The organism is Nocardia niwae NBRC 108934 = DSM 45340 (assembly GCF_001613465.1).
GTDB classification, from domain to species: domain Bacteria; phylum Actinomycetota; class Actinomycetes; order Mycobacteriales; family Mycobacteriaceae; genus Nocardia; species Nocardia niwae.
Genome location: NZ_BDCK01000030.1, coordinates 1 through 57,671 on the forward strand (window position 1 = coordinate 1; position 57,671 = coordinate 57,671).

General features: G+C 65.2%; 44 protein-coding genes. 28 read left to right on the top strand and 16 right to left on the bottom strand.

From position 1 onward, the window contains the following. Positions 1 to 36: 36 nt before the first annotated feature. From galE to NNI01S_RS20965, 5 genes are read right to left on the bottom strand one after another with little or no spacing between them, the layout of a single operon-like run. A complete protein-coding gene (gene galE / locus NNI01S_RS20945) occupies positions 37 to 1,017 on the bottom strand; it encodes a UDP-glucose 4-epimerase GalE (protein ID WP_063021834.1) in 981 nt (326 codons plus the stop codon). Then, positions 1,014 to 2,042, bottom strand: coding sequence for a nucleotidyltransferase family protein (locus NNI01S_RS20950; RefSeq protein ID WP_063021835.1), 1,029 nt, complete (start codon positions 2,040 to 2,042; stop codon positions 1,014 to 1,016). Before NNI01S_RS20950 ends, galE begins: the two co-directional genes overlap by 4 nt. Before the next feature lies 1 nt (position 2,043). Next, complete coding sequence (locus NNI01S_RS20955; RefSeq protein ID WP_063021836.1) at positions 2,044 to 3,372, bottom strand: phosphomethylpyrimidine synthase ThiC; 1,329 nt, start codon at positions 3,370 to 3,372, stop codon at positions 2,044 to 2,046. Between the two features lie 17 nt (positions 3,373 to 3,389). Beyond that, positions 3,390 to 3,932 (bottom strand): DUF4254 domain-containing protein, encoded by a 543-nt coding sequence (locus tag NNI01S_RS20960; protein WP_157114890.1) that lies wholly within the window; start codon positions 3,930 to 3,932, stop codon positions 3,390 to 3,392. A 7-nt stretch (positions 3,933 to 3,939) separates the two neighbouring features. Further along, a complete protein-coding gene (locus NNI01S_RS20965) occupies positions 3,940 to 4,119 on the bottom strand; it encodes a hypothetical protein (protein WP_063021838.1) in 180 nt (59 codons plus the stop codon). A gap of 310 nt (positions 4,120 to 4,429) precedes the next feature. Between NNI01S_RS20965 and NNI01S_RS20970 the strand changes: the two genes are divergently transcribed. Next, positions 4,430 to 5,890, top strand: coding sequence for an NsdA family TPR-like regulatory protein (locus NNI01S_RS20970; RefSeq protein WP_084489090.1), 1,461 nt, complete (start codon positions 4,430 to 4,432; stop codon positions 5,888 to 5,890). Then, on the top strand, positions 5,887 to 6,783 hold the full coding sequence (locus NNI01S_RS20975; RefSeq protein ID WP_063021839.1) for a phosphotransferase: 897 nt from the start codon (positions 5,887 to 5,889) through the stop codon (positions 6,781 to 6,783). Before NNI01S_RS20970 ends, NNI01S_RS20975 begins: the two co-directional genes overlap by 4 nt. Before the next feature lie 84 nt (positions 6,784 to 6,867). Here the strand turns inward: NNI01S_RS20975 and mobF are convergent, their stop codons facing one another. Both mobF and NNI01S_RS20985 read right to left on the bottom strand, forming a co-directional pair. Continuing rightward, positions 6,868 to 11,850, bottom strand: coding sequence for a MobF family relaxase (gene mobF, locus NNI01S_RS20980; protein WP_084489092.1), 4,983 nt, complete (start codon positions 11,848 to 11,850; stop codon positions 6,868 to 6,870). Positions 11,851 to 12,066: 216 nt separating this feature from the next. After that, positions 12,067 to 12,735, bottom strand: coding sequence for a VanZ family protein (locus NNI01S_RS20985; RefSeq protein WP_245676305.1), 669 nt, complete (start codon positions 12,733 to 12,735; stop codon positions 12,067 to 12,069). 818 nt (positions 12,736 to 13,553) lie between these two features. Between NNI01S_RS20985 and NNI01S_RS20990 the strand changes: the two genes are divergently transcribed. The 3 genes from NNI01S_RS20990 (at position 13,554) to NNI01S_RS34660 (ending at position 17,482) form a co-directional block, all read left to right on the top strand. Next, complete coding sequence (locus tag NNI01S_RS20990; RefSeq protein ID WP_084489096.1) at positions 13,554 to 15,377, top strand: recombinase family protein; 1,824 nt, start codon at positions 13,554 to 13,556, stop codon at positions 15,375 to 15,377. A 645-nt stretch (positions 15,378 to 16,022) separates the two neighbouring features. Further along, a protein-coding gene (locus NNI01S_RS21005) for an IS3 family transposase (protein ID WP_439956139.1) occupies positions 16,023 to 17,293 on the top strand; the annotation gives its coding sequence in 2 pieces (ribosomal slippage) (positions 16,023 to 16,347 and positions 16,347 to 17,293; 1,272 coding nt in all). Positions 17,294 to 17,338: 45 nt separating this feature from the next. Beyond that, complete coding sequence (locus NNI01S_RS34660) at positions 17,339 to 17,482, top strand: hypothetical protein (RefSeq protein WP_157114892.1); 144 nt, start codon at positions 17,339 to 17,341, stop codon at positions 17,480 to 17,482. A 6-nt stretch (positions 17,483 to 17,488) separates the two neighbouring features. Here the strand turns inward: NNI01S_RS34660 and NNI01S_RS21010 are convergent, their stop codons facing one another. Then, positions 17,489 to 18,751: an MFS transporter gene (locus NNI01S_RS21010; protein WP_063021843.1), complete on the bottom strand. Its 1,263-nt coding sequence runs from the start codon at positions 18,749 to 18,751 to the stop codon at positions 17,489 to 17,491. Positions 18,752 to 20,219: 1,468 nt separating this feature from the next. Between NNI01S_RS21010 and NNI01S_RS21020 the strand changes: the two genes are divergently transcribed. The 8 genes from NNI01S_RS21020 (at position 20,220) to NNI01S_RS21055 (ending at position 31,036) form a co-directional block, all read left to right on the top strand. After that, positions 20,220 to 22,445: a glycoside hydrolase family 3 C-terminal domain-containing protein gene (locus tag NNI01S_RS21020; RefSeq protein WP_063021845.1), complete on the top strand. Its 2,226-nt coding sequence runs from the start codon at positions 20,220 to 20,222 to the stop codon at positions 22,443 to 22,445. Between the two features lie 30 nt (positions 22,446 to 22,475). Next, complete coding sequence (locus NNI01S_RS21025) at positions 22,476 to 24,935, top strand: glycoside hydrolase family 2 TIM barrel-domain containing protein (protein ID WP_063917596.1); 2,460 nt, start codon at positions 22,476 to 22,478, stop codon at positions 24,933 to 24,935. 8 nt (positions 24,936 to 24,943) lie between these two features. Next, a complete protein-coding gene (locus tag NNI01S_RS21030) occupies positions 24,944 to 26,647 on the top strand; it encodes an IlvD/Edd family dehydratase (protein ID WP_245676307.1) in 1,704 nt (567 codons plus the stop codon). Positions 26,648 to 26,938: 291 nt separating this feature from the next. After that, positions 26,939 to 27,844 carry an SMP-30/gluconolactonase/LRE family protein gene (locus NNI01S_RS21035; protein WP_063021847.1) on the top strand — a complete coding sequence of 302 codons (906 nt, stop codon included), beginning with the start codon at positions 26,939 to 26,941 and terminating at the stop codon, positions 27,842 to 27,844. Next, positions 27,841 to 28,701: a fumarylacetoacetate hydrolase family protein gene (locus tag NNI01S_RS21040; RefSeq protein WP_063021848.1), complete on the top strand. Its 861-nt coding sequence runs from the start codon at positions 27,841 to 27,843 to the stop codon at positions 28,699 to 28,701. Before NNI01S_RS21035 ends, NNI01S_RS21040 begins: the two co-directional genes overlap by 4 nt. A 74-nt stretch (positions 28,702 to 28,775) precedes the next feature. Further along, entirely contained in the window at positions 28,776 to 29,720 is a 945-nt protein-coding gene (locus tag NNI01S_RS36735) for a zinc-dependent alcohol dehydrogenase (RefSeq protein WP_501193589.1), read from the top strand. Next, positions 29,717 to 30,394, top strand: coding sequence for an SDR family NAD(P)-dependent oxidoreductase (locus NNI01S_RS21050; RefSeq protein WP_063021850.1), 678 nt, complete (start codon positions 29,717 to 29,719; stop codon positions 30,392 to 30,394). The genes NNI01S_RS36735 and NNI01S_RS21050 overlap by 4 nt, the downstream gene beginning before the upstream one ends. Positions 30,395 to 30,415: 21 nt before the next feature. Next, the gene (locus NNI01S_RS21055; protein ID WP_157114893.1) at positions 30,416 to 31,036 is read left to right on the top strand and encodes a TetR family transcriptional regulator; all 621 of its coding nucleotides are present in this window, start codon (positions 30,416 to 30,418) and stop codon (positions 31,034 to 31,036) included. A gap of 395 nt (positions 31,037 to 31,431) precedes the next feature. Here the strand turns inward: NNI01S_RS21055 and NNI01S_RS21060 are convergent, their stop codons facing one another. From NNI01S_RS21060 to NNI01S_RS21070, 3 genes are read right to left on the bottom strand one after another with little or no spacing between them, the layout of a single operon-like run. Next, positions 31,432 to 32,319 carry an SGNH/GDSL hydrolase family protein gene (locus NNI01S_RS21060; protein WP_245676309.1) on the bottom strand — a complete coding sequence of 296 codons (888 nt, stop codon included), beginning with the start codon at positions 32,317 to 32,319 and terminating at the stop codon, positions 31,432 to 31,434. An 18-nt stretch (positions 32,320 to 32,337) separates the two neighbouring features. Beyond that, positions 32,338 to 33,627: an MFS transporter gene (locus NNI01S_RS21065; RefSeq protein WP_218019230.1), complete on the bottom strand. Its 1,290-nt coding sequence runs from the start codon at positions 33,625 to 33,627 to the stop codon at positions 32,338 to 32,340. Further along, positions 33,608 to 35,308 carry a CocE/NonD family hydrolase gene (locus NNI01S_RS21070; RefSeq protein ID WP_169813003.1) on the bottom strand — a complete coding sequence of 567 codons (1,701 nt, stop codon included), beginning with the start codon at positions 35,306 to 35,308 and terminating at the stop codon, positions 33,608 to 33,610. Before NNI01S_RS21070 ends, NNI01S_RS21065 begins: the two co-directional genes overlap by 20 nt. 553 nt (positions 35,309 to 35,861) lie before the next feature. Between NNI01S_RS21070 and NNI01S_RS21080 the strand changes: the two genes are divergently transcribed. The 4 genes from NNI01S_RS21080 to NNI01S_RS21095 are packed head-to-tail and all read left to right on the top strand — an operon-like array spanning position 35,862 to position 42,143. Further along, entirely contained in the window at positions 35,862 to 38,105 is a 2,244-nt protein-coding gene (locus tag NNI01S_RS21080; protein WP_063021856.1) for an alpha-L-rhamnosidase, read from the top strand. A 12-nt stretch (positions 38,106 to 38,117) separates the two neighbouring features. Continuing rightward, positions 38,118 to 38,777 carry a DUF8020 domain-containing protein gene (locus tag NNI01S_RS21085; RefSeq protein ID WP_063021857.1) on the top strand — a complete coding sequence of 220 codons (660 nt, stop codon included), beginning with the start codon at positions 38,118 to 38,120 and terminating at the stop codon, positions 38,775 to 38,777. A gap of 17 nt (positions 38,778 to 38,794) precedes the next feature. Next, positions 38,795 to 39,544 carry a DUF8020 domain-containing protein gene (locus NNI01S_RS21090; RefSeq protein WP_157114894.1) on the top strand — a complete coding sequence of 250 codons (750 nt, stop codon included), beginning with the start codon at positions 38,795 to 38,797 and terminating at the stop codon, positions 39,542 to 39,544. A 37-nt stretch (positions 39,545 to 39,581) separates the two neighbouring features. Next, positions 39,582 to 42,143 (top strand): alpha-L-rhamnosidase, encoded by a 2,562-nt coding sequence (locus tag NNI01S_RS21095; RefSeq protein WP_063021859.1) that lies wholly within the window; start codon positions 39,582 to 39,584, stop codon positions 42,141 to 42,143. A gap of 157 nt (positions 42,144 to 42,300) precedes the next feature. Here the strand turns inward: NNI01S_RS21095 and NNI01S_RS21100 are convergent, their stop codons facing one another. Continuing rightward, positions 42,301 to 42,954 carry a TetR/AcrR family transcriptional regulator gene (locus NNI01S_RS21100; RefSeq protein ID WP_063021860.1) on the bottom strand — a complete coding sequence of 218 codons (654 nt, stop codon included), beginning with the start codon at positions 42,952 to 42,954 and terminating at the stop codon, positions 42,301 to 42,303. Here NNI01S_RS21100 and NNI01S_RS36570 point away from each other — a divergent pair. The 6 genes from NNI01S_RS36570 (at position 42,953) to NNI01S_RS21130 (ending at position 49,105) form a co-directional block, all read left to right on the top strand. Continuing rightward, positions 42,953 to 43,270, top strand: a complete 318-nt coding sequence (locus NNI01S_RS36570) for a TetR/AcrR family transcriptional regulator (RefSeq protein WP_084489142.1) — start codon at positions 42,953 to 42,955, stop codon at positions 43,268 to 43,270. The two genes, NNI01S_RS21100 and NNI01S_RS36570, sit on opposite strands and share 2 nt — an antisense overlap. Positions 43,271 to 43,325: 55 nt before the next feature. Then, positions 43,326 to 44,246 (top strand): alpha/beta hydrolase, encoded by a 921-nt coding sequence (locus NNI01S_RS21110; protein WP_169813004.1) that lies wholly within the window; start codon positions 43,326 to 43,328, stop codon positions 44,244 to 44,246. A gap of 152 nt (positions 44,247 to 44,398) precedes the next feature. Beyond that, entirely contained in the window at positions 44,399 to 45,199 is an 801-nt protein-coding gene (locus tag NNI01S_RS21115) for an SGNH/GDSL hydrolase family protein (RefSeq protein WP_063021863.1), read from the top strand. A 35-nt stretch (positions 45,200 to 45,234) separates the two neighbouring features. Then, on the top strand, positions 45,235 to 46,926 hold the full coding sequence (locus NNI01S_RS21120) for a CocE/NonD family hydrolase (protein WP_063021864.1): 1,692 nt from the start codon (positions 45,235 to 45,237) through the stop codon (positions 46,924 to 46,926). Then, positions 46,916 to 48,193: an MFS transporter gene (locus NNI01S_RS21125; RefSeq protein ID WP_063021865.1), complete on the top strand. Its 1,278-nt coding sequence runs from the start codon at positions 46,916 to 46,918 to the stop codon at positions 48,191 to 48,193. Before NNI01S_RS21120 ends, NNI01S_RS21125 begins: the two co-directional genes overlap by 11 nt. Before the next feature lie 21 nt (positions 48,194 to 48,214). Continuing rightward, positions 48,215 to 49,105 (top strand): SGNH/GDSL hydrolase family protein, encoded by an 891-nt coding sequence (locus NNI01S_RS21130; RefSeq protein WP_063917598.1) that lies wholly within the window; start codon positions 48,215 to 48,217, stop codon positions 49,103 to 49,105. Between the two features lie 130 nt (positions 49,106 to 49,235). Here the strand turns inward: NNI01S_RS21130 and NNI01S_RS21135 are convergent, their stop codons facing one another. Then, positions 49,236 to 49,733: a MarR family winged helix-turn-helix transcriptional regulator gene (locus tag NNI01S_RS21135; protein WP_218019231.1), complete on the bottom strand. Its 498-nt coding sequence runs from the start codon at positions 49,731 to 49,733 to the stop codon at positions 49,236 to 49,238. Between the two features lie 78 nt (positions 49,734 to 49,811). Between NNI01S_RS21135 and NNI01S_RS21140 the strand changes: the two genes are divergently transcribed. The 4 genes from NNI01S_RS21140 (at position 49,812) to NNI01S_RS21155 (ending at position 53,596) form a co-directional block, all read left to right on the top strand. Then, a complete protein-coding gene (locus NNI01S_RS21140; protein WP_084489106.1) occupies positions 49,812 to 50,339 on the top strand; it encodes a phenolic acid decarboxylase in 528 nt (175 codons plus the stop codon). Continuing rightward, positions 50,336 to 51,097, top strand: coding sequence for an alpha/beta fold hydrolase (locus NNI01S_RS21145; RefSeq protein WP_063021868.1), 762 nt, complete (start codon positions 50,336 to 50,338; stop codon positions 51,095 to 51,097). Before NNI01S_RS21140 ends, NNI01S_RS21145 begins: the two co-directional genes overlap by 4 nt. Before the next feature lie 430 nt (positions 51,098 to 51,527). Beyond that, a complete protein-coding gene (locus NNI01S_RS21150) occupies positions 51,528 to 51,773 on the top strand; it encodes a hypothetical protein (RefSeq protein ID WP_063021869.1) in 246 nt (81 codons plus the stop codon). A gap of 740 nt (positions 51,774 to 52,513) precedes the next feature. Then, complete coding sequence (locus NNI01S_RS21155) at positions 52,514 to 53,596, top strand: alpha/beta hydrolase (protein ID WP_063021993.1); 1,083 nt, start codon at positions 52,514 to 52,516, stop codon at positions 53,594 to 53,596. Positions 53,597 to 54,067: 471 nt separating this feature from the next. Here NNI01S_RS21155 and NNI01S_RS21160 read toward each other — a convergent pair whose 3' ends face one another. The 3 genes from NNI01S_RS21160 to NNI01S_RS21170 form a co-directional block, all read right to left on the bottom strand. After that, the gene (locus NNI01S_RS21160) at positions 54,068 to 54,376 is read right to left on the bottom strand and encodes a hypothetical protein (RefSeq protein WP_174554453.1); all 309 of its coding nucleotides are present in this window, start codon (positions 54,374 to 54,376) and stop codon (positions 54,068 to 54,070) included. Positions 54,377 to 54,557: 181 nt separating this feature from the next. Then, on the bottom strand, positions 54,558 to 55,919 hold the full coding sequence (locus tag NNI01S_RS21165) for a glycosyl hydrolase 53 family protein (RefSeq protein WP_063021871.1): 1,362 nt from the start codon (positions 55,917 to 55,919) through the stop codon (positions 54,558 to 54,560). 341 nt (positions 55,920 to 56,260) lie between these two features. Further along, the gene (locus NNI01S_RS21170) at positions 56,261 to 56,911 is read right to left on the bottom strand and encodes a TetR/AcrR family transcriptional regulator (protein ID WP_063021872.1); all 651 of its coding nucleotides are present in this window, start codon (positions 56,909 to 56,911) and stop codon (positions 56,261 to 56,263) included. Positions 56,912 to 57,119: 208 nt separating this feature from the next. On the opposite strand from NNI01S_RS21170, the gene NNI01S_RS21175 reads away from it, so the two are divergent. Beyond that, positions 57,120 to 57,671 (top strand): TetR family transcriptional regulator, encoded by a 552-nt coding sequence (locus tag NNI01S_RS21175; RefSeq protein ID WP_281180672.1) that lies wholly within the window; start codon positions 57,120 to 57,122, stop codon positions 57,669 to 57,671.

Genomic DNA, 57,671 nt, shown 5'->3' on the forward strand with positions numbered 1-57,671 from the left:
CCCTTAGCGAGACAGTCCCGGGAGATCTTTTCGTAATCAATGGGCGGAACGCTGACTGTGGAACTTCCACGCATCACGCACGATGTCGGTGATGTCTGGTTTCTGTGGTGTCCAGCCGAGTTCGCGGTGTGCGAGTTCGGAGGAGGCGTAGAGGGTGGCGGGGTCGCCTGGTCGTCGTGGTGCGGTCTCGATGTCGAACGGGATCTCTGTGACGTCGCGGATGGCTTGGAGGACTTGGTGGTTGGAGTAGCCGATGCCGTTGCCGAGGTTGTAGATCTTGTGTTCGCCGGGGTGGGTGTTGTCGAGGGCGAGGAGGTGGGCGTGGGCGAGGTCGGTGATGTGGATGTAGTCGCGGATGCAGGTGCCGTCGGGGGTGGGGTAGTCGTCGCCGTAGAGGGTGAATTTGTCGCGGTGGCCTAGGGCAGTGTCGAGGGCGAGGGGAATGAGGTGGGTTTCGGGGTTGTGGCGTTCGCCGATCATGGTGCCGTCGCCGCAGTCGTGGGCACCTGCGACGTTGAAGTAGCGCAGGGAGATCGCGCCGAGCGCGGAGGCGCGAGTGTAGGTGGTGATGGCTTTGTCGATGGCGAGTTTGGTGTCGCCGTAGGTGTTGACCGGGTTGGTGGGTGAGGTTTCGAGCAGGGGAAGTTGGGTGGGTTCGCCGTAGACGGCGGCTGTGGAGGAGAAGACGAGTTTGCCGACGTCGGCGGTGTGCATGGCGTCGAGCAGGGCGAGGGAGGCGCGGGTGTTGTTGTCCCAGTGCCATTCGGGGTGGTGCATGGATTCGCCTGCGGCGATGAGGCCGGCGAAGTGTAGGACGGCGTCGTAACCCGCTCGTGGGGTGAGGATTTGGGCGATGTCGTGGACGCGCAGTTGGATGAATTCGGCGTCGTGGGGGACTTGGCGGTCGTCGTTGCGGGAGAGGTCGTCGATGACGGTGACCTCATGTCCGGCGTCGAGGAGCAGGCGTGTGACGGTGGCTCCGACGAATCCTGCACCCCCGGTGACCAGGATTTTCATCTGACCTGCACTTTCATGGCGAGTAGGTGGTCGTGGATGGCCTGTTTGTGCGCGCGGAAGTGGTCTTCGGGACTTTCGCGGCGTGCGCTGCCGGTCCAGCCGGTGATGCGTTCCCAGGCGCGCTGCTTCACCGTAGTCAATGCGATCGGGTCGGGTGTAGTGTGCCATGCGTCGGCCATGGCGCGTGCGAGGGCGTGGACGGTTTGGTGGTGGCGGGCGACGATTCGGCCGCTGCTGGTGACGGCGTAGCGGGTGTAGTTGACCGCGTCGGGGCGTAATTGTCCGAACTCGGTGTCGAACCGGGTGAAGGCGTGGTGGAGGTAGCTCCAGAATCGTCCTGGATCCATCGGCGCCTGGGTGGGGTCCGCTCGCCAGCGCAGCTCGGCGCGCATCTGCTCGGCGAGGTGCGGCGCCATCTGACCGAAATCGTGGTGGGCGTATGCGCCGTCGAGCATGGCGGTGGCTCGCAGGATCTTCACGCACAGCCGGCTGACGAGCAGGTGGAAGTGCGTGGAAGCCGCTCCGGTCGACCAGTGGTCGTGGATGCCGAGCCAGAAGTAGGCCTGCGTGTAGTAGAGCAGGATTTCGTAGGCGTCGCGGGCGTCGATTGTGACGGGGTGGTGGTCGGGCAGGCCGCGGTCGGTGGCGGGCAGGCCGAGGTTTTTGAAGTCGTGCCCGAGGGAGGTTTGGATGGCGCGGTAGTCACCGAGCGGCATAATCATCAAATCCACTGTGGCGGAGAGTTTCTCGGCAAGGTCTACGAGTTGGTCGATCTGGGTTGAGGGATGGTCTCCGTAGTGGACGTAGAGGAGGTCGACGTCGCTGATCAGCAGCGGCTTGCCGTTGTGGCGGATGAAGGTGGGTTCGCCGCGGGCGAGGGAGCCGCCGACGATCAGCCAGTCGTCGGCGGGTACGCAGTGCCCGAGCGTACGGAGGTCTTCGGCGATATCGAGGGCTTCCCGGGCGACGGCGGTGGCGTGGGGGAGTCGGGAGGTGATGCGTTCGGCCAAGGTGGTGGTGTCCACTTCATGCCCCCGGTTCGCTGGAAGGCGTGGGCACGGGCAGCAGGACGGGTCCGGGCTGGTGGGCGGGGACGGGTGTTTCCTCGTGCGCTTTTCTCGCCGTGATGTGGGGGCACAGTGAGCCGCAGATGGTGCAGGGCGCGCCTTTGCGCAGGCCGTGGGTGATGAACGCGTTGCCCGCCAGGCCGGGGTAGAGGGCGTGGCCTTGCTGGATGTCCCAGTCGTTGGCGCGGCGGGCCACGCTGATAGCGCGCTGTCGTGCGATTTCGGGTTTCCAGCCGCGTACGAGGTCGAGTGCTGTGATGGCGACACGGACCATGCGGATGGAGGTGGCGGTGTCGGGTGCGGTGGGCATGGCGTAGTGCTCGTTGTGGGTGATGGAGGCGAACATGTCGCCGCCGCACTGTCCGGCCGCCGCGACACCGAGGGCGTTGACGGTGTCGTCGAGGGTGACACCGTTGTCGATGACCATCGGTCCGGCCAGCCACAGCGGCGCACCGCCCAATGCTTCTTTGTAGGCGGGGATCAGTTCGGGAATGCGGTGCAACGGCATGTGTCCGCCGCTTTCGCACAACACCTGCACTCCGGCGCTCAACGCGTCTTTGCGGAGTTCGGCCAGCAGTTGGATCTCGCGCCATTTCAAGTCGTCGCCAGCATCGGCGGTGGCGCCGGGGCGGAAGATGTCGCCGAGGTCGAGGACGACTTCGTAGCGGCGGCAGATGTCGAGGATTCCGTCGAAGTACTCGATCAGGGGGTTGTCGCAGTGGTGGATGCGCATGTAGCGGGCCAGCAACCCGCCGCCTCGTGAGGTCGTGGGCATGATTCGGGCGGATTTTTCGCTCATCTGCGCGAGGGCGGGGTTGATGCCTGCGTGGATGAGGACGAAGTCGACGCCAGCCGCCAACCCGAGCTCGAATCGGTCCAGGAATTCGTTGCGACTCAACTTCTTCCGCGGGTCAGCGAACAGGTCGTATGTCAGGCATGCGCCGAGTGGTACGCCCATGGCTTCCTTCAGATCCGCGCGCAGCGCCACCCCTTCGGGGTTGGTGGTCAGGTCCATGACAGCGTCGGGACCGGCGGCGAGGATGACCGCCATGCTTTCCACGATGGTCTGCCGGTCGCGGTCACGCGGCCCCAGTCCGACGAGAGCGGCGACTTTGCGGCGGGTGTCCTCACCTACGAGCAGCGGTTTGAAGGCCGTCATGTGTCGGCTCGCATGCGACCGCAGGAACACTAGTGTGCCGCTTTCGACCCTGCGGGCGGCGGTGACGGGGTCGAGGTCTTCGACCTGGCAGGTGGCGATGAACTGGGGATCTGTTGCGAGGGTGAACATTTGGTGTGTCCTTTCGATCAGGGATGTTTCGGAGTGGTGAGCCCGGTTGGCCGCGGTGGGGGTGGTTGGCCGTCGACGACTTCGGTGATCAGGTCAGCCCAGTCGACAGCCAGGGCACTGACGTGGATCCATGCCTCATGCACGGCGAGTTCGGCGGCGTGCTCGGCGGCCGCCAGCGTTAGTTCGGCATCGACGTACGCGGCGGCCAGGGCATCCACGGCTGGCCCTACGCGTTCGGTGCTGCGTCGTGGCTGAATGTGGTTGCCGACCCAGTTGTCGATCAGCGTGACCACATCGTCTCGGCGTCGGTCGACTCCGGCTCCGCGTTCGGGGATGACGCGTTGGGTGCGGTGCAGATGCGCCAGCGCCTGCGCCCATCGCGTGATTGGATGGTCGCCCGAGTTGTGGCCGGTCACGCCGCGGAATGCCGCGCAGAGCTGATGCCAGTCCGGAATCCGAGGCAGCCGAACATCCATCTCGGAGAGCGAAACATGTTGTTGCACAGTTACTGTCATCTGCGCTGAACGCGTATGTATGGGTGTGTGGCGTTCGGTGGGCATGCTCGGGCTACACCTCGGCTCCGAACGAGTAGGCCATCGCCGCGAGATAGGGCAGGCATCCGCCGCCGTGGGCGGCGTGAGTGTGGAGGATGAAGCGGGCGCGGTCCAGATCCAAATCGGTGGGCTCGGCCGCGCAGTCGCGATACTGCACGGCCCACAGATCCCGTGTGTTCTGCGAAATTCTCACGACAGCTCCCTGACAGTCGGTGGGTGGGCACGCCGATGCCGGGCCCAGGTGCACGCGCCCGAATCCGGCTCCGCCCACTGCTGATCACTCGCGAAGGGCGGAACAGTGTCGACCGCATGCCCCGGCATCGGGTGCTGGTCCCAGATTCGCGGCCGCGCCTTGCCATCCCAACGCCCGACAGGGCTAGCCCCACTGGGGCTTGCGCATCGTCTACAACTGGCTGGGATCAGGCGAAAGGGTCATTTGTGCACGTAAAAGCCCTCCACCGCATACTGTGAGACAAACTGCGGTCAACCGACTGAGGTGAGATATGAATACTGGGGGACGTATCTGCCGCACATGCCGCACGGCGCTGCCCGCAAGACACGCCGGAAACCTCTGCCCCGACTGTGCCTCAGCTGCCGGGTTCAAGCATGCGCTCACCGCCGACTTCTTTGACGACCCCACGATCCGCGCGGCGCTCGCGGACCACGACTTCAGCGTCGTGTTCACCTTGATTCGCGAAGCAACCGGCCTCTCACAACTTCAGCTGGCCGCGTTGCTCGACCTCACGCAGTCCAGAGTGTCAGCCGTCGAACGCGGAGAACGCCGTCTGACCAGTGCCAAGCTGGTCGCAAGAATCGCCGATACCTTCGCGATCCCTGCTTCGCTACTCGGGTTCGGCTCCGGCTCTGCGAGTAATCTGGCCCGCGAGGAGGTGACGTGGGTGGAACGCAGAGACTTCATCACCCTGGCAACCGCAGCTGCACTCGGTTCCCATCTTCACCCGCAACTCGACCGGCTGGGCAGTATCCTCCCTGACCGGCTTGAGCCAGTCACCCGACCACACATCGGATCCGCCGACATCGACGCCATCGAAGCCATCACCGAAGGATTCCGGCGATGGGACCTCGCACACGGCGGCGGACTCTGCCGGACCGCGGCACTCACCCAACTGCACCAAGTCCGCGCCCTGGAAGGCGCCGCATGCACCACGGACATTCGAACACGTCTGTGGATCGCCACCGCCGACCTGGCGAACATGGCCGGCTGGCTTGCCTACGACATCGAAGAACACGACTCGGCCCGCAAACTGTGGACATACGCCCTGCAAACCGCGCACCGCGGAGAAGACCATCCGCGCAGCACCGACCTGACGGTCAGCATTCTGCTCGACATGGCCCACCAGTCCCTGCACCTGAAACGACCCAATGAAGCACTGAAATTCGTTCAGCTCGCCTCATCGACCGCCGCCAACAGGCGCCATCCGATCAGCACCATCACCGCCGGGTACATCGCCACAGTAATGGGCTGGTGCTGGGCATCCCTGAACGACTCCGCAGCCACCCAGCGCGCCCTGGGACTGTCCGAAGACCGCTACGCAACAGCCGAACCCGACACCATTCCCTCCTGGGCATGGTTCGTCACGCCCGCGGAAATCGCCGCTCAACACGGCCATGCGATGTATTTGCTGTCGCTCTCCGATCCCAGATTTGCGCCGTCGGCGGTCGAGCGTCTGTCCACGGCGATCCCTGGACACGCCAGCGAACATGCGCGCAGCCGCGCAGTCGCCTTGCCCACCCTTGCCGGCGCTTGTTTGCAGGCGGGTGATTACGAGTCGGCCAACCGGTACGGGCGCGAGGCGATCACGGCGATCACCGAGCTGTCTTCACCCCGCTGCTACGTCCGCCTCCGCGACCTGGACACTATTGCCACCCGACACGACGGCGACCCGATCGTCGCTGAATTCCGCAGCGATCTAAAAGCGGTCCTCGCCACTGCGGCCTCATGACCACCGAGAGCCAGCTCCCCGGTCGCGCAGCCGTGCGCGCCGCATGTCAAGCGTTCGGCGTCGAGGACCGCGACGCGCAACTGCTGCATCATCGGTCGAACGCAGTGTGGTTGCTGCCGCACGCTGATCTCGTCGTGCGCCTGGCACCCGACACCGCATACCGCCGCGAGCGCGCTCACACCGCCGTCGCCGTCACACGGTGGCTGGCAGCCGAAGTCCAACCCATCGCGCTCACTCCAACGGCCGGAACCCAGCCAGTTACCGCCGACGGCGCGATCGCTACGTTCTGGCCCTACCGCCCCTCGCCAGATCGGCCAGGTCCGGCCAACCTCGGCACACTGGTGCGGCGGCTGCACTCGGTGGCGCGGCCGCCGTTCCCGGTGCCGCGATACCGGCCGCTGCGGCGGCTGTTCGAAGCCCTGGCTCTTGATGACGACCGGACGACACACGCACTCACCGACTCTGACCGCGCGTGGGTGCGCGCCCGCGCCGAAGCACTGGTCGGCCAGTTCACGCAGACCGAGTTCCCGCTCGGGGAGGGCCTGGTGCATGTCGATGTCCACAGCGAGAACGCCGTCTGCGATCACGGTCGGTGGGTGCTGATCGACTGGGACCAGTGCAGCATTGGGCCGCGCGAACTCGATCTGGTGAACGGGTTGCCCGATCACTTTCATCAACCACAACACGAGCGGGAACGCTTCGCAGCGGCCTACGGCTATGACCTTCTCGACTGGCCCGGATGGACCTTGCTGCGCGACATCACCGAGCTGCACTCCCTCGGCGCCTACATTCGGCTCGCGCCCACCAAGCCCGCAGCGGCCGAAGAACTGCGACAGCGCATCCGATCGTTGCGAATAGGGGACAAAGCCGCAATCTGGCAGGCGGTGTCGTGATCTCGTGCGTCGTTCTCGGCGACCATCGCAGTGGTCAGTCCGAGCGAGTACCAGCTCGGTGTGCTTGGCGCCGAAGGAGCAGTACTACAGTCCGTAGTCGTAGTCGTAGTCGTGGCTGTACTCGTAGTTAGTGTCTGTTTCCGGAGTGTCGAAGGGCTCATCGCGGCTCGCCCCATTCTCGGTGGAAACTGTTGGTTGCGCAGAGGCCGGTCCGTGGTGCGTATTGAGGTCGAGATGGCGGCGAGCCCGGTCTTCGAGGTTGCGTTGCCGCGGTGTCAGCTGCGTGCGGCGCTGTTGTTCGGTGAACGCGTCGTCGAGTTGGCGTTCCTCGCGAAGCCAGCGTTGTTCTGCCTGCGCCAGTTTGCGTGCGAAGGCGTTGTCGCTGTGGTCTGCGGCGGCCAGCTCGGCGGCGCGCGCGGCGTGGTTGTCAGCGCGGTGAAGCGTCGCGTCCCAGGTGTCATGCGCGAGGGGCACTGCGGCACGGGTGCGGCGGGCGGTCTCGCGGGCGGCAAGCAGGTCTTGTTCGGCATTGTTGAGGGCTTGGCGTAGGTACTCGAGGCGGGCAGCGTGCTCCGTGCGGGCGGTGCGTGCGGAGGCGGTGTTGGTGCGCCACCAGGGGAACTTGGGTGGGTTGGTCTGCGTGGTCGCCTGTTGCCGGTGAGCGAGGGTGAGGGCGTATTCGGCGGACGCGACTGCAGCCTGCGTGTGGCGGGCGGTGCGGATCGCTGCCGCGTGTTGATCGAGTTCGGCGTGAGCGCGGCGTACAGCGTCGGCGTCGCTGCCCCGCTCATATCGCTGGCTGCGTTCGATGATGAGACCCATGTCCAGGATCGGGTCGAGATCGAAAGAGCGCCGAGCACACTGGATCTCGTCTTCCAGTTCCCTATCGCTCATGCGGCGCCCCTGGTCGACCCGGAGTTCAGAGACCGCGCGGGCGAGTTCGTCGGCGTCGCGGCGCTGCGCGTCGTCGAGCGTTTCAACCAGTCGCCAGCGCAGTGCTGCGGCGGGCTGTTCATCCGGTAGCGGGCGCTGCGCGGCGGCGGTGCGGACGGCGGTCGATACGTCGAGTCCGGTGTCCGCGGCGTGGGACAGCTCCTCGGCCAGTTGTGGCCAGTACGGGTCGGCAGCGATACGGGCGTCGACATCCCGGGCGATAGGTGTCCATCGGCGGGTGTCGGCGTCGAGGTCTCCGAGACGGGAGCGCACCGCGGAGTCCAGCTCGAGCTGGGTGCGGCGTTCATCGACCGGGTACTGTACCGGCCCGGTCGGACGTCGGTCGTGGTCGCCGATCGCGTGGCTGGCTCGCCAGATCGCGAGTGCGGCAGTGAGGTTGGGGTCGTGCCCGGCGAGCTGCCGCGCCCACACCGGCGCGGTCTGGGGTGTCCAGGCGCGGGCGGTGGTCTGGATCTGGCTGGACAGATTCAGCATCTGCGCGGTGCGTTCCCGCAGGTGGGCGCCGAAGTCTGGATCGTCACGCAGCACAGGCGGGACGTCGGGCACCCACCCCAGCGGGCCGGAACCGGTGGTGTTGCGGGCGACGCGCCACACCAGTACGGCGGCTTTGTCGTCAGCGGTGTCGAGTTCGCGGGCGGTGACGGCATCGGTGAGCGTCGTGATCGGGTCGCGCCCGGCCAGGGCGATCATGGCCAGGTGCTGGCGCAGCACCGGCCACGCCGCCTCGCCGGTGAGACCGGGGACGAGTCGTTCAGCGGCCGCGGTGACGGCGGCGTGGTGCTCGTCGCCGAGCACTGCATCGGCGGCCGCGGCGAGTGCCTCGAGGTAGGCGTCGACGACTCCGGCGAGCTGGCGTTGGGGGTCGGCGGCTTGGCGGGCCTGGGTGGTCGCGGAGACTTGGCCGCCGTCGCGGCCGAGGATTTGGGTGAGCAGGTCGATCGCGGTCGGCGGGTGCAGCGCGCTCCAAGTCTCGGCGGGAGCATCCTGGCCGTCGCCTGCGGTGGCGAGGTAGAGGTGTCCGCCGGCGCGGGCGCGGGTGGCCAGAACATACAGCTGGAAGCAGTCCTCGCTGCCGGTCAGCACGCCGTGGCAGGTGTCGGTGGTGAGCCCTTGCGCGGAGTTGATCGTGCGGGCGTAGCCCAGCTCGACGCATTCACGCACGTAGTCCGTTGGCAGGGTAACCTTGCGGCCGGATCCGATGTGGGTAGCGGTGATCCGCCCGTCCGGGTGGACGGCACGGACCTTCCAGCGGTAGCCGTTGCGGACATGATCGGTCTGCGAGATCCGCAGCCGATAGTTGTTTTCCCTGGTCGTGATGATGTCCCCGACCGAGGCCGAAAGCCCGTCCGACAGCAGCGTTTCCGGTCCGTGCAAGCCTTCGCGGCGGAGGCGTTCGTCGCGGGCGAGGGCGTTGAGCTGGCGCACCAGCTCGTTGGTCGGCGCCAGCAGCGCGACGTCGCGGCCTTGGGCGTAGTCGACCCGCCAAGCCCGGTACGCGGCGTGCACCACGGCACCAAGGGTGCCGACGTGGACGCGGCCGTGGTCGGTGTAGAACGCGATCGCGACCGTATCGCCGTGGCGTAGGGCGAGGCTGGCGGCGCGCTCGCTCGGGTTGTCGAAGCGGACGACGCTGGTGAGGGTGGCGGCGCCGGCGTGGTGGACGATGTCGCGGATAACGCCCCCGGCTTGCACGGAAGACAGTTGCCGGTCATCACCGACCGCCCGCACGCTCGCTCCGCGTTCGATCAGCCAGGACATGGCCGAATCCAGTTTGAGGGTAGGAGTTTTCGCGACCTCGTCCAGTACGACCACGGTGCGGGGTCCGATCGCCCGCACCCAGTCCGGTGCGTCATCGAGGGCCCGCTCGCCGGAGCGGATGTCGTTGATCACCGTGACGAGCATGTCCACGGTCTTGGACTCCGCACCGATCTCGCTGCTCAGGACGCCAGCGGCCGGTCCTTCCGGTGCCAGCCCGAGCACGGTGCCACCTTCGGCGGTCCAAGCGCGCACCAGCGCGGCCATGGCGGTGGTCTTCCCAGTCCCGGCCGGGGCGATCGCGACATGGAACCGCCGTCCGGAAGTGGCGAACTCGCACAGCAACTGCACCTGGCCGTCGTTGAGCAGCTGGCCGTTATTGTTGGCGGCGTGCTCGACGATCGCGGCATCCACCGCGGCCGCCGCGATAGTGCGCCCGCCTTCGAGCAGGCTCGCCGCGATCAGGCGTTCCTCGGCAGCGAGGATCTGCGGGCTGGTGTAGAGCTGGGAGCCGGAGGTGGTGAACACGCTGCTTCCGTCGCGGCGGGTCAAAGCCTCGACGGTGGGCGCGGTGTCCTCTGCCTCTGGTGTGCCGCGGGGGATCGACCGGGGCTCGCTCAAGGCGGTGTCGGTGACCTGGGTGATGAGAGTGTGCCAGTCGGCTGGGTTAATGCTGCCGCGCAGCTGGCGAGTGGCTTCGGCGCGAATGTGGCGGAACTGCCAGGTCGCCCGGGAATCGGAGACCACCTCGACGACCCGTGCGGCGGTCGCGGCAACCCACGCGGCGTCGGTGGCCTCCCGGTGCGGGACCGGCTGTCCCAGGGCGGTCGCGACCATCGCATCGACCGCGCTCTCACCACCCAGCAGGTCCACGGCATCACGTCGCCAATCAGCGCGTTGCTCAGCACGCGAACGTGCCGCCACCTTGTGGCCGCGGGTTTTCAAGGTGGCTTCTTGGGCGAGGTCGTGCAGTTCAGCCGGTGTTGGTTCGCGGCCACGCTCGGCTTGAAACCGCGTGGTGCGGGTGGTCAGCTCGGCGTCCACGGCGGCCGATCGCTTCGACCATTCCTCGGCCAGGCGCTCGGCGACGCCGACGATCTCCCGCACCGGCCGCTTCCCGCGCCGGCGTCGGCTGCTGCTGTGGCGTTCGGCGAACTGCACGTTGAGCGACTGCTCGAGGTAGTGCTCCAGCCGGGTGTTGAACAGCTCGGAGGCGGCGACGTTGTGCTGGTAGATCATCCTGCCGTCGAGTGCACCCCACTGTCCGTCGTGGCGTTTGACCGCGTTCGAGATCACCACGTGGACGTGCAGATTCGGGTCACCAGCGCGACTATCGCGGTGCTGGAATGCGGTGGCGATCAGGCCGCCGACGACGTCGACCTGGCGGCGGCTGTGCCGCCCGACCCGGGTGAACACCGCGTGCTCCTCGAGGTAGGCCAGCGCATCGCGCAGGGCGGCATCCACGGCGGCCTCGATCTTTTCCGACACTTCACGTGGGGCCAGCGCCCACAACGTCGACACCGACTTGACCGGCGAGAACGTGAGGTCGAACCCGGCGACTCGCTTCGAGGGCGCTCGGCTGGTGCGGGCCACCCAGCCCGACAGCTCCCGGTCATCGCGGGGTGGGCGGCCGTATTCCTCAGCGAACATGCGCCCAGCAACGTCGGTGGCGATGCGGCTGCGCTCCTCCGCGGGGATCGGGGCGTAGTCGACGCGGCTGCGCTCGGCGTTGTAGGCGGCATAGGCGCGGGCCCGCTCGTAGCGGTAGGAGTACTCCGAGGCCACGTGTTTTGTGAAGGGAGAACCCAGCCTTACCAGGCGTACCGCGTGCGCCCGCGCGGTGCGGCGTGAGATGCCGTCTGCGGCGAGGGCTTCTACTTCGGCGGCGATCATCGCCTCGGCGTTCGGGTTCAGGGCGTGACCGAACAATGCCCGCATCTGCGCTTCGGTCACCACCTCACCGGCCTCGATGCCGACGTTCGGCAGGCCCGAACCCAGCCAGCGACCGGGGGATTCGCCGCGCTCGCTGTAGTAGGTCGAAAGATTCTGCGGACCACGATCATTCACGTCCTGCGTGGCGATCGAGCGAAGGTAATAGGTGTAGCCGTCGCCACTGCCGAGCTTTGCCAGTGACATCACACAATCCACCGTACGCGCTCCGCCTGCGAAGTGGCCGTGATGTTTCCGCGACCAGGGAGCATGAGGTGTGGCAGATTCTTGTTCATATGTGCTGGTAGTGGCCGGTTTTGAGTTTAGCGGAAGTGGTGGCGAGAAGTTGGTTAGAAAGCGGTGGGAGCACATGCTAGTTGCGAGTTGAGCATTCGAATATTCTGTGAGGATGTGAATTGAGGGTTGCATGGGCCTGGCTGGCTCTGTCCGCGAACTGTGACGTCAGTTGTTCGCCAATCCTGGCGGCATGTCGCGACCTACACCTCTTCGGAAATGTTCATGAATGCCGATGGCAGAGAGCAGGTCAAATACTCGGCCGAGCAGCCATCACGTGCTGAGACACGCGGTAGTGCCGATGGGCTGGCCGTGGGCGTCACGAGTTCGACTGCGGCGCAGGATGTCCGCTCATGCCGGTTTCCGTGCATCCAGCGGGACCGGTCTCGAGTGTGGATCTGTCGATCGGGGCAATTCGTCGCGGATGGCTGGCATCGCCCCAGCGGCCACGCACTTCTCGGTGATCTCCCTACTCGGGAAGGTCGGCCGGCCGACACCGTCTCGCTCGGAGACGATGCCCCGTGTCGGCTCTTCGGGCAATGCCGGCTCGGAACGGTCGGTAACGGCGCGCGACGCCCACAGATGTCGTGAGAGCTGGCCCGCCAGGCATGCACCGGCCGCGTTCAACAGTACGTCGTCGACGGATGAGTGACGGCCGATAGCGAGGGCGAACTGTGCAGCCTCCACCGCGATCGAAGCTGCTGCTCCCGCCAACAGGATGCGGTACGAGCGGGCGAACCACGCTCGGCGCGCCGGCAACAGGAAGCCGAGTGCGGCGAAGACAAGCAGATTCCCGCCGAACTGCTCGATTACTCGGTCGTCGGCCAGTTGCTCGGCCAGATCACGCAGCGGCACGAGATTCAGCGAACGACCTTTTCCGGTCGGCGTGAGAATCATCCACAACCACGGCGCGGTACCCGTCACCATCCCGACATCGCACAGCGCCGCCCGCCACCCGCGCCGCCCAGCCAGCCACCAGGCCACGAGGCCGGCTACCGGTATCGCGGCGATCGCGGCCACCACGACCCCACCCCACGCCTCCCACGTCCCGTTCACCCCGCCAGTATCACCCAAATGACTAGCGCCACAGACCTGGCCGAAATCTCCACCCACAGCCTGCACTTATCGCCGCTCACGCGCATCCACTGAGAGCGAACAGAGCACGGAGCTGTTCGACCGGCTGTCACGAGTTCACATCTGTTGGCGCTCTGACGGACCCTCGGCTACAGGTGGTGGCGAAATCGCCGTGTTTCGGCTTTCATGGAAGGCGGGAGAATCGGCAGGCCTGGAGGAACCATGCCTTGCGATCTCCACGGTGAGCCCCTTACTGGCCATCTCGGCGCCAGAGCTCGTCCTGGGCCTTTGTCTCCCGCGGCGGCGCGCTCATCGTTCACCTCTACTCACACCAGCACACCGGCCCTTGGTTATTGGCGGAGGGACGACTCCGCCCGGCCGCGCGCGCTTCCTGATCGGTACAGAGCGAGGTACCAGTGGTCAACGGACAGCTACCAGTTGGCCACCGTAGCCCAGGACGTGCGCTGTGCGCTCTGATCGCAGCAGCGCGCATGATAACGCTGCTCGAAGCCGCACGGAGGAGCTCACCGTCGTCGTTCCAGAGGACCCGCCTCAGCTCAACGCAATAGCCGCTAAAGTGTTGCTGGAGATCATTCTCCGACACTTCCGCGAGACTCGTGGCGAGACCGTCAATAGTCCCCGACCGAGTCCAGCATCAACACCACGGCCGACTCCCTCCATCGAAACTTTCGAGGAGGAGGCAGTTCGGCCAGGTCACCACCGAACGCCGATGTCTTTCTCAACCAGCAGGAGGAATCGCAGCAATGATCAGGTTCGCTTTCGCCGGGCGGGTCTCCACCGAGGACCAGCAAGATCCGGACGCATCTCGCAACTGGCAGCTCGGACGAGCGAACGCCCTGGTCGGTCAGCACGGGCAGATCGTCGCGGAGTTCTTCGACATCGGGCAGTCGCGGTCGATTCCGTGGAAGCGCCGCCCCGCGGCCGGGCGGCTGCTCGAGCTGCTCAAAGAACCCGAGCGAGGGTTCGACGCGGTTGTGATCGGCGAACCGCAGCGCGCGTTCTACGGCAACCAGTTCGGGCTAACGTTTCCGGTCTTCGTCCACTACGGCGTGCAACTGTGGGTGCCGGAGGTCGGCGGTCCGATCGACCCGGACTCCGAAGCACACGACCTGATCATGTCGGTGTTCGGTGGCATGTCCAAAGGCGAACGCAACCGCATCAAGATCCGCGTCCGCGCCGCCATGGCCGCGCAAACCCAAGTCGAGGGCCGCTACCTCGGCGGCCGGCCACCTTACGGGTATCGTCTCGCCGACGCCGGGCCCCATCCCAATCCGGGCAAAGCCGCCGATGGTAAACGGCTGCATACCCTTGAACCCGACCCTGTCACCGCACCGGTAGTCCAACGGATCTTCAGCGAATACCTGTCCGGCATAGGGATTTTCGCTATCGCGCAACGCCTCACCGCCGACAACATCCTGTGCCCCTCGGCCTACGACCGCAGGCGCAACAGCCATCGCTCCGGCGCCGCATGGTCCAAGAGCGCGGTGCGCGCGATCCTGGGCAATCCGCGCTATACCGGCTACGAGGTGTGGAACAAACAGCGCAAGCAGGAGTTCCTCATCGACGTCGATGACGTCGCCTTGGGCCATCACACCCGCTTGGCGTGGAACCCGAAGAACGAGTGGGTCTACTCCGACCAACCTGCCCATAGTGCCCTCATCGGTAGGGACGTCTTCGAGCAGACGCAACTTCGGCTTGCCGCCCGAGGCCCGCAATCGACGGGCAGGACCACGACCCGCCGTCAGCACCCGTACGCCTTCAAGGGACTGTTGTTCCACGAGGCCTGCGGACGCCGCATGCAGGGCAACTGGAACCACGGGCTGCCGCACTACCGCTGTCGGTATCCCTCCGAGTACGCCCTCGCCAACAAGATCGACCACCCGACCACCGTCTACCTGCGCGAAGACCAGCTCAGCGGCCCGATCGATTCATGGTTGGCCGATATCTTTCACCCCGACCGGATCGAGCATTCGCTGACCATGCTCGAGGACGCGCAGACCGACAACACTCCCGCCATCGAGAGTGCACGACGATCGCTTGCCGAACACGACCGCAAGCTGTCGCGGTACCGGGCAGCACTGGAAGCGGGCACCGACCCGGCTCTGGTGGCGGGTTGGACCCAACAGGTCCAACGCGAACGGCAGGCCACCGCGGCACAGCTCGCCACGCTGGAAGCCGAGCAACGTGGAAATCACCCGATGACCAGGGAGGAGATCCACCAGCTTGTGACCTCACTGGGCGGCCTGGTTCATATACTGAAGGCGGCTGACCCCACCGACAAACTCGAGGTCTACCGGCAACTCGGCCTGAAGCTCACCTACGACCACGAAAAACGGGTGGTCGTGGCAGAAACTGCTCCACAACCACCCGTGTGCGTAGTGTCTGTGTCCGGAGGGGGAGTCGTACACCGGAATTGCAGCAGCTGTGCACGGCTAGTGTGCACATGCCATCACCATACACGTTTTCGCACCTGGGTCGGCCATCGGACACTTTCGTCGGACAGAGGACCGCCGGAAACTGCATACTCGCCAAAGTGCGTTGTGCTGCAAGCGAATCCCGCCAACTGACTGGGTGTCGACGGAGAGATATGAATGCATTGGAGACCGCTGCTGGCATGGCGCAGACCGGATCTATTTGGTCGTGCAGTGACATTGACGTAGTAGACCCGAAAGTCGGGTCGAGTCGAATCGTTCTGCCTTGGCACGAGTTCAGCATTGCCTCGTCTCGTTGCGCCCGTCAATGGATAAAGGACACCCAGTTTGGGTGAATTTTTTCCGAGCTGGAGAAGGGCGCGTTGCGGGAGATCGCTCGGGGAATCTTCTAGGCCCGGCGGCCAAGCGTCGGGCGATGGGCATGCTCTTGCAGGTCAAGGGAATGTCGGAACGGTTCGCCCGTAAAGTCGTCGGGGTGCATCGGTCCCCGTTGCGGCGGCTCCCGCTCGACCAGCCCCAGGACGATCCCGGCGCCGGTGCCAGGGCCTGGCTGCGCGAGTATGCGCCCAAGAACCCGTGTCATGGGTTCCTTCGGGCGTAGGCGGCCCTGCGGTTCGACGAGGGTCACCGGGTCAACCGCAAACGGGTCCACCGGTTTGCGGTGTGACAACGGTCCCGGAAATGATTTCCGGAGCGCTACACCGCCTCTGGGCCGACAGGATCCGGATCACCTATCTGAATCGCCCCGGCGTGTCCGGAGACTTCATCTCTTGAGGAAGGATGAGGTCCGTGAGTTCGAAGAAGTACCCGCAGGAGTTGCGTGAGCGGGCGGTGCGGATGGTTGCGGAGGTCCGCGACCAGCACGAGTCGGAGTGGGCGGCGATCGGTGCGGTCGCCGAGTTGCTGGGTGTCGGGACCGCCGAGACGGTCCGCAAGTGGGTTCGCCAAGGTCAGGTCGATGTCGGCTCGCGGGCCGGGATCACCACCGAGGAATCCGCCGAGGTGAAACGGCTGCGCCGGGAGAACGCAGAACTCAAGCGCGCCAACGCAATTCTGAAATCAGCATCGATTTTCTTCGCGGCCGAACTGGACCGGCCCCAGCGCTGATCGTCAGATACATCAGCGAGCACCAGGGCCACCGCGTCAACGGTGGCCTGCGATGGGGTGTCGAGTCGATCTGCGCCGCACTCACCGAGCTCGGCGCCAAAATCGCCCCATCAACGTATTACGAACACCGCCAGCCCGTTTCAAGCAAGCGAGGCCGGCGTGACGAGGAATTGAAGGTGGAAATCACGCGAGTCCACCGCGAGAACTTCGGCGTCTACGGTGCCCGGAAAGTGTGGCTGCAACTCAACCGTGAGGGTATCGGTGTGGCCCGCTGCACCGTCGAGCGGCTGATGCGGCAGCTGGGGTTGCGGGGTGCTGTCCGTGGCAGGGTCAAACGCACCACGATCGCCGATCCGGCCGCCGAGCGGCCGCAGGATCTGGTGCAACGCAAGTTCGCGGCGGCGGCGCCGAACCGGCTGTGGGTGGCCGACATGACCTATGTGTCGACCTGGTCGGGCTGGGTCTATGTGGCGTTCGTGATCGACGCCTACGCGCGCAGGATCATCGGCTGGCGCACAGGCACCACGATGACGACCGCGCTGGTGCTCGACGCGATCGAGCACGCGATCTGGACCCGTGAAAGATCGGGATGGGACGTGAAAGATGTTGTGCACCACACCGATAGGGGCGCTCAATATACCTCGATCGCCTTCACCGAGCGGCTCGCCGAGGCCGGGATCCAGCCCAGCGTAGGTGCGGTGGGCTCGAGCTACGACAACGCCCTCGCCGAGACGGTCAACGGCCTGTACAAAACCGAGTTGATCAAGCCCCGCGGCCCGTGGCGCAGCGTCGACCACGTCGAATTCGCTACCGCGGAATGGGTCGACTGGTTCAATCACCGGCGGCTCTACCAGTACTGCGGCGACGTACCACCGACGGAGATGGAGGCCGCCTACTACGCTCAACACCCAGCCCAGCAACTGGCCGGGCTGTCACATCGGTAAGTCTCCGGAATCACCGGGGGGATTCACTGATGCCAATCTTGCTCTGTGCGGGAAGAATTCCTCTACCCTTATGGCGTTCACCCGCGCGGGGTCCGTACCGGCGAAGTGACGGGCAACCACAGGGACGTGACCGCTCACGGGTGGATCCTGGAGTTGATCTCCCCGCTGGCCTCGGCGGTCGGCACCTGATCAGAACTACGCGGACGCTGTGGTCTCGAACTTTGCGATCGCGTCGGCGACGGCGCGGGGCCGCATACTTTTGGCGACGGCTATCACGAGCATGAAGATCACAATGGCGGATGCAGTGTAGACAGCCCGCACGCCCGACACTTGAGCGAGGAAACCGCCGCCCAACGCGCCCAAGGGTATTGCGATCCCGAAGGCCAGGAACTGGTTGACGCTGCCGATCCTGCCGAGGAAGTTGTTGGGTACGAGGCGTTGGCGCAGCGAAACCATCTGCACGTTGGCAAGAACTCCTGCGAAGGCGTTGATTGCGACCGCGATTCCCAGCACGATCGGTTGGTGTGTCCAGGCCATGACCAGGAACAGTGGGCAGGTAATCGCGATTCCCGGCAGGAGGACTTTCGGGACACTGAGCCAGTCACCGATTCGTTGAGCGAGCATGCCGCCGAGGAAGCCACCGACGCCGCCGGCGGCGATGATGAAGCCGAAGGTGGTGGTGGACATGCCCAGTTCGGTCACAGCGAGGAGCACCAGGAGGGCCTGGCTGGCGCCTTGTGTCAGGTTGACGACCGTGACCACGACGGTGAATGACCGCATCAAGGGATGCTTCAGCAGCCAGGCGATTCCGGCGCGAACGTCCTGCAACAGAGAGGTTCTGTTGCGATCGAGAGTCGATGGTGTCGTCTCGGTGACCGAGCTGATGAGAAGTAGACCTACGCCGAAGCTGATGGCATCGAGCAAGAACGGGATGGCTCTGCCGAGTCCGAACAGCCAACTTCCTACCATGGGGCCGAAGAAGTTGGAGCCGACCATGCTGACAGTGAAGAGTCGTCCGTTCGCGGCGGGCAGGTGTTGGCTGGCGACGACCTCGGGCAAGAAGCCTTGGGCGGCGCTGCTGTAGAGAGTTTCACCGATTCCCAACGCGACCGCGGCGACGTACAGCACGACGAGGTGATCGATATCGGTGACAATAGCGGCGACGAGTGCCAGCCCAATCGCGGCGCGTGCTGCGTCAGCGATAACCATAATCGTCCGGCGTCGATAGCGGTCGGCGATCGCCCCGCTGAGCAGTGCCACCACGAGCCAGGGCAGTCGGTTGGCGATCGCGACCCCGGACACTGCCACGGGATCGTTGGTGATCGTAATGGCGAGCAATGGCAGCGCAGCGAGCCGGATTCCGTCGCCGGTCGAGGATATGGCGGCCGATGCCAGGATGGCCGTGAATCCTCGATTGTCTCGGAGACGGCCGATCGCGGTTTGCGGCGTGGTGGACAAAAGGTGGCTTCCCGTCGGTTAGGTGTGACTGGTGGTGTGCGATCGCTGACTAGATGGTGAGGGTATTCGAGCTAGACGGTGAGGGTATTCGAGCCGACTCGATCGCCAGCCAGCGTGACACCCAAGCGCCGGCGCCTCGCTGCCAGGGACCATGCCAGGTTCCGGAGTCCAGCAGGTCGCTGATGTGGCTGAGGCTCACAACGAGAACGTCCGACAGGCGGCCATTTCGATCAGTGGGGCACAGGCAGAGGACGGGCTCTTGTCCGGCTGGGCCCATGGAGAGCACTCGGGCTTGCCGAATGATCCGTCCTGGGGGTATCGGGTCTTCGTCGTTGCCAGTGCTACCGATGACGAGGTCGCGGACGACCGGTCCTGATACTCCTGCGTGACCGGTGAGTGCAAGGTTGTGGCGCCAGCCTGTTCGTCGATCTGTGGGCCGGGTGATGAGTTCCCCTTGAGCAGCGAACACGGTGGGGATGCGTGGGGTGCCTTCCATGTCTGTGCCACCGCCCCAGGCGGGGTCAGCGATACGGTAGGCAGGCCATCGGCTTAAAGCGGGGCCGCATGTCAGTGCGGTGACGATGGGCTCGAGCAACACCGACGACAACACGTACGGCGGCAGCAACCATCGCTCCGGAGTCCACCTCGGCTGCTCGCAATGTGCTGTGGCGGCGCCGTGTGGTATCCGTGCCAACACGTCAGTCTCTTGCCCGAGGGATTGCCAGTGTGTGTGCACCGTCGTGGAGGTGACTTCGCCGGTGAACCCTCGCACGGAGTACGTGACGTTCGTGTGCTCGGCTCCGAGGTCGGTGAGCCACCGCAGCCGCAGAAGTTGGCTCCTCTCTGTGTCAAGCCTCGATGAGCAGAGAGGTACCGTTAAATCCACAGTCCCGATACCCCCGCCAAGTTTGACAGCTGCCGGACATCGTGCAGCGGTGTCCGCTCGGCACACTTGCGCAAGTTCGGCCCGGTGCGTCCGTAACTGGACAAGGGGCCACGGTCGAAGATCGACCATGGCTTCGGTCGTTGCTGCGTATCTCGAAGATCTGCCGGTTCCGACTCCTGGCTTCGGGATCGCCGGCTTGATCGAGCGACCTTCGGTTCCGGCGCGGCCGTAAGGCGGCGTCTCGCGTCTCGGCGCGCGGTCGATGCGGTGGTCGTACAGACCTCCTGCAATCTGCTGTTCATGACATCGGAGGGTGGTATTCGATGGGCTGCGTCAGGCGCTTTGGACCGCTAAGTGCTGCGTGAGCTGCGCTCTTACAAAAAAAACCCAAATGGGTGGTTTTTGCGTTAGGGTTGGGGACGGGTCGGCAGGGTGCGCCGATGATCCGATTCAGCGATCACCGTCGATTGCGTGATCCCGGAGGGCGTCGAAGTCGAAGCGGACCTGCTTCTTCCGAACGGGCAGTTGCGAGTCCCGCAGTCGGGTGCCTACTGAGTGTCTATCAAGGAGAAACAAACAACGATGACCGAGACTCCTACCCGCGAGGTACCGCTGTCGGCCCTGACCGTCGAGCAGAAGGCCGGCTTGCTCTCAGGACAGGACACATGGTGCACGCGCGAAATCGCCGAGGCCGGGATTCGTGCCGTTCGCCTCTCGGATGGTCCCCACGGCCTGCGGGTGCAGGAAGAAGGGGGTGACAACTTCGGGATGCATCCGAGCCTGCCCGCGACCTGCTTTCCCCCCGCGGTTGCGCTCGGCTCGAGCTGGGACCCCGACCTCGTAGCGACAGTGGGTGAAGCGCTCGGACTCGAAGCGGCTTCAGCGGGCGTCGATATCTTGCTCGGCCCAGGGGTGAACATCAAGCGCTCGCCCCTGTGCGGCCGCAATTTCGAGTACTTCTCCGAGGACCCGCTGTTGTCGGGTGTGCTTGGGGCCGCCTACGTGAACGGGCTGCAGAGCACGGGTGTCGGTGCGTCCGTCAAACACTTTGCTGCCAACAATCAAGAGTCCGACCGCATGCGCGTCAGCGCCGAAGTCGACGAGCGCACACTGCGCGAGATCTACCTGGCCGCCTTCGAGCATGTCGTCGCCGAGGCGAATCCAGCGACGGTGATGTGTTCCTACAACCGGCTCAACGGCACCTATTCATCGGAGAACCGGTGGTTGCTCACCGATGTGCTCCGTGACGAGTGGGGCTTCCGCGGTGCGGTGGTCTCGGACTGGGGTGCCGTCCACAACCCACCTGCGGCGGTCAAGGCCGGGCTCGATCTCGAGATGCCTTCGACCAACGGGCGTAGTGCGCGTCAACTCACCCAGGCTGTCGCGTCGGGAGAGCTCGACGAATCAGACCTCGACCGCAGCGTCGAGCGTGTCCTTGCTCTCGCCGCCTACGGCGGTACGTCGGGCCCGGCAGACTTCGGCAAGCACCACCGCCTCGCACGGGAAGCCGCTGCCGCGTGCGTGGTTCTGCTCAAGAACGACGACGCTCTTCCTCTCGCGAAGGACACTCGCGTCGCCGTGATCGGCGAGTTCGCGCGTGCACCACGGTTCCAGGGTGGGGGGAGCTCGAATGTCAGGGCATCTGAGGTTGTTTCGTTCTGTGATGCCCTCGCCGAATACGCCGGCCCCGGTGTCGGATTCGCCGCTGGCTTCCGCACGGACGGGGAGGATCAGCAGGCCCTGCTGAACGAAGCGATCGCCGTGGCGCGTGACTGTGAGATCGCGCTGGTCTTCGCGGGCCTGAGCGAATCGGAAGAGTCCGAGGGGTTCGATCGGACCACTCTCGATCTGCCCGTCGGCCAGATCGAGTTGATCCGTGCGGTCAGCCGGGTTGCGCCGAAAACCGTTGTAGTGCTCTCCCACGGTGGTGTCGTGAGTTTGGAGGGCTGGCACGACGATGTGGACGCCATCGTCGATGGATTCCTGCTGGGCCAGGCAGGAGGCGCTGCCATCGCCGACGTTCTGTACGGGGTGGTCAATCCGTCGGGCAAGCTCGCCGAGACGATCCCACTGCGTCTGGAAGACACCCCGGCGTTCGGAAACTTCCCCGGCGAGCGAGGCCGGGTGGTCTACGGTGAGCGGCTGCTCGTCGGATATCGTTCGTTCAGCACCAGGAAGGTCGCGGTCCGGTACCCCTTCGGACATGGGTTGAGCTACACCGACTTCGGTATCCGCGACCTCACCGTCACCCCGATCGCGAGGGACAGGGTCCGGGTCAACCTCGTCGTGGACAACGTGGGCGATCGCGATGGCGCTCATGTCGTGCAGGTGTATGTCGACGCCGGCTCATGCGGCGAGGTCCTCCGCCCGGCGCGGGAACTGCGAGCCTTCGCCAAGGTGAACGTCGTGGCCGGTGGCTCGGAGGCAGTGGAGCTGAATCTGGATCGCCGTGCGTTCGCATACTGGGACACCGAGATCTCGGACTGGGTCGTCACACCGGGTGAGTACCGGGTGATCGTCGGACGCGACGCGGTGGCGGTGGATGCCGAATGCGTGGTGGAGCTGGCGGGCGACGAGACCACCCGTGTACTCACTCTCGGATCGACTGTGCAGGAGTGGTTCGATCATCCGATCGTCGGGCCTGTTCTGCTCGATACCTTCCAGTCGGACCTGCTCGCCGCGATCGCGCAACCCGGCACGCTGCGTGTGATTGGAACCTTGCCGATGCAGAAGGTCGTCAACATCCTCGGTGAAAGCCTCCCGGCCGGGGCCGTCGACTCGCTGATGGCGATGACGGTCGGCGGGTAGGCCGCGCGAAGACCGCGGGAAGGACAAAGAATGATTCGTCAGTCATTCAATGAGGGGTGGAAGGTCGCTTTTAAACAGCACCTGTTCGAGGCGGTGATCTCCCCGGCATCGCAAGTCGACGTGGTGCTTCCCTACGATGCGATGCGCGATCTGGTGCGCGATCCGGACAGTGCCAACGGTAGTCACTCCGGCTACTTTCCCAGTGCGCATGTGGTCTACGAGAAGAGCTTCGAGGCACCGGCCGAGTGGGCACAGCGGACGGTCCTGCTCGAATTCGAAGGCGTCTATCGCGACGCGATGGTCTACCTCAACGGCAATCTCGTCGCGCAGAGACCGTCAGGGTATAGCCCCTTCGTCGCGCACCTCGATCCTTATCTGGAGTTCGGGGCTGTCAACCGGATCAGAGTCGAATCGCGTGCGCATCAAGACAGCAGGTGGTACACGGGAGTCGGTGTCTATCGCAATGTTTGGCTGGTGGTCGGCGACCCGTTCCACATTCCGCTCGACACGACCGTGATCACCACGCCCGAGGTGGACGAGCACCTGGCTACTGTGACCGCCGCGGTCACCGTTTTCAACGGTACCCGGCATACGCGAGTAGCCACGCTCCTGACCCGGGTCTTCGACCCGAACGGTGTGGCGGTCTCGACACGCACGGTGCCGGTGACCGTTCCGCCAGGTGACTCGGCTTGGATGCGCACGCGGCATTGGGTACGCGATCCTCAGTTGTGGGACGTCGACAGCCCGTTGCTCTACCGTGTGGAAACGACCCTGTCGGATTCCGACGGACAAACTGTCGACTTCGAGGCCACCCGGTTCGGCATCCGCACCATTCGGCTCGACCCGGTTCATGGGCTGCGACTGAACGGGCAAACGGTGAAACTGCGGGGCGGTTGCATCCACCACGACAACGGCCCACTGGGCGCCGCGGCGATCGACCGAGCAGAACACCGAAAAGCAGAACTGATCCGCGCTGCCGGCTTCAACGCTGTCCGCAGCGCGCACAACGGGACCAGCCGAGCGTTCCTGGACGCCTGTGACCGAGTCGGTTTGCTGGTCATGGACGAGTTCGCCGACGTGTGGACCGAAGCCAAGACGTCGTTCGACACCGCCCTCACCTTTGCGGACTGGTGGAAGCGCGACCTCGCGGCGTGGATCGGCTCGGCGCGCAATCACCCCAGCCTGCTCATGTATTCGATAGGCAACGAGATCCTCGAAATCGGTCGCCCCGGTGCGGCGGTGTGGGGACGACGACTGGCCGAAGAGGTCCGCGCGCTGGACCCGACTCGGCCAGTGACCAACGCTGTCAACAGCCTGGTCTCGGTGCTCGACGGCGCTGTCAACAGACAGGGCGATCTTCCCAGCGATTTCAACTCGCTACTGTCTGCGGAGGGCACGAGTACGATCGGATCGTCGGAGACTGCGACCAGGCTCACCGAGGAGGCACACGCCCAGGTCGACGTCGCCGGCATCAACTACGCGGAGTCTCGCTACGACCTGGACGCCACACTCTTCCCCGACCGGATCATCGTCGGCACCGAATCGTTCCCCGGCTGGCTCGACCAGCTGTGGGCGCTGGTCGAAAAGCATCCACAGGTCATCGGTGACTTTGCCTGGACCGCATGGGACCATTTGGGAGAAGCCGGAACCGGACGCGCCTACTATGACGATGACCCGCTCCGTCCTCGCGGTATGGCTTCTCCATATCCCTGGCTGGTATCGCACGCCGGCACCATCGACATCAACGGTATTCGCCAGCCGATATCCTACTGGCGAGAAGTAGTGTGGGGCATACGGACCGAGCCCTACATCGCTGTGCATCGTCCGCAGCGGTTCGGCCAGAACCTTACTCGCACCAGGTGGTCCTGGGATGATGTGCTCAGCAGCTGGGCGTGGGATGTTCCGACGGGCTCTCCGGTCACGGTCGATGTCTACAGCGACGCCGAGGAAGTCGAGCTACTGCTGAACGGACACTCCATCGGTACTGCGGCAGTGGGCATCGATGACAAGGGGATACCTCGCGGGTGCATCGCGCGTTTCGAGATTCAGTTCGTTCCCGGAGAGCTCGTCGCGATCGCCCGCCGCCGCGGAGCAGAAACCGGGCGTACCGCCCTCCACAGCCTGCACGGCGCCACAAAGCTACGGGCACGGGCGGAAGCAGTGCGCCTCATCGCTACCCCCTCGGAGTTGGCGTATGTCCATCTCGAACTGTGCGACGACGCGGGGACCCTCGCGATCGACCGATCGGATCTCGTCCGGGTCACCGTCGAGGGCCCGGCAACACTGGCTGCGTTGTCGAGCGCGAAGCCCGATGACGATATGGCCTTCGGCGGTGACGTCCATCGGACTTTCGAAGGTCGGCTGCTTGCCATAATCCGTCCCACTGGGGCAGGGGAAGTCCAGGTTCGTGCGGTCGGGGAGCGCTGGGGCAGTGCGAGCGTTTCCCTGCAGGTCGAGTTCCGAGACGACCAACGAGGAGAGCGGGAATGACAGCGCGGATGCGGAGCTCCAGGTGGTATGAGGGCCCGGGCCGCAACGCCTATATCCACCGCGCCTGGATGCGCAGGGGCCTTCCCGCGGATTTCGCCGGACGCCCACAGATCGCGATCGCCAACACGGCGTCCGACTTGACGCCGTGCAACGCGCACCTCACCGAGGTTGCCCAGTCGGTGCGGAACGGAGTCTACGAAGCCGGCGGTATTCCACTCGAACTCCCGGTTGTGTCCCTCGGCGAAACCCAGGTCAGGCCGACGGCGATGCTGTGGCGGAATCTGGCGGCGATGACCACCGAGGAGATGTTGCGGGCGAATCCCATCGACGGTGTCGTGCTGCTGGGCGGTTGTGACAAGACCATTCCCGCTCTGCTGATGGCCGCGGCCTCGGTCGACTTACCCGCGATCGTCGTACCGGGCGGGCCCATGCTCACCGGTCATTTCCGGGGCGAGCCGCTGGGGTGCGGGACCGATGTGTGGCGGCTCAGCGAAGAGGTTCGCGCCGGACGGATGGATGCCGATGAGTTCCGTGCATCGGAGTCGGCGATGATTCGTAGTAAAGGGCATTGCAACACCATGGGGACCGCATCCACCATGGCCTTGACAGCCGAGGCACTCGGAATGACCTTGCCCGGTCTCGCTGGAACCCCCGCACCCGACGCCAGGCTGTTGCAGGGTGCGCACGAGTCCGGACGGCTCGCCGTCGAACTCGTGGCCCGGCGGTGCTCTCCACGCAGGATGTTGACGAAGGCGAGCTTCCGCAACGCCATCGTCACGCTCGCCGCGACAGGTGGTTCGACGAACGCGGTGATCCATCTGCTGGCCATCGCAGGTCGGTTGGGCGTCGACCTCACCCTCGACGACTTCGACCGGATCGGTGCGGAGGTTCCCCTGCTGGTCAATCTGCTTCCCGCGGGGGAATTCCTGATGGACGATTTCCATCGTGCCGGAGGCTTGCTCGCGGTACTTCGTGAGGTCCGGGACCTGCTGGATCCCGGCGCGCTCACCGTCACCGGCAGACCGCTCGTCGAGCATCTCGATGATGCGCGGATCTGGGATCGAGCAGTGATTGCGCCGCGCGCTTCACCGTTGCAGACCGGCGCGGGAATCGCCGTGCTCCGTGGCTCGTTGGCACCGGGTGGCGCGATCATCAAGCCGGCTGCGGCGTCGCCGCACCTGTTGCGGCATCGAGGGCGGGCGGTCGTCTTCTCCAGCATCGAGGACCTACACCACCGGATAGACGATCCAGGGTTGAACATCGACGAGAATTCGGTGATGGTGCTGGGGGGCTGCGGGCCGAAGGGATATCCAGGTATGCCCGAAGTCTCGAATATGCCGTTGCCGCGCAAACTTCTCGCCCGGGGGGTTCGTGACATGGTGCGGGTCTGCGACGGACGGATGAGCGGGACCGCGTACGGAACCGTGGTCCTCCACGTCACCCCGGAGTCCGCTGCCGGGGGGCCGCTCGCGCTGGTCAGGGACGGCGACTGGATTCAACTCGACGTCGCCGCCCGCTCGATCGAGCTGGATGTCCCCGCAGCGGAACTTGCTGAACGCCAAACCGATCCGACAACGACGGCAGCGTATGCCACTCCGGATCGAGGTTGGGAAAGGCTGTACATCGATCACGTGCTGCAGGCCGACACCGGCGCCGACCTCGACTTCCTGCTCGGCTCGACCGGCTCCGAGGTCGGCAGGGAGTCACACTGACGGTTGCTCGCGGTGCTCAGGAGTGGGGGAGAGCACTGCCAGTTGCGTGCGCTGTTGATCGGTGCCGGCCATCCTTCCATTCTCCTGGTCGCTTCTCCGGCCTCCGCGGTTGGCCCACAGGCGGCTGGTGGGCATCTCGCTCGGCATCCGCTGTACCGGTCGCCCAGGCTCGGTGTTGGCATGGTGGCGGTCTGCCCGCTAGATTTAAATAAACCCAGTCGGGTGGTTTTGGGTGGTGGTGTGTCAGGCGCCCACCAGGTGAGTCGATGATCTTCCGCAGGAGCGCACCCGATGATCGAATTCGAAGCCGTCAGAGCAACTCTGGCCTGCGGTCAACTATCCGAGGGGCCGGTGTGGGACGCCCTACGCGAATGCGTCCTCTGGGTGGACATCGTCGACGGACTCGTGCATCAGGGCGAACTCAGGCCCGACGGGTCGATCACGGGTATCAGTACCCGGAAGGTCCCGGGCACTGTAGGAGCCGTCGCTGTGTCGTGCTCGGGAACCCTGGCCATCGCTGCTCGCGACTCGGTGCTGATCGCCGAAGCCGACAGCCCCGGCAGAGTGTTCAGCCAAGTGCTCCAGCCCGATTCGGGTAGGCGTCTCAACGATGCGGCCACCGACCCGGCAGGTCGGCTCTACGTGGGCACCCTGTCGATGACCGAGCCGTCGGAGTCGGAGACGCTGGTGCGGATCGAAGACGACGGCCGGGTGGTCGTCATCGACGACGATCTCACATTGTCCAACGGCATCGCGTGGTCACCGGCCGGGGATCGAATGTTCACTGTCGACTCGCTGCGCCGCACGATATACACCCGTAAGTATCACCCCGCCACCGGAGTCTCCGGCAGTCGCGAAGTCTTCATCGAGGGGCTGGACGCGATACCGGACGGGATCTGCACCGACCGTGACGGAGGTGTGTGGGTAGCGCTCTGGGGCGCGGCACAAGTGCGCAGGTACGGCGGAGATGGTGCGCCGAGTGCTGTCATCCGGGTTCCTGCCCCTCATGTTTCGAGTGTCGGGTTCGCCGGAGCCGATCTCGACACACTGGTCATCACGACTGCGCGGCAGGATCTGTCTGCCGCCCGTCTGGCACGCAATCCGGACTCCGGAGCACTGTTCACGGCGCATGTCGATGTGCCGGGAACACCGGTAGCCCCGTGGCGCGGCCCCCTTCTCGGAAAGGCGAAAGATTGAAACTCATCCGTGTCGGTGCTCCTGGCGAGGAGCGGCCTGCCGCCCTGATCTCGGACAGTTCCTATGTCGCTTTGTCGGACGTGACACCCGACTTCGACGAGACGTTCTTCGGCGCCGGTCAGCTCGACCGGGTGCGCGAGATCGTGGCCGAACGACTCGCCGCGGGCCAAGTCCGGCAGCTGGGCGACCAGCGGTTGGGGGCGCCGATCGCGCGCCCACACCAGATCATTTGCGTCGGACTGAACTATCGGGACCATGCCGCCGAGACCGGACAAGCGGTCCCGGTGGAGCCGATCCTGTTCACGAAATCTCCGAACACGGTCATCGGACCGAACGACGACGTGCGCATTCCACGAGCCGCGACCAAGGTCGACTGGGAGGTGGAACTCGGCATCGTCATCGGTCGGCGAGCGAGCTACCTCGATGACCCCGAGCAAGCCCGCGACCATATAGCGGGTTGGGTCCTGGTCAACGACGTGAGCGAACGCTCCTTCCAGATGGAGCGGGGTGGTCAGTGGCTCAAGGGCAAGTCGGCGGAAACCTTCAACCCGGTCGGTCCCTGGATGGTCACACAGGATGAGATCCCTCAGGTGGGAGAGCTCGGGATGCGTTTGGATGTCAATGGGATCCAGCGACAGTGCGGTTCGACCTCGACCATGATCTTCGACCCGTTCACCATCGTGCACTACGTCAGTCAGTTCATGGTGCTCGAACCGGGCGATCTCATCAACACCGGCACCCCGCCCGGGGTCGGCATGGGCTTCAGTCCGCAGGTTTGGCTGCGCGAGGGCGACGTGATGGAACTGAGCATCGACGGGCTGGGACGTCAGCGTCAGCGAGTGATCGGCCCGCGGTGAAGGCCTACGTCATCGCCGGTCCCGGCGTCGGAGGGGTCGTCGATGTCGACCCGCCGCGCCCATCGGCCGGCGAAGTGATCGTGGAAGTCTGCATGGTCGGTATCTGCGGTACCGATCGGGAATTGTTCGACGGATCCATGGCATACCTGCACGACGGAAACGCCCGGTACCCGCTACAGATCGGACATGAATGGGTCGGACGCGTTCGCGGTGTCGGCGCCGAGGTCGACCCGTCATGGATAGGCCGACGGGTAACCGCAGACCCGATACTCGGCTGCGGAATGTGCGATCGCTGCGCTGCGCAGCATTCTCACGTCTGTGCCGCGCGCTACGAGATCGGCGTTCGCGGCGGATGGCCCGGCGCCCTTGCCGAACAGTTCCCGGTTCCGGTCGCCGCGCTGTATCCCGTACCGGACTCGATCGACGACCGGGCGGCCGCGATGGCAGAACCCGCCGGCATCGCCTGGCGTGCGTTCGAGGCCGCCGGCGTCACTGCGGGAGAGCGCCTGCTGATCCTCGGCCCAGGAACCATCGGACTGCTGTGCGCGATGTTTGCGCGTGCGGCGGGAGCCGAAGTACACCTGCTGGGACCCGCCGACCGCTCGCTCCAGTTCGCACGCACTCTCGGCTTCGATGGAGTGTGGACCAGCGAGGACCTTCCGCGACGTGCCTGGCACGGGGTCGTCGACGCATCGAACGCGTCGTCGTGTCCCGGGTTGGCGACCGAACTCGTCGAACCGGGCCGCCGCGTCGTGCTGGTAGGGCTGGCCGGGACGCCCAGCTACATCGACAGTCGTCAGGTCGCGCTGAAAGACGTGACGCTGGTCGGCATCCTCGGTGCCTCGGCCGGCCTGCGGCACGCGATCGCCTCCCTTGCCGATGGCTCGGTCGATCCCTTGGCTCTGGTATCGGCGGTCTCGGCCCTGGAGGACGTCACCGATGTGCTGTCGAGCCGACCTCTCGCTGGTGCCGGACCGGGCCCCAAAACCCTGATCGACCTGAAACCGGAGATTCGATGAAAAGAACCGCGCTCGTTACCGGTGGAGCCGGCGGGCTCGGCGCGGCCGCGGCGCGGCGACTGCGTGCCGACGGCGTTCGTGTGGTGACGGTCGATCGGGCTGCCGGTGCGGATGAGATCGTCGACATCGTCGAAGAGGATGCGGTTACCGCGCTCGCCGAGCGGGTCGGACCAGTAGACATCCTGGTCAACTCCGCCGGAGTCGTAGGACCGAACGTCCCGCTGGTGCAGACAACCGGCGAGCAATGGCGCCGCACCTTCGAAGTGAACGTTGTGGCGACGGTGGCGATGATGTGCACGTTCGTTCCCGGCATGATCGAACGGGGGTGGGGCCGCGTCGTCAATCTCGCCAGCATCGCAGGCAAGGACGGAAACCCGAACTTGTCGGTCTATTCCGCGTCGAAGGCCGCGGTCATCGGCCTGACGAAGTCGGCAGGCAAGGAACTGGCCGAGACCGGTGTCCTGGTCAATGCCATCGCGCCGGCGGTGATCGCCTCCCCGATGAACGAAACCACCGCACCGGAAGTCTTGGCGCACATCACCGGTTTGATCCCCATGAAGCGAGTGGGACGCGCCGAGGAGGTGGCCGAACTCATCGCTTGGCTCGCCTCCGACGCGGTCAGCTTCTCCACGGGAGCCGTGTATGACATCTCCGGGGGGCGTGCCACCTACTGAGGGTGAACTAGCGTGGGGGAGGTGTCAGACAGAGTCGGTATCCGTGGGCCGCGCGGGCCTTATGCCAAGTCGGCGCGCCGGCGCGACGAGATCATCGAAGCGGCGATGCAGGTTTTCGCGCAGTCGGGGTTTCGTGACGGCACGCTCCGCGACATCGCTGAGCGGGTCGGTATGACGCATGCCGGCATGCGTCACCACTTCCCGACCAAAGACGCCCTGCTCGAGGCCGTGCTGCGGCGACGCGACGAAGATGCGCTGGAGTTGGCTGCCGATGCGCGTCCGCACGGCATCGGTGTGCTGCGAGAATGGATCGAAGCGACCCGCCGCAACGTCCAGCGTCCAGGACTCATCGATCTCGAGGTGACACTGTCCGCCGAGGCGATCGCGACTACGCATCCAGCGCACTCGTACTTCATCGACTTGTACCACCGGGCGGACGATCTGCTCTGCCGGGCGTTCCGGGAAATCGCGGCGGACGGAGAACTCTCACCCGGTGTCACCGCAGGGCAGGCGGCGCGTGTGGTGTTGGCGACCACTCTCGGGTTGCAGCAACTGTGGATATGGGACCGTAGCCGGGACCTGGTCGGCGAACTGGAGTTCGCCGTGAGCTCGCTGATTACGGTGCCTCTGCGACCTGAGTGAGTTCCTGCTCCGGCGAGGGTCGCTCGGCTGACGAGAACGAGGTCAGGCAGGTGATTCGCATGCGTGATCGAAAAGCCATCGGTCTGTCTGCCGAGCAAGCCCGCTCTCGTGTCAAGGGTTCGAGGCCGGCTCGACCAGCTTCGAACACCCAGTCCTGTGTCGGCGGAACTGGGCAGGCACTGTCGGTCCATCGGTACTACCTGCAGGATCTGGCCTGTCGGCGTCGCGCACGGGCCCACGGGAAACGACAGTGTGTCGATCAAAGCGGTTCGAGAAGCTTCGGGGGCCCTAGGCCCCGGCATCGTCCGACCGCACCACCAACACCCCTGACTGGACTCCAGTCAGGGGTGTTTATCTTTCGTGCACCTCGTCGGCTACATCTCTGAAGCCCTCCGTCAGTCTCCGCGGACCGCCGCCAGGATCTGGCGAGCCGCGTTCGCATGGCCTGCGGAGTTCGGGTGCAGAGGCACCGCGTCAGGTTCGACCGTGACGGGGCCCTCGAGCCACCGCTGTTCCGGCGGTGCGCAGACTCCATGGTCCCGGGTCGACTCCAGAAGATCGACGTACAAGGCTCCGTGCTCGGTGCTTTGCGCCTGCATGGCGGCGTTGAGCTGTTCGATGCGGGCTTGGAAGTAGTCGGAGTCTGTCGGTAGCAACGGTTGTACGGTCGGGCAGCCACCGCGCTGGAACACCGTGGGATAGCCGACCATGATGATCTCGGCACGTGGGGCGCGGGCACGGATCTCCTGGATCACCTCACCGTACTTCTGGGTGTAGGCCCCGATGCTGTCGGAGTATCCGTCCGGACCGGCCCCGGCGTCACAGGCGGCACCGCGCAGGCGCCAGAAGTTGTAGCACTTGATCCCGAGTTGGAGCAGGCCGATGTCGTTCCCGCCGATACCAACCGTCACCAGCGTGGTGTTCGCGGTAAGTGCGTCATACTGGGCAGGCTCGCTCCTGCCCTCCTCATCGACTCGCGGGTCGGTGAAGTCGGCCACCTTGGCACCCCCGCAGGTGGCGTCGCGGAATTCGGCGACGCCGAGTTCCTGCGCGATCACATGTGCGTAATTGCCGCCGGAGCGGCCGCAGAAGCCCTCCGAGACGATGGGAGGCATCCCGCCTGCGGCGTATGAATCGCCCAAGGCCACGTAGACGGTGTTCTGGCCCTGGGATGCGGGGGCGGTGTTTCCCGCAGCGGCGCCCACGGCGCCGGCTACCAGGAAGGCGGCGAGCAAGACGGATACGCGGCGTTCGCGCGATCTATCGATAATGTGTGTCGGCACGATGCCGAACCTCCCGTGTCAGCGAACGGACTTGATGGGCCAGATGGCCAATGCTCCGAGCCCGGCGAAGACGATGGCCGCCGGAAACAGTCCGGCGTAGCCGAACACCCCGATGACCACCCCGGCCACAGCCGGGCTGATTGTTTGCGGCAAGGCCGCCGCGATGTTGATGACTCCGAGGTCCTTGCCATAGGACTGCGCGGACGGAAGCACCTCGCTCATCAGGGCGGTGTCGACGGCTCCGTACATGCCGAAACCGAGGCTCAGCACGGCGATCATGAGGTACCACGCGGTGAGCGTGGGCCAGGCCCAGGGCAGTGCCAGGGAGGCTCCCATGACGATCGAGGCTCCGAAGACGAACGGTTTGCGACGTCCGAGCCGGTCCGACAGCGGCCCGGCCACCACATTGCTCAGCACCACACCGGCCAGCGCGATAACCCCGATCACCGGGATCACCTCGTGGGGCCGTTCCAGCCCGATGTAGTCGGAGAGCAGGTACAGCTGGTAGCCGCTCACCATGAAGTAGCCGGTGAACAGCAGCAGCCGGGCGAAGAACGCCCAGAAGAAGTCCGGATGCCGCCGCGGGTTCACCCAGAACGTCCGCGCGAAATCAGCCCAGTGCCACTGTTGCACCGGGAGATCACGACTGGAATGGTCCGGGTTGCACAGCACGAACAGCGTGATGACCACGAGGTTGATGGTGGCGAAGAGGAGGTAGCCGACCACGAGATCGTCATACAGCAGCGAAGCGATCGTCGAACCGATCAGCGAGCCCGTGGTGAGGGCTACGCCTGCCACCGCGGCGACGACACCACGCCTCCGCCGGGGCACGCGGTCGGGGAGGATCGCCGACAGCGGCCCCGCCACGAAGTTGTAGGCGATCTGTGCCAGCGACCAGGCGATGATGATGCCGGTCAGGCTGTTCGCGGTAGCGAGGCCGACGAGTGCCAGCGTCCCGGCGAAAGCGCCGATCACCAGCCACGGTGCTCGTCGGCCGTAACGGCTACGCGTTCGGTCTGAGACCTGACCCGCGATAGGGGCGGACATCATCGCGCAGAACGCGCTGATACCGAGCACCAGGGCGAGGTTGGAGTCCTTGGCTCCGGGGTCCAGCAGCTCGAGCTGGCGCGGGAGCAGCAGTCCGGGGATCGCGCCGGCGACCAGAAACAGCACCAGGTTGGCCGGGAACAGCCAGACGATCAGGGAATTCACCGACCCGCGCACGAGCGGGGGCGGGTCGTCGCCGCTCGCGGTCACCGGACGGGACCGCTCGGTGAGGGGCTCGACGCTAGTCGGCTCGGTGTGCACGGATGTTCCTTTGACTGTGTTCGGCATTGGGCAGGCGCAGCACCGAGGCCCCGTTGGCGTGCTGGATGTGATGCCGATTCGGATGGAGGACGGCGGCGGTGAGCGGGTTCTCCCCGGTTCCGGGGTTGCGGGAGAACTGAGGGAAGGAGCCACCGGCGACGATGAGCCGCACCCGGTGGCCGGCTCGGAACAGATACGCGGAGTCGTTGAGCGTCAGAGCGAGCGGCCCGGTGCCCTGCCACCGCCGGTAGGTCTCGGTGACCGCGCGCGAACGACCGCGTCGATCGACGTCGCTGACCCGGACGAAGACATCGGCATCCCGGCGCTCGGAGCTGTGGGTGAGCAGCACCGAGGGAGCGCCGAGCAGACGCAGCTCCTCCTGCAACGGTTCGGAGTCGTAGACCAGCACGTCGTCGCGCTCGGCGTAGGCGGTGTCGTCGCGGTAGCCGCCTCTGTTGAGGAGATTGCCGCCGATGGTCGGTGTTGGGCGGGCCGGATCGAAGAGAAAGGAAGCCGGCGCGGCGTCGGGGCCCGGCGGTTCGGCGGTCAGTCTTCGATCGGGGTGCAGGTGAAGCGTCGTGAAGGCGCCGGCGGGCGGCCATTCACTCAGCTCCAGCCAGCGCTGTTCGGCGCCGACCTGAACCCGTACCGGCGCTCGTCGCCGGCGTGTGTCGCGGTCGGCCAGGTGGGTGTCCAGCCAGTCGAGGGTTTCCGGTCCGATCACCGGCTGTCCACGCAGCAGGATGTCGATATGCGTCCAGGCACCGACCGTGAGAGCAACGTCGGCGCCGCGTTCCCGCAGCCGGGCGTACTGGCGCACCGACTGTGACAGGAAGACGTCCTGCCAGCCGGCGAAGATCAGGGTAGGCACGTCGGAGATGTCCAGCGCGTCGGTGTGCTGTTCCGGTGCCCAGAACGGGTCGCCGATGTCGTCACGGCGCAGCCGGTCCAGTACCCAGGCCCGTCCGGCTGCGGTGAAGAACTCCTCAGCCGCAGGCAGCAACGGCACGCCGGCCACCACGCCGCCGACCCTCTTGCGGGTGACGGATCGGGTTCGCCAGCCGCGCAGAGGGTTCGGGTCATCCGGTGCACCGACATCCGCGCTCCACTCGAGGATGTCGAAGCGGAAGGAACCGCTGCCCCAGACGTGACGGCTGAAGTCGTGCGGCCCCATCGTCACCACGGCGGCGGCGAGATCCGGGGGCGGGTCGGACATCAGTGCCCACTGGGTATAGCCCAGGTAGCTGCTGCCTATGGTGCCGAATCGTCCCGGATACCAGAGTTGCTCGCGCAGCCAGGCCACGATGTCCTGGTAGTCCTCTGCGTCGGTGCGGATGGGGTCGAGGTCGCCTTCGGAGTCGGCGGTGCCCCGGCTCGAGACGAAGAGCACCGTGTAGCCCTGTCCAGCGAAGGCGCGTGCGAATCCGATCGACAGCGGGGCTCCGCGTCCATACGGGCCGAAGGCCACCAGTACCCCCTTCGAGGGAGTAACCGGTGTGTAGAGGTCGGCGCCGAGCAGAAGATTGGCCCGGGTCGGGATCCGTACCGTACGCATCCGCCAGGGCGTGGGTTTCGGCAGCCGGGCGCGGCGGGCGTGGAAGCGAGTCCACAGCGGCAGGACCGACTTCGACTCGGGCGCTGCGCGGAGTGCCCGGCCGCGTTCAGGGCGTGAACTTTTCATGGTGTCCTTCTCGAAATGGTCGTGTTGTGTCCCATCACCCGGTGACCACAAGTAGGGCGGTGAAGTAGCCGACGCGATAACCGGCCGAGTTGGGGTGTAGTGGAGCCGGCATGCTCGCCACCAGGTGGAACCAGGCTGCCGCCGTGGCCCTCGAAAATCGGCCGTACATCGACGAATCGGAGGACGTCCTCCGATAGCGCTTGCGCGAGAGCAACATTCAGCGAGTCGGTTGCGTCGTCGATCGCTCGGCGATGCTCTTGCCCCAGTGGCAGCGGACTGGAGCAGTGCCCGCTCGCGTCGAACAGATGCGGGTACCCGGCACGTAGACATCGGCGTTGGAGGCGTACGTAGCGACGGTTGCATGGTGGCTCCGGAGAGGGGTGGATGACGAGAACTCGGCACCTCGATTCCGATCATGGTATCCCAAAAAAGTACATATGGATGGTTTTGAAATCCGAGATACGCCCTCCATCGGCTGATTGCTCGAAATACATCCAGCTGTGTTGTTTTAGGCTAGGCTGCCGGAGGACGATCTAAGAAGGAGAGGTGGCAGGTGCTCGATCGTGCGGAGCTGCTGTCGGCCGACGCCGACGCTTTCGTACTCACCGCCGTCGTTGAACTCGAACCCGAACCGCTCGTCGGCGCGGTCCTGCGCGGCACCGCCCATGGTGTCTTCCAGGCATTCATCGACGGTGTCCCCGTGAGTGCCGGGCTGCTGGCGCCCGGGTGGAGCGCATACGAATGGCGCCTGCCGGTCGAGGAGTACGACGTGCTGTCTCGGATTGGCGCCGGTTCGCGGCTGGAGGTGCTGGTCGGAAACGGTTGGTGGCGGGGCAAACTCGGATTCGAAGGGCTCGGGCTGAACTACGGCAGCGAGATCGGCTTCGCCGGCGAGCTCGAACTGACCTACTCGAGTGGGCTTGTGCAGTACTTGCCGACTGGGCCGAGCTGGACTGCGCGAACCGCTTCGATAACGGCGAACAGCATCTACGACGGTGTTCGGATCGATGCGTCAGCTCAGCCGGTACCGCTGGAAGTACGAGTGGGCGAGATCGATCGGGCCACTCTGGTGCCGCAGCTGAAACCACCTATCGAGCGGCAGGAGACCCTCCGGCCGGTGTCGATCGGGGCGACTGCGTCCGGCGCAACACTGGTGGACTTCGGGCAGAACGTGGTCGGTTGGTGCCGGCTCCGGATTACCGGCCCGGCGGGAACCGAGATCACCCTGCGACACGCGGAGGTCGTGGAACGCGGTGAACTCGCGCTGCGCCCACTGCGCGGTGCCCGGGCCACCGACACGTTCGTGCTCTCCGGCGGTCTCGATGTCTTCGAGCCGACGCTGACCTTCCACGGGTTTCGCTATGTCGAGCTCACCGGGCTGCCCGGCCAGCTGAGCGAGGACGCCCTCGAAGCGGTCGTCGTGCACTCCCGGATGCGTCGGACCGGGTTCTTCGAATGCTCCGATGCGCGAGTCAATCGCCTCGTGCAGAACTCTGTGTGGGGGCAGAAAGGGAACTTCCTCGATCTACCGACCGACTGCCCGCAACGTGACGAGCGGTTGGGTTGGACCGGCGACATCGCCGTCTACGCAGCGAGTGCCTGCTATCAGTTCGACTGTGCCGATCTGCTGCACAGCTGGTTGCTCGATCTGCGGGCCGAGACCGAGCATTCCGGCTACGTGCCGTTCGTCGTTCCCAACGTCTTGAAGTTCGCCCCCCGCGAGGCTCTGGGGGAGCACGCCGCCATTCTCGGCCCTACCGCGATTTGGGGCGACGCGGCCGCCTGGGTGCCGGAAGCTCTCTGGTGGGCGTTCGGTGACGCAGAACGCTTGGCGCAACACTACCCGGCCGTTGTCATGCACCTGGAATCCGTGCTGCCCCGGCTGTCCGCGACCGATCTGTGGGACCAAGGCTTTCAGTTCGGGGACTGGCTGGACCCGACCGCGCCGCCGGAGCAGCCGTTGGCCTCCGCGTCCGATCCAGCTGTCATCGCCACCGCGTGTTTGTACCGCACCGCACGTTTCGCGACGTGTGCTGCTCAGGTGCTGGGCGAGAAACAAGACCAGAAGCGATGGGGGGATCTGGCGCAGCGCACCCGGGATGCGTTTCGCAAGCACTACGTCGGAACCGACGGCCGGATCCGCTCCGATGCACAGGCTGTCTACGCGCTCGCCATCCATTTCGGTCTGCTGGAACCGGACGAGGCGGTACTCGCCGGGGCTCGGCTCGCGCAGCTGGTCGAGGAATCCGGATACCGGGTTGCCACCGGGTTCGCTGGGACCCCCTACGTCAACTGGGCGCTGACCGAGACCGGTCACGTATCCGCCGCGTACCGCCTGCTGCTGGCCGACGACCCGCCTTCGTGGCTCTACGCGGTCCGCATGGGCGCCACGACGATCTGGGAGAGGTGGGACTCGCTGCTTCCCGACGGCAGCGTCAACCCGGGAGAGATGACCAGCTTCAACCACTACGCCCTTGGTGCGGTTGTCGACTGGCTCTACCGGTGCGTCGCGGGCATTCGCCCGGCCGAGCCCGGGTATTCCCGGGTGCGATTCCAACCCCAGCCGGGGCCCGGATTGGACTGGGCCCGAGGCACTCTCGAGACCCCGCGCGGGCTCGTCGAATGCGGCTGGCACCGCGATCCCGCCGATGTGATCACGGTTCGGTGCGTGGTGCCCGAGGGCGTCGAGGCCGAGCTATGTCTGCCCGACGGCAGCCGGCGCCTGTTGTTGTCCGGCACCCACGAAGTCGCCATCACCTCCCCATCAAGCTTTACCGCCGAAAGTATCTCGGACTAGGAGAATCCTCAGATGCACCGCATCACAACAACTTTGGTCGCCACCGCCGTGGCGGTGCTGGCCGGAACAGCCACCGCATCCGCCGATACCCCGGAAGCGGTCAGTTATCACTCATCGCTGGCTGGTACCTCGGTAGTGACCACGCTCGAGAACGGCACCTTCGCCACGACCACAGCCGGAGCCGACGTGCGCGACAGCAACGGCCGGGTACTCGAGACGCTGCCGACCTCGGCCGTTCTGGACGGGCAGCGGATCCTGCTGGGGCAGTGGATTTCCCCGGATGGTCGCACCCTCACACTCACGCCCGACCTGTCCGGCCTCGACAGGGCCGCGCTGCGGCCGATCGCGTCGCCGCGAGAGAACCAGCTGGCGCTGAACGACGTGATCAATGCTGTCAACATCGGGTCGTCGCTTGGCAGCCTGGTCGGTACCGCGATCGGTGCGGTAGCCGGGATCGGCATCGGATTCGTACTGTCCGGCGCCAGCTGTGTGGCGCTGAGTCTGGGCTGTGTGGTGGCCGTGCTGCCGATCATGGCGCTCACCGCCGGGGTCGGCGGAATCGCCGGGGCAGTACTCGGGGGTGGCCCGGCTGCGGTCGGCGCGGCCTTCGAATACTTCAGCGTCCTGAACGCCCCTGAGGGCGGCAGCAAGTACGCGGACACCCCGCGGTGAGAAGGGACATTCCTCCGATGCGTAGTCATGCAACCTTTGTCACCATATTGAGCGCGGCCGCGGTGCTGGCCGGTACGGGGAACGCGGCGCAGGCCGCACCGCCGGGGCGGTTCCATGCCGCTGTCGCTGGGACGTCGGTGGTTGTCACTCTCGACGACGCCACATTCGGGCGCCTCGACGACCGATCGATCGCGGTCGTCGACACCGGCGGCGCAGAAACGATGACCCTGCCCGTTGCCGTCACCGTGAATCGGCAGCCGGTCGCACTGGACGCCGCCATCTCCGCAGACGGCCGAACTCTGACCCTGACCCCGGATCTTGTTGCGGCGGCCCGGATCACGCCCGTCGCCTCGCCACTGGAGGATCAGCTGGCGCTCACCCGGCTTTCCGACGACCTGGGCCAATTCACGAGTGCCGGTTCGGCCATCGGAACATTGGTGGGCGCGGTGGTCGGCCTCGGTCTCGGACTGAGCTCTTGCCTGGTGACCGGTCCGGGCTGCCTCGCAGTCGCGCCGGCCGCGGTCGCGGCCCTTGCCGCGGGCGGTGGCGTGGTGGGCACGCTGATCGGCGGTGCCGCAGCCCTTGCCGGCTCCGGGTGGAGTTACCTCACAACGGTGCAGTCACCGCCGGGGCAGAGTCCCTACGCGGGGCAGGCCGAGGCTCTGCAGTCCGGTGGCACCGGAGCTCCCGATGCGCGGCTGCGTCCACCGTCCGGTTCGGCGGATGCCCTCGGAACCGGCTCCTCCGCACTACCGGACGGATCATGAAAAGGGTTGTCGCACTATGATTCAGGGAGACCCAGAGATGCGGCTGGAGCGACTGCGGACATTGCACCGGGTCGATCCGCTCGGTATCGACCAGCCACCGGAGTTCTCCTGGAACATCGCCGCCGTCGCGGCGAACACGCGACAGGCCACCTATCAGGTCACTGTGCGGGACGGCACCCGCACCGTATGGGATTCGGGCATCGTGCCCAGCCGCAAGCAGTCGTTCGTCGAATACGAGGGACCGCCAATGACCGCCCGGACCGCCTACCAGTGGTCTGTGCAGGTCGAGGACAACCACGGTGCCGTCGCCACGGCGTCGGCCTGCTTCGAGACAGCTCTTCTCGACGACGACTGGGCCGGGCGCTGGGTGCAGAGCACGATTCCACGCCCGGCGCCCGGCGCGGACTGGGGGCACGGAACCCAGCCGCCGGCAGTACAGTTCGTCCGGGCGTTCCGGCTACGAGCTCCGGTGCGTCGCGCTCGGCTCTACGCCACTGCTCTCGGTGCGTATCGGCCGCTGCTCAATGGCGCGCGTCTTGATGATCGGGAGTTGGCGCCGGAGTTCTCGGTGTACCGGAGCAGGCTCTATTACCAGACCTACGACGTAACAGGGCTCCTCTGTGCGGGCGCGAATGAACTCTCGCTCTATGTCGGCGACGGGTGGTATTTCTGCCCTGCCACCCGTCCGCTCGCCGCCGACGAACCGCGCACGGTGCCCGCGATCTTGTATGAGCTCGACGTTCGCTACGCCGACGGTAGTTCGGAGATCATCGCCTCGGATGGAACCGAGATCTGCCGCACCGGACCGGTCCGATCGTCGGACCTTTTTTGGGGTGAGCGCTACGACGCCACTGTGCCGTTCGGCGAGCCACATCCGGTCGAGGTGGTCGATCTCGGCTATACCCACCTCGTTGCTCAGCCGATCGATCCGATCCGTCCGGTGGAGCTGCTTCCGGCCCGTCGTGTGTACACCACGATCGACGGTGACACGATCGTCGATTTCGGTCAGATCGTGGCCGGCCGGGCCCGGGCGTGGATCGATGCGCCCGCGGGCACCGAGGTGATCTTCGATCACTTCGAGACCACGACCGCCGACGGCGGCTATTTCAACGGTACCTACGCCGGGCAGCGCGATGTCTACGTGTCCGATGGATCGCCGCAGTTGTACGAGCCGCTGTTCACATTCCACGGCTTCCGCTATCTGCGTGTATCCGGCCTGCCCGTCGTCCGCACCGAGGGCTTCACCGCCGTCCTGCTCACTACGCCGAAAGAGCGCACCGGACACTTCGAATGCTCGGATCCCGCGCTGACCCGACTCCACCAGAACGTGCTGTGGTCGCAGCGCAACAACATGATGTCGATTCCCACCGACTGTCCCACACGGGAGAAGGCCGGATTCACCGGAGACATCCAGATCTACACTCCTGCCGCGTTCGCCAACGAGGACCTGACTGCGTTCCTCACCGCATGGCTGGCGAATCTCGCCGCCGAGCAAGCCCGGCACGGCACCGTCCCGATGACAGTGCCGTTCACCCCTCCGTACGAACGCCTCACCCTGACCATGAGTGCACAGCACGGTACCCACGGCGTCGCTGGTATCGCCGGGTGGAGCGATGCCGCCGTCCTCGTGCCGTGGGAGATGTATCGGGCCACCGGCAATACCGTGGTACTCCGCGAGTCCTGGGCCTCGATGTCGGCGTGGGGGGATTCTGTCCTGGCCACCGCTCGTAACGAGCGCGGTGGTCTCCCCGAGGATCTGGACCGGCACCTGTGGAACACCGGGTTTCACTTCGGTGAGTGGCTGATTCCCAGCCAGCGGCAGCGCGGTGGAGACTTCGAGATCTGTGCGGAGTCCGCGGCTTATGTCGCGCCCTTCTTCGGGTATCGCTCGGTTCGCTTGCTCGCCGATATCGCCGAACTCCTCGGTTATCCCGACGAGCGGGCCCGGTACGCCGCACACGCGACAGCCATGCGCGACGCCATCCATCAGGTTTTCATGTCCGACGTGGAATTGCCGACCCAATTAATGGGCGCCTACGTGCTCGCGTTCGCATTCGACCTCGTACCGGCCGAGCGATGGCAGCCCTACGCCGAGCGGTTGGTCGCTCTCATCGAGGCCAACGGCGGGCTCTTGGATACGGGCTTCCTCGCTACGCCGTTCCTGCTGGATGTGCTGGTCCGGATAGGCCGGGCGGATCTCGCCGTCGCGCTGCTGTGGGAACGCAGGCAGCCGTCGTGGCTATATCAGGTGGACATGGGCGCGACCGCTATCTGGGAGAACTGGGATGCCGTGGCGCCGGACGGCACCCCGGGCACCTCCAGCCTCGATCACTACGCGTTCGGATGCGTCGATGACTGGATCTGCCGGGAGGTTGCGGGCATTCGCGCGGCAATCCCCGGATACGAGCACACGATCATCGCTCCACGCACCGAGATCGGGTTGAGCTGGTGCAACCGCAGCCTGCTGACCGAATTCGGGCTGCTGTCAGTGCGCTGGACTCAGGAGGAACTCGAGGTCGTGATTCCCTGCAATACGACAGCCACCGTGTACTGGCGCGGGGAGCGGTACTCGATCGGCAGCGGTACCCATCTGTTCTGAATGCGAAGGAGCCCATGGTGATCCGGACTCCGGTCGATTGTGGAGTCGCCGGCGGCTCGGAAACGACACGTGTGCTCGGCGGTCGGTCGGGAACGCTGGTGTTTTCGCACGATGTGATGGGGGACCTGTCGGTTGGCCCGAATAGGCCGAACGGGCTCTATTCTGCGTCGGGTGCGCGCAGCATCGCGTCGAGCTGCGCATGCAGTACCTCGGCGATGTCGATGCTGCGGTCTCTGAGCCACAGCGACTGCACGCCTTGGGTGACCGCGAGAAAGGTTCGGGCAGCCCGCGCTGGATCAATACTGTCACGCAGCCGGCCCTGCTCCTGCATCCGGATGAACGCTCGCTTCAAGATCGTCTCGCTTTTGGATTGCATCCTCACGAAGTGGTCGTGCGCCGGATGATCGGTCGAGACGGCCTCGCCGGCCAGCACGAACTCGAGCTCCACCAGTACCGGCTCGGCTACGTTCTCGGCCACGGCCTCGATCCAGTTGCGCACCGCGTCGAGTCCCTCCGCTCGAATGCGGTCGCCTTTGGCAAGCGAATCGTCTTCGCGCTGGCGAAGCACCGCCTGCAAGAGGTCGACCTTGGCTGGGAAGTGATGGCGAACCCCGGACAGCGTGATTCCGGCCCGCTCGGCGACATCGCGCAGCGAACCGTCTCGGAACCCGCGTTGGGAGAAGACCTCGATCGCGGCGGTGACGATCTCGCGTCGCCGTGCAGGCGATTTGGCGTAGGCGCCCCGGCCGCCTCGGTTGGCACGATGGGGGGCGGCCCCGGCGGCGTCGTCATGCTGATGTGGCGCGGTCATGCAGTCATTCTCGCCGAGCAGGGTTCGGCGCCAGCACTCGCCGGAGTTGCGCGGCGCTTTCCGTTACGGCGGCGGGATAGGCGAAGTCAGCCGGGCGCGCGGTCAGCAGGGGGAATACGCCAAGTCGACGCAGCGTCGCGCAGAGATCGTGGCTGCGGCGACGCAGGTGTTCTCCGAATCGGAGTTTCGCGATGGATCCCTGCGCGATGTCGCCGAGCGCGTCGGGACGACTCATGGTGGTATGCGGCCTCATTTCCCGACCAAGGCCGATCTGCTGGCGGCCGCCCCCGCGACGGTCGGACATGACGGCCGATGATCACCGCTGCACCGTCCCGGGGCGGCGATGTGCCGCACCCACTACTTCCTTCGACATGGAGACGATGATGTCCTTGCCCCCTGAGTCCATCAGCCCTGCCGCGGCGACACTACAAAACGTGCTTGCCGCGGCGCGAATTGTCGACGCCGATCGAGATGAGCGCCGTATACCGCTTCGGCCCACGCCTCCGGCAACCGTCGATCGCCGGACCGTGTTCGAGGATTCCGGCGGTAGCTACTCTGTCCGGGCGGTGAACCGGCCCACGATCACCCCCTACCTGCCTGATCCGGCTGTGGCCACCGGTGCGGCCATGATCGTCGCACCCGGCGGCGGTTTCTACATGCTATCCGTACGAAGCGAGGGCAGTGATGTCGCCCAATGGCTGTGCGAGCGTGGTGTCGCCGCCTTCGTACTGGAGTATCGGCTGCGAGAGGCGGGCCGTACCCAGGCCGAGTTCGCCGAACGGTTTGTGCGTGCGCTCGCGGCCATGCGCGACAGTGGCCCGCCGGAGGAGGCAGCCACCGAGGCCGCGGACGACGTAGCGCGCGCGTTGGAAATGGTGCGCGAGCGGGCGTCGGAATGGGGCGTGGACCCAGACCGGGTCGGCGTCACCGGCTTCTCCGCAGGCGCCTACGCGGCGACCGCCGCGCTGTGCGCCACCGGTCGGCGCCGGCGGCCGGATGCGCTCGCCTGTATCTATGGCGGCCGCATCGGCACGGGCGAGTTGCTCGACCCGCTGCCGCCGCTGTTCACGGCGGTGGGAGCAGAGGATCCGTTCTGTGCTGCCGATGTCCTCGCGCTCGTCCAGGCGTGGCACGCACGGCGTGCGCCGGTCGAGGCGCACACCTATCAGAGTTCCCACCATGGCTTCGGTATGGGGCGAACCGGCGGGCCCATCGATGACTGGATCGATCGGTACGCCGAGTGGCTCACCTGTCTGGGCTGGACCGTCGGTCCGGGAACCAGCACCGTTTGACCACGCATTTCGACACCCTGCGTGCGATAACCGACCACCGCGGAAACCGGTCGGGAGAAAAAATCGAAAAACATCCAGCTGTGCTGTTTTGGGGATATGCTGGCTGCCACGGGATCCCGCACTCTCGTCATCCATTCCTTTCTGGAGTCACCATGCAACATCGGTTCGTACGCGCCCTCGCCGCCGCCCTCCTGCTGGCCGCCGCGCCGACCGTCCTCACTGCACCGTCCTCGGCCGCACCCCGCTATGGCGCGAAAACTGTATATGTGGCCCTGGGGGATTCGTTCTCCGCAGGTCTCGGTGCAGACGGTCCGATCGATGGATGCGGGCGCAGTGCCAAGGGCTATCCCGCGCTCTGGGCCAAGGCCCACAGCATCGCCTCGTTCGTGAATGCCGCCTGCGGCGGAGCTGTCAGCGGTGACGTTCTCGGTTCACAGCTCTCGGGACTGAGCGCGAAAACCGAGGTTGTCACGATCACCCTCGGTGGCAATGACGTTCAACTGGGTGACCAGGTCAGCGCATGCCTGCTCCGCGACGACCAAGGGTGCCGGACGCTCATCGACGACTTCACAACAAACTTGCCTGCCCGCACGGCCGCGGTCACCGAGGTGTACGCCGCGATCCGTACCGCCGCGCCGAAAGCCGATGTCTATGTGCTCGGCTATCCGCGTCTGTTCGACACGGGCGGTTCCTGCACGAGCCCGCTGACGCCCACCCTGGACGAGCGCCGAGTGCTGAACGGAGCGACCGATGCTCTGAACAGTGTTCTCGCGCAGCGCGCTACGGACGCCGGCTTCCGATTCGTGGACGTGCGCGCCGCCTTCGCCGGCCACGGCGTGTGCTCCTCGTCGTCCTGGATCAACCCTGCGGCGAGCTTCCCCGCTCCGCTGCACCCCACCACGGACGGCTACCGCGACGGCTACCTCGCCGCGCTGTCGGCGGTCACAGGGTGACCGTGCGACCGAACCATGACGTGAGGAAGTACAGCATGAACAGCATCCGCATTGATCGCAGCCGGGCGATGGACGATGCGCTGAAAGCGCCGACGCTGCCGTTGGTGAACCGTTTCCACGCCTGGCGCGCGCGACTGCCCGAACCCACCCCGTGGCGGACCCGAACGGTTCGGATCCCGACTCGCGACGGAGTGACGCTCGGTGCTGATCTCTTCACCCCGGTCGTGCCGTCGAAGGGAGTGTTGGTGGCCGTCGGGCCCTACGGTCGAGGTATTGCGATGTCGGTCGGATTCGCGCGGGCCTTCGCCGGGCAGGGCTACACGGTCCTCTTCGCCTCGAGCCGCGGCACTGCCGATTCCGGAGGCGACCTCGATCCCATCCGCGCCGACGCGAACGACTACCACGACGTCGTGACCTGGATGCGTGAGCAGGCCTGGTATCCAGGGCGATTCGGCACCATCGGCGGCTCCTATCTCGGATACACCCAGTGGGCGTTGATGTCGGATCCGCCGCCTGACCTCGCAGCCGCCGTCGTGACGATGGCGCCGCACGACTTCAGCAGGCACACCTGGGGCACCGGCTCTTTCCGGTTCGATCTCGTGGACTGGAGCGCTGATGTCGGCGCACCGGAGGACCCAAATCCGCTGCGCGGCATACTCAGCCGGGCGCAGACACGGAAACGGGTCGCCGAGGTGGTGAAGTCCGTGCCGATGTTGCCTGCGGCCCGCCGGTTCTTCCTGGAGGCCGGGCGCGAATGGTTGCTGGACCGGCTGGTCCGTGACGACCTCGAAGACCCGTTCTGGGCACCGGAACGACACGCCGACGCTCTGGACAACGCCGACGTACCCACACTGATCTTCGCCGGCTGGCAGGATGTGTTTCTGCCCCAATCCATGCGGCAGTACGCTCGGCTACGTGAGCGCGGCGCGAATGTCGCTCTCACGGTGGGCGCTTGGACCCACATCGACATCCTCTTTCGTGGTCAGCCGATCATCGGGCCCGAAACACTGGACTGGCTGGACGCTCACCTCGCCGACACCGTTCCACTCCGCCGGCCTTCGCGCGTACGGGTACAGGTCGCTGTCGAAAAGCGTTGGCGGGAGCTTCGTGAGTGGCCGCCGACCGACGGCACGACCATGACGCTCTACCTGCACCCGGGTGGGAAGCTGGATCCCGAGGCTCCCGGCCCTACCGCGTTGCCTGCGACGTTCGTGTTCGATCCAGCGCACCCGACACCCACAATCGGCGGCAACCTCTTGACCGGTGGTGGATATCGCGACGACTCCGCGTACGCCCGGCGCGACGATCTACTCATCTACAACTCCGACCCCCTCCGATCGGATCTGCGGCTGTTCGGTGCGCCCTCGGTACTGCTCTCCCACAGCACCGAGCACGCCGATTCGGACGTCTTCGTCCGGATCAGCGATGTCGATCGGAAGGGTCGTTCGCGCACTGTGACCGAAACCTACCGACGCCGACGTGGTAGCGGAAAATTGGCTCTGACGCTGAACGATTCCGCGTACCTGTTTCGGAAGGGCCACCGGGTGCGGCTCCTCGTCGCCGGCGGCTCCTTCCCCCAATACTCCCGCAATCCAGGAACTGGCGAGAACCCGCTTGCCGCAGCGATTCTGCACTCGAACAAGCACGAGATCCGACATGCCGACGGAGCCTCGGTGCTACGGCTGCCGATCGATGCCGAACCTCAGAGGAACAGCCGTGAAGAGTGAACTCGTCGATGAGCCGACCGGCTTCGTGATCGGTACCGGAAGCGACGATCCGCCTCCGCTCGTGCGAGGCTCGGTGAACTCCCTGATCGCCTGGCTGTTCCCGGTCAATATGGTGCTGTTCCTGGTGGCGGGCGCTGTGCCGGGGGTGTTGTTGCCACGCCAGCTCGAGTTGCTCGATCCGGCCGCGAAGGAATCCAATCTCGCTGTGGTGCTCAGCATCAGCGCATTCTGCGCAATGGTGTCCGCCCCTATTGCAGGTCAGGTTTCGGACCGGACACGCAGCAGATTCGGACGGCGGGCACCGTGGGCGGTGATCGGCGCGTTCGCCGGTGCCCTTGCTCTCGTCGGCCTTGCGGCCGCGAACAGCTTGGAAGCCATCGTCATCGCCTGGTCGCTGGCCCAGGTCGCCTTCAATTTCGTCACCGGACCACTGTCGGCGATCCTTCCGGACCGCATCCCACGGCGCCGCCGGGGCACCTTCGCCGCGGTTGTGGGCGTGGCGCTCACAACCGGCTCGCTGCTCGGGTCGACCATCGCCTCACTGCTGTATGGCAACCTCGTTGTCGGCTACGTCTTCTTCGCCGCAGTCAACCTCGCGGTCATGATCCTCTTCGTGGCGTGCAATCCCGACCGATCCAGTCTCGAGCTGCCGGCGCCACCCTGGCGCTGGGCGGATTTCGTCAGGACGTTCTGGGTCGATCCGAGAGTGCATCCAGACTTTCTCTGGGCCTTCACCGCCCGGCTGCTGCTCTTCACCGGCTACTTCATGGTGATGGGATTCCAGCTGTACCTGCTCTCCGACTACATCGGCGTGGAACAACCCCACGAGGTGATCCCGGTAATCGGCGTAATAGCGCTGGCCGGCATCGTGACGAGCAACGTCGTGGCCGGGCTGATTTCGGATCGCTTCGGGCGCCGCAAGCCCTTCGTGTTCGGCGCGTCCATGGTCATGGGTCTCGCGCTGGCCCTGCCCTGGGCCTGGCCCACGTTGACCGCGTGGTATCTCATGGCCGCCGTGCTGAGCCTCGGCTTCGGCATGTACGGCGCCGTCGACACCGCTCTGATGAGCGAGGTGCTGCCCAACGCGCAGTCCTTCGGCAAGGATCTCGGCATTGTCAACATCGCGGCGACACTGCCGCAAACCATCAGTCCCGGGATCGCCGGCGTGGTCATCGGCATGTTCGGGTACACCGGGCTTTTCCCGGTGGGCATCGCGTTCTCCGTGCTCGGCGCTTTCGCCATCTGGCCGATCAAATCAGTTCGCTGAAATCCAGGAAGGTTCGTTCTCATGACACTGTCCACATTCCGTACCAACGCATGGATACGTGGCGCGCCAACGGCACTCGCTGTGCTCCTGCTGGCAGGGGCCGCCACCGTGGGCGGTACTGCCGACGCCGCACCGCCCGGACCCGGACCCGTCTACGTTGCCCTCGGTGACTCATTCGCCGCTGGGGGTATGGATCCGAGTGCTTCGGCCGGCTTCTGCGATCGCTCCGCGGAAAACTACGCGCATCTGATCGCCCGGGACCTCCAGGTGGCGGAGTTGCGCGACGTCTCATGTGGCTCGGCGAAGACCGCAGACTTCACTGCGTCACGCACCGGTAGGGACGGTTCGACCGAGCCGCCCCAGTACGCCGCGCTGGACACGGACGTAACCCTGGTGACGGTGGGTATCGGAGGCAACGATATCGGACTTGCCAAGCTCGCGGTCGAGTGCTTTGTCGGTGGTCTGCTCGGCAGTGCGTGCGAAGTCCAGGGACGTTCCGGCGAACTCGACGACAGCATCGCACGGTTCAAGCCGACCTATGGTGAGGTGATCGAACAGGTGCGAGCCCGCGCCCCCCGTGCGGATATCATCATGGTCGGCTATCCCACAGTATTCCCCCCGGGGGGATGTCCGGCGGTGCAGCCGCTGTCGCCCACGGCAGCAGACTACGTCCAGGACCACATCGAGCAGCTCAACGACGCCATGAAGGCCGAAGCGGTCGCCCACCAGGCGCGATACGTCGACCTTCTGGAATCGACGCGGGATCACAGTATGTGTGCTCCTCCGGAGCAGCGGTGGGTTGAGGGCCCGATCACGATCGAAAGTGGCGCGGTGCCACTGCACCCGAACACTGCGGGCCATGCGAACATGGCGCGTCAGATCCTGGCAGAGCTGCGATCGGCGCCTCGATGACCTCGATGTGACGGCGACATCCGGCATCGGCCGCCAAGCGCCGAGCCGGATCAGCGGTGAGACGTTGGCGCACAGCGTCTCAACGCGGCCGCCGAGTGGGTCTGCAGGGCTACTGCGTCGGGTACTGCGGTCACCCGTCGAATGGTTGATGGGGGTCGAGCACAGCAAGCGTTGTCAGCAGTCGTTGAAGGGCGGGCAACGCCTGGCGCACCGAGTGCTGATCCTCGGCGCTGAGTTCGTTCAGTGCCGCGTGCAAGATCGCTGAGCTGGCCCGGTCGTAACGAGCGAGAAGGTCATGAGCCCGCGGCGAGGCGACCAAGAAGACGGCCCGACGGTCGTCGGTACGCGTGTGGCGCTCGACCAGGCCGGCGGCGGCCATGGTTCGGACGAGATTGCTGATCGTGGATTGGGCAACTTCGAGCGCTTCGGCGGCATGGCCTGGCGGTGTGCCGGCAGTACTGACCAGCAGCCGGAGCAGTTCGACCTGCGCCTCCGGGAGATCGGGCAGCCCTTCTGCGGCGCGGGTGCGGCGCAGTACCGCACGACGAAGCGGTCCGAGTATGGCACTGAGCTGCGTTTCGAACGACATCTCGGTGCTGGGCTGCGGGCGGGTTGGGCGGGCGTTCATACCAAATATTCTGCCTGTTGCGAGGGATACTCCCACCAGATACATTTGTCACAAAAGTATCTGGATCAGGGAGCGGAGATGGTGATGGAACTCGATGAATCCGGCGCATGTCGGACAGGGGACGGCCGCCCGTGCATGCTGGTCGGTCACCGCTACCGCTACACCTACGCCAATGGCTGGGAGTATGAGATGTATGTGAAGAGCGGGCAAGTAATCGACTACCGCATACACTCGGGCATGGTCGGTGGGCGCTGGGTCAAAGATCAGCGGGTAGATATCGCCGAGGTGGTCCGCGGGCATTTCAAGATTTCGTGGACTGAACCGACCGGCACCAGCGTGGTGGTCGATGTCGTGCCCGACCGGCGGCGACTGCATGGGGTGATCTTCTTCCCTCGGTGGGTTCATGAGCATCCCGAACGCACCGTACTATTCCAGAACGAACACCTCGAGTTGATGGCGCGCTACCGCGAAGAAGGTCCGACATATCCGATTCACGTGGTCAGTGAATCCGCAACGATCACCAGCTTCGAGTTCGTCGGCACAGACGATGAGTCCGTGATCTCGGGCCCGCCGCCGTCTATCGATGCCGGTCCGGTGAGTCGATGACGGCCAAGGAACCGTTGCTGCTTCTGCACGGGGTGACGATGTCGGCGAATGTGTGGTGCGGTGTCGCGGGATTGATGACAGAATTCGATCTCATCATCCCAACAGCTCCCGGGCATCGGGGCGGTCCGCGGAGGGACGGCCCTGTCAGCATCTCGAAACTTGTCGACCACGCTGAGCGGCTCCTGGACGGGAAGGGCTTGCAATCGATCCACATCGCGGGCAACTCGCTGGGTGGCTGGGTCGCGATCGAGCTCGCCCGACGAGGACGTGCCCGCTCGGTCTGCGCATTCTCCCCGGCCGGGTTCTGGACGGACGGTACCCAGGACAAGGCCGTTCCAACCGGAAAAATCCGACATGCGATGCGCGTTGCACGTCGTGCCGAGCCGATCGTGCCTCTGCTTTTCGGCGCCGCGTGGATGCGACGTTTTGCGACGCGTGAGGTTGCCCAGCACGGCGACCGGCTCTCCCGAATGCAAGCAGTCGCCATCGTGCAGGACATGATCGAGTGTGACGCCGCTGACGATCTGCTCAATACCGCTGAAAGCGTTGCACCACTGCATGACTTGCCTTGTCCCATAACCTTGGCCTGGGCTGATGAGGACCGTATATTTCCTCCCGGAATTCACGGATCCACGGCTCGGAGCCGAATACCCGGCGGTCGGTACGTCGCCCTTCGCGATGTCGGGCACGTTCCGATGATCGACGATCCCGGATTGTGTGCGGCGACGATCCGCGCTGCCGTTGAAACATCCGTGTGACAAGCTGGGATATAACCGACGCCGGATCGGATTGGGGTCTCGGTTGCATTCGATGCCGAATACTCCGATCGCCGATGTTGGCAATTCAATTTCGACTTGCGGTCGACAAATATGCGACTACTCGGCCGGCGGCTGCCTGCTCGGGAAGCGGCCTTGTCGGCGAGATCCGGCAGGGCGGCAACTGATTTTTCGCGCGTATCGGAAGAAGTCGGGCGACGCTTGTGCATTGCTGATAGACAAGCCGGGAATGTCCGGACGTGTTGACTATTTAATTGCTGAAGCTGTACTCTTGAGTCAGACTAAATTGAAACGTTTCAGTATGGGTGGCCCTCATGGAGATCGATTCGGCCCGTAAGGGCTGGTCCACGATGACGATGGCGATACTCTCGCTGCCGAAGATGCGCACCAGCTCGTGTCGGGGGTCGTAGGAGTGCTGCACGCGATTGCGCCTCGTCCGGAAATCGAATGGCTCACCACCGACAAGGTTGCCGTGCATGCCGCGCGTGCGTACATCCCGAGCGCCTATGCGGCCGACAATGTCATAGCCGTGTGGATGGTCGACACCGCAGGGATTCGCCACCGCGCCGACGGCACTGCCGCTGAGGTCGGGGTCCGGACCCGAGGTTGGGACCCGCGAGTGGGGCCGCTCGAATATGAGCTTTTGAACCAATCATGATGGGCAGCACCGGAACTGACCGACCCGCCCGCCCTGGTCCTGCGTTGCGATGGGAGCCGCTGGGAGATCGAGTTCAGCGAACAATAACTTCGAAACATGTGAGCGGATCGAGCGAACGGTCGACCCGCGCGTATGCGGCCGCGAACCTACCTCGTCGTCGCCACTGCGTTCGTCGCCGGCAGGTATGAGCGATAGCGTCCGGATATCCGTCGCGCTCCGTCATCAGCTCCGTCAACGAGCCTGACTGGTCCATCTCACCGGCGTCGTGCTCGAGGCGGGGCGCGGGCGGGTGCCCGGTCCGCCGAATACGAGTGGTGAGGTGCCGGGCGCTCGGCTCTGCCTCCTATAAATGGTCGCCATGGATTGATTGGGCCGCACGCGCCTGACCCCGAATCACAAAACGATATTGCGGGCCGTCGAAGGTACCGTCTTGCGTTGCTCGCGCAGAGCGCGCCCGAAGGACTGGACGCGCAGATGGAATCAGTCTACCGGCCAAGCGGATCCGTCGTGCCTTCGATCGGAAGACCGATTCACGAAATCGTCGGAAGATAGACTAATTGCACCATCTCTGCGGCCGAGGTCTATATCACATGGGGGTAACGGAACTGGTCGATCCGCCGACAGTTATGAACGTGTAGTGCTGCACCGCAGAGGAAATCGTCGTCCTCGTTTATGCAGAGGAGCGAGTCGCTCTCTGTTTATAAGGGCTTGCAGTCCATCTTTTTCCGGAAAGGTTCATGATGCAGTCTCGGAACACCGAAACCCGACTTCGGCGGCGCCGAACCCGCCGTCGCAGAGCAGCCCGCGAATTGCTGGCTTCGCTGCTGTCACTCGCCGTTGTGGCGGGCGTTGCGGTCGCCGGCGCCCCGCGCTCCTTCGCGGCGTTCAATGCCGACGGCTTCGATTTCTGGGTGGACTCCAGTATGGGTCCGATCAAGTCGCGCGTGTTTCGAGCCGCCGACGGTAACACGGATCGCGTCGTATATGCCCTCGATGGCATGCGAGCACGCGAAGATCTCAATGGTTGGGAAATCGAAACCGAGGCTGCCCGGGAACTGACGCGGTGGAACATCAACGTGGTCATGCCTGTCGGTGGCCAATCCAGCTTCTACGCCGACTGGAACGCCTCGTCCAGCTTCCTTGGGATTCAGGCCGGCTCCGGCTCAACCTCGGGGTCTTCCAGTGGCTCGTCCTCGGGATCTGGTGGCTTGCAGATCTTTTCAGCCGGCCCCGGTAAGTCCTATCCCTATCGGTGGGAGACCTTCCTGACCCATGAGCTGCGCTTTGCGCTGCGAGACCGGCTCGGATTCAACCCGAACCGCAACGGTGTGTTCGGCCTCTCGATGGGCGGCAGCGCCGCACTGACCCTGGCCGCTTATCACCCCGACCAGTTCAGCTTTGCCGGTTCCTTTTCCGGCTACCTCAACATCTCCGCGCCGGGCATGCGCGAGGCCATCCGGGTCGCCATGATCGACGCCGGCGGCTATAACGTCGATTCCATGGCCGCGCCCTGGGATCCCAAGTGGCTGCGCATGGACCCGTTCGTGTTTGCGCCCCGGCTGATCGAAAACAACACCCGGGTCTGGGTGTCCGCGGCCAGCGCGCGCCCCACCGCCACCGACAAACCCAGTTTAAATACTCTCAACGGCATGGCGCTGGAAGCGCTCGCTCTGGTCAATACTCGTGCTTTTCAAGTCCGTATGACCACTTTGCGCGCAACCAACATCGCATATGACTTCCCCGCCTTCGGCATTCACGCCTGGAATACCTGGCAGGATCAGATCTTTCGCATTCTCCCGGACTTGTCCGCATCCATCGGCTAGAAGTTGCGGGACGATATCGCTGATGCGTCTTCGGTGGGAGCTGCGGCTTCTGGAGTAAATGTGGCAAATCCCGAAACTCGGGTGACAAGCCCTTTAAGGACGCGGAGGTATCGAGGTGACCAAGCGGCGTAAGTTGTGCGCATGTGGGTGACTGTCGCGACCCCGCGGTCAGTACCCATCCATAGAACCCAAAGCGCTGGTGCTTCCATGCGGATGGCAGTGCTGCGGAACATGCTAGTGCCTCGTCCGGAAGGGTTGCCTCGGTACCGGGTGTCGGGTTGATCGCACGCCTCTCGTGTTCCGCGCCCGAAATCCGTTGCAGATATCGCGCAAGGGAGTCGAGGATTTCGTCGGCGGTTTTGCGCCAGACGAACGGGCGTGGGTTGGTGTTCCACTGGTCGACCCAGTTGCGGACGTCTTCTTCAGTGCCACGAGCTTTTGTGGACGCTGCGGCGTAGTAGTTGCTGGGTGTCAGGAGGGGGAACCAGCGTTAGACCTGGTTGAGCCACGACGAGTCGGTCGGGGTGAAGTGCACGTGGAACGCGGACGGCCGGCGAGCCATTGCTGGACCAGAGGTGTCTTGTGGGTGGCGTAGTCGTCGCACGCCACGTGTACATCGAGTTGGACGGGCACGGCCTTGTCGATGCTGGTCAGGAACTCGCGGAACTCGGTGGCGCGGCGGTGCAGTTCGCCGATCACGGTGCCGTCGGCGATGTTGAATGCGGCGAACAGCCTGCTGGTGCCGTGCCGGGCATAGTCGTGGATGCGGCGTTCGAGCATGCCCGGCATCATCGGCAAGACCGGCTGCGACCGATCCAGGACCTGGATCTGGATCTGGGTGCCACCACTTCTGAACCTGTGCACTCGTGTCCGGGACACGCGGGCCCTGCGAGGGCGGCCGCGTCATGCAGCCGCCCTCGTGGTGAACATGCCGCCGCGAGCTAATGGCGGCCCGATAGGGCTATTGGCCTCCCGTCACCGACCGAATTGCGTCGATCGCAGGAGTCGCGATGCTGACGCCATTTTGCGCTGGTCGAAACAACGACGCTGGTGCCCACTGCGGGTTGGTCACGTAGTCCGGAGCCCACCACCGGATTCCTTGCAGGACATTGGTTTCGACGCCCCAACGGACGAGATCGGACGTGAAGCGGTTCTGATCCGCCTCGGTCTCGAGGTACGAAAGGGACGGAGTGGGGAAGGTGACTGTGGGTGCATAGGCGACGGCGAACTCGGCGATGAAGATTTTGCGGTCGAACGTCTTGCTCACCTCGGCGAAAGCCGCCTGGAAGGTGCTCATGTCCATCGGAGCCGAGAAGAAGATGTTCGGGTAGTAGGACGTTCCGATTACATCGGGTAGATAGCCGTTGTCGCGCATACATGCCCAATAGGCCACAGCGAAGTCGGCCGACGGGGGAAGCGCGGTGTGGGTGCTGAACCGGGCTGTCGGCACAACGCTTCGAATCCCGTCCTGGGCGGCGGCGAGCAAACGAGCTGTGTAGGGCCAGAGGTGATTTCGGCACCACTCGATCTGGTCCGCCTCCGACATGGTGCTGAGCTGGAGTGTACTCATCTTGCCGATCTCGGGGTCGACGGCATCCGGTGGTGAGTACGGCGGCGCACCCCCGGAGGAGGTGATCGGCTGGGGTGTGACACCTGCGATACCATGGTCGACTTCGTTACCGAGATCCCAGTAGTTGACCTGCGCGCCTGTCCGGGCGATTTGCCGGGCAATCGCCGCGGCGTACTCGCGGATCAACGGGATCATCTGGTCGAGCGTGAGCGACGTCCACGGGCCGGGCTGCTGCCTCGCTATGTCGGGATAGTCCGTGAAGTCGGGCGGTACCTGATAGGTGAAGGTGTCGCCGTAGATGCCGCTGAGCATAAGCTCCGGGTTGAACGCCATCCCCAGCTCGGCCGCGAGTGCGGCGCGTTGGAGACCGAGCTCGAAACCGGAGGCTCCGTCGCCGTCGGAGACAATCCGCCTGGTCGCGATCCGCGCGTATACCTCGTTGGCGCCGTGTCGGTTGAACAGGCGTTGCAACTCCAGGGGATTCCGGGCAGAGACTGTCCCGTCGGTGAGCGTGGTCTGCGACAGCACCTTCTCGGTGAAAGGCGAGACCGACAGAGCGTTGCGGAATTCTGCCGGTTCGGCCGCTTGGGTCCCTCCGAGCGGTGCGGCAGCACTGGCGGCGGGGTCGAATGCGGCCGAGCCGACGCTCGCAGCGAGTAAAGCGCCGGCGCCTACCTTCAGGAATGTGCGGCGGCCGGTTCTCGTCTGTGGTCCGGGTTCGGCTGTGGACGGAGGTGAGTTGCGGCTTCGCATACGTTTCCTTTCGTCTGAGCGAGGGGACGAACAGTCGGGAGACGGACTCGGCGGTATCCGGATCGGCTGTCCAGGTCCGCGCGACGCCTGGGCGTGCAGGGCTGAATGATCCGTAGACGACAAGTTGTCGCGCGGCCGAGGTGCCGCAGGCAGGAGACCCGCAATCCAAAACAGCCCAACTGAGCGGTTTTAGATTAACATCGCTGGGCCGTATGGGCGAGGCGGAGCTTCGCGTACGTGATGCCATTCGCCAGTTGTTGAACGACGTCGGCGGTAACGCCCGAGGCCACTTGTTCGCGGCGGGTCGCAGTCGGGTGCGCTACTTCCGTCGCACTGAATCGCTATGGCGCAGAGTCTGGGGTGCACAGCACGGTGAGCTGTGCCCGCAGCGTGTCGGCAATGTCGATACGCCGGTCGCGCAGCCACACAGTTTGTACTCCTTGGGTAACGGCAAGTAGCGACCGAGCGGCGAGCGCTGGATCGATACCGTTCCGCAGTTGATTCCGGTCCTGCATGATGGCGAAGGCGCGGCAGAGAAGGCCCTCGCTCTTTGAGTACATTCTCACGAAATAGCCGTGTGCGGGGTGGTCGGGTGAGGCGGCCTCACCGGCGAGTACGAACTCGAGTTCGACCAGGGTCGGGTTTGCGACGTTCTCGGCCACTGCCTCGATCCATGCGTTGACCGCGTCGATCCCGTCGATCTGCGTGCGACTGTGTTCGGTCAGGGATTGTTCCTCACGACTGTGGAGCACCGCTTGGAGCAGGTCGACTTTCGTGGGGAAGTGGTGGCGTATGCCGGCGTGCGTTATCCCGGCACGCTCTGCGACGTCCCGCAGCGAGCCGTCCCGGAATCCGGATTCGGAGAATATCTCGACGGCAGCGGCGATGATTGCACGCCGACGAGCGGCCGACTTCGCGTACTCGCCCCGACGTCCTCTCTTGGTGCCGAGTGCGGGTGCGCCGGTATCAAGGGGCTGATCGGTGGCTGCCATCCCACCATTCTCGCCGATGAGTCTGCTCGAATAACCCGCTGAGCGTGATGGCCGGGTGGTCTCGGCTGTACCGTGACCTCGGGAAGTTTCGCTGACGGGCACCGGCTCCGTACTGTCCGAGTGTTCAACTACGGTGGAACCATGACTGAGGTCGCTCGCGCGCGGTTCCCGAGGCGCATACGCGAAGTCGGCGCGCTGCCGCGAGGGGATCGTAGAAGCGGCGATGCAGGTGTTTTCCGAGTCCGGATTTCGTGATGGCTCGCTGCGGGATATCGCCGAGCGCGTCGGCATGACGCACGCGGGGATGCGGCACCATTTCCCGACGAAGGTGGCGCTGCTGGCCGCAGTACTGCGCCTCCGTGACGAGAGCGCGCTGGAGACGGGTGCGGCGTCGCGTCCCCGAGGCGTTGCTGTACTGCGGGAATGGGTGGCGGCGACGCGGCGCAACATCGACAGGCCGGCCATGATCGACCTCGAGGTGACGCTGGCGGCGGAAGCGATTATCACTACGCATCCAGCCCATCAGTATTTCGTCGACGGGTATGCGCGTGCCGCGGTCCTTCTCGAGCGGGCTTTTCGTGAGATCCAGGCTGACGGAATGCTCGCGCCGCACATCACGGTCACACAGGCCGCCCGAGTCGTGCTCGCGGCCACTGTCGGTCTGCAGCAGCTCTGGACGTGGGATCGAAGCAGAGACCTTGTCGGCGAGCTCGAATTCGCCATCGGATCGCTGATCACAGTGCCACTCGGAAAGGTCTGA

Coding starts and splice junctions, on each gene's coding strand:
- galE (WP_063021834.1), bottom strand. CDS start 1,017: ATGAAAATCCTGGTCACCGGGGGTGCAGGATTCGTCGGAGCCACCGTC.
- NNI01S_RS20955 (WP_063021836.1), bottom strand. CDS start 3,372: ATGTTCACCCTCGCAACAGATCCCCAGTTCATCGCCACCTGCCAGGTC.
- NNI01S_RS20960 (WP_157114890.1), bottom strand. CDS start 3,932: ATGCCCACCGAACGCCACACACCCATACATACGCGTTCAGCGCAGATG.
- NNI01S_RS20970 (WP_084489090.1), top strand. CDS start 4,430: ATGAATACTGGGGGACGTATCTGCCGCACATGCCGCACGGCGCTGCCC.
- NNI01S_RS20975 (WP_063021839.1), top strand. CDS start 5,887: ATGACCACCGAGAGCCAGCTCCCCGGTCGCGCAGCCGTGCGCGCCGCA.
- mobF (WP_084489092.1), bottom strand. CDS start 11,850: ATGCAACCCTCAATTCACATCCTCACAGAATATTCGAATGCTCAACTC.
- NNI01S_RS20990 (WP_084489096.1), top strand. CDS start 13,554: ATGATCAGGTTCGCTTTCGCCGGGCGGGTCTCCACCGAGGACCAGCAA.
- NNI01S_RS21020 (WP_063021845.1), top strand. CDS start 20,220: ATGACCGAGACTCCTACCCGCGAGGTACCGCTGTCGGCCCTGACCGTC.
- NNI01S_RS21025 (WP_063917596.1), top strand. CDS start 22,476: ATGATTCGTCAGTCATTCAATGAGGGGTGGAAGGTCGCTTTTAAACAG.
- NNI01S_RS21030 (WP_245676307.1), top strand. CDS start 24,944: ATGCGGAGCTCCAGGTGGTATGAGGGCCCGGGCCGCAACGCCTATATC.
- NNI01S_RS21035 (WP_063021847.1), top strand. CDS start 26,939: ATGATCGAATTCGAAGCCGTCAGAGCAACTCTGGCCTGCGGTCAACTA.
- NNI01S_RS21050 (WP_063021850.1), top strand. CDS start 29,717: ATGAAAAGAACCGCGCTCGTTACCGGTGGAGCCGGCGGGCTCGGCGCG.
- NNI01S_RS21070 (WP_169813003.1), bottom strand. CDS start 35,308: ATGAAAAGTTCACGCCCTGAACGCGGCCGGGCACTCCGCGCAGCGCCC.
- NNI01S_RS21085 (WP_063021857.1), top strand. CDS start 38,118: ATGCACCGCATCACAACAACTTTGGTCGCCACCGCCGTGGCGGTGCTG.
- NNI01S_RS21090 (WP_157114894.1), top strand. CDS start 38,795: ATGCGTAGTCATGCAACCTTTGTCACCATATTGAGCGCGGCCGCGGTG.
- NNI01S_RS21095 (WP_063021859.1), top strand. CDS start 39,582: ATGCGGCTGGAGCGACTGCGGACATTGCACCGGGTCGATCCGCTCGGT.
- NNI01S_RS36570 (WP_084489142.1), top strand. CDS start 42,953: ATGCAGTCATTCTCGCCGAGCAGGGTTCGGCGCCAGCACTCGCCGGAG.
- NNI01S_RS21100 (WP_063021860.1), bottom strand. CDS start 42,954: ATGACCGCGCCACATCAGCATGACGACGCCGCCGGGGCCGCCCCCCAT.
- NNI01S_RS21110 (WP_169813004.1), top strand. CDS start 43,326: ATGGAGACGATGATGTCCTTGCCCCCTGAGTCCATCAGCCCTGCCGCG.
- NNI01S_RS21115 (WP_063021863.1), top strand. CDS start 44,399: ATGCAACATCGGTTCGTACGCGCCCTCGCCGCCGCCCTCCTGCTGGCC.
- NNI01S_RS21120 (WP_063021864.1), top strand. CDS start 45,235: ATGAACAGCATCCGCATTGATCGCAGCCGGGCGATGGACGATGCGCTG.
- NNI01S_RS21130 (WP_063917598.1), top strand. CDS start 48,215: ATGACACTGTCCACATTCCGTACCAACGCATGGATACGTGGCGCGCCA.
- NNI01S_RS21135 (WP_218019231.1), bottom strand. CDS start 49,733: ATGAACGCCCGCCCAACCCGCCCGCAGCCCAGCACCGAGATGTCGTTC.
- NNI01S_RS21140 (WP_084489106.1), top strand. CDS start 49,812: ATGGTGATGGAACTCGATGAATCCGGCGCATGTCGGACAGGGGACGGC.
- NNI01S_RS21145 (WP_063021868.1), top strand. CDS start 50,336: ATGACGGCCAAGGAACCGTTGCTGCTTCTGCACGGGGTGACGATGTCG.
- NNI01S_RS21155 (WP_063021993.1), top strand. CDS start 52,514: ATGCAGTCTCGGAACACCGAAACCCGACTTCGGCGGCGCCGAACCCGC.
- NNI01S_RS21160 (WP_174554453.1), bottom strand. CDS start 54,376: ATGCTCGAACGCCGCATCCACGACTATGCCCGGCACGGCACCAGCAGG.
- NNI01S_RS21165 (WP_063021871.1), bottom strand. CDS start 55,919: ATGCGAAGCCGCAACTCACCTCCGTCCACAGCCGAACCCGGACCACAG.
- NNI01S_RS21170 (WP_063021872.1), bottom strand. CDS start 56,911: ATGGCAGCCACCGATCAGCCCCTTGATACCGGCGCACCCGCACTCGGC.